We start from the raw sequence: 57,671 nt of genomic DNA on the forward strand, positions 1-57,671 counted from the left end.
TAAGTTCATTATAAAATCCGCCTATATAAATTAAACTAAATATTTTAGTATAATTTATATATACTTTTATCCACCTAGCAAATGCATTAATAGAGTTGAAGAAAAGTGAATAGGAAAATCAAGTTAGATACCTTAAAATGAAAGCGTATACAAAAGAGGGTGAAATCCATGATAGATCAGTTTGATATCAAACACAAAAAATTAATCCAATTTATTCTAAAAAAACAGAAAACTAATTATGAAGAATTGTCGGAATATAGTGGATTATCAAAAAGAACAGTAGCGAAGTACTTGAATGAGGTTCGTGATTTCCTTAACTCTTTTAATGTACTTTTAACTATAAAACAAGGAGAAGGGGTGTATTTAGAAGGGGATTTAAAAGAACTTGAGGATACCTTAAACTCACTAAATTTTTACAGTTCGGATTCTAAAGAAAATCGTCAAATAAGGCTCTATTCTAAATTTATTTTATCTTCTGAGTTTATAAAAGTTCAGGATTTAGCTGACGAGTTTTTTGTAAGTAGATCAACTATAGAGAGTGAATTAAAAGTTGTACGAAAAAAATTCTTAAATCAGGGTTTTGAAATTATTAGTAATCGAAATGGCATGATTCTAGATGTTTCCGAGCAAGAAAAACGAGAATTGATGTCAGACTTAATCAGTCAATTCTGGGGTGGTCTTAGCTATTCGAAAGATCTAGGTCAAAATTTAATTCTTCAGGTAGAAACTTCAACCTATTTAGAACAAATTTTAAACACAGATAATCTTAAAATAATCACCAAAATTTTGAATACATTCACTAATATAACAAGTTTGATTTTAACTGATTATGAATATCAATCCTTGGCAATTCATTTGACAATTGCTATTGAAAGAATCAGAAATAATTTATTTTTGGAAGAATTGAATTCTGAAACAGATAAACGAATTATTGAGAACAATACAATTTTACTATCAGAGTTAGTAGAGGAAGAGTTTGATTTACTTCTACCAGAAATGGAGAAAAGCTATTTAAATAATCATGTTATTGCAATTCAAAATAACGTTCTAAATAATGAGTTTTCATATACTCCAATTAATGTTAAAGATAAAAATTTACATAATTTAATTACAGAATCACTAGCATCGATTAATCCAGATGTTGAATTAGTCAAAAGTTTAATTCTGCATTTAGATGCAGCTATTGTTAGATTGAAATTGGATTTAAATATATATAATCCATATACCGAAGAAATAAAAGTGTCTTTTCCTTTAGCATTTGAAACTGCAATTCCGCTTGTATACAATATTGAAAAAAATTATCAAATAAAAATGAACGATGATGAAATAGCTTACATAGCAATACACATTCAGAACTTTTTTGAAAGAGCTTCATCTATTAATAGACTAAAATTAAAGGCCGTAATTGTATGTAGTAGTGGTTATGGAACTTCAAAACTACTGGAACAAAGAATTAAAAGCATGTTTTTTGATGAAATTGAAGTAAGCAGAGTTTTGTCTTTAGGAGACTTAGAAAAAACGTTGGTCACTGAAGATTTGATAATTAGTACTATTCCAGTGTCTCAACACGATATACCAGTTGTACAAGTAAGTCCGTTGTTAGGTAAGCTGGATAGGGAAAAAATCTTAGATGTTATTAATAAAAATACTGAAGAGAATCATACTATAGATCAATTTATGGGTTATTTGGATGAGGACTTAATTTTTATAGATAATGGAAGCCAAGATCGAGAATATGTGCTTAGTAAACTATGTGGCAGATTAATAAGTAAAAAGTATGCTAAAGAAGGTATCTTTGAAAGTTCAATGGCCAGAGAGGAAATTTCATCAACAGCAATAGATAGTTTTTCGATGCCACATGCTCAAATAGAATACATACATGTGCCGAAAATTGCTATATACGTAAATAAAGATGGAATCGCATGGGATAAAGATAATGTGAAAATAGTATTTTTCTTCGCTCTAAATAAAGAAGCAAAGAAAAATATTAATGAGGTGTATTCATTTTTCAATGAATTGATATCAAATGAAGAAATAATGAAAAAATTAATACACGTTTCGGATAAAGATGAAATTATTTCGTTAATAAAGAAGGTGAATGAATGATAGATGGGAAAAAAATTTATAAAGAAAATATCGTTATTGATTTAGATGTAAATACTAAGGAGGAAGTAGTTGAGACATTAGCTGAATTACTTTTGAAAAATGGATTTATTAATAACTTACATGCCTTTATAAAAGATGTTCAAGAGAGAGAAAACCATATGACTACGGGAATAGGTAATGGAATTGCTATTCCCCATGGCAAGAGCAGCTCTGTAGTAGAGTCTACAGTCGTTTTTGCTAAAACAACAAAATATATCGAATGGGAATCATTGGATGAAAATCCTGTGAACATAATTTTTTTATTAGCAATTGCGGAAAAAGATAAGGGAGATGGTCATTTGAGAATTCTTGCAGATATTTCAAGTCATTTGATGGATGATGAATTTGTTAATGAAATTAAAAATGCAACAACTGAAAATGAAATCGAACAAATCCTAAGTAGCATATAAATTTAAAATGGAGGGTTTATCATGGTTAAAATAATTGCGGTAACAGCTTGTATTGCAGGTATTGCTCATACTTATATGGCTAAGGCTAATTTAGAAAAATTTGCTAATAAAATAGGGGCGGATATAAAAGTTGAGACACAAGGAGCAATGGGCATAGAAAATAGAATTACGGAAACGGAGGTTAATGAGGCTGACATAGTAATTTTTGCGGTAGATACTAATGTAACTGATAGAGACCGATTTACGGGGAAAAAAATTTTAGAAGTTGGAACAACTGATGTTATAAAAAATGGAGAAAAAGTTATTAATGATGCAATAAATGCCATTGAAAATTAAGGGGGAAGAAAATAATGGAGTTGAAAAAATTAGGTAAAGAAATGTTAAGACATTTTCAGAGTGGGGTTTCATACATGATTCCGCTTGTTACAGCTGCCGGGTTGTTGACATCGATAGCAGTAATTTTTGGAGGATCTGGAGTGTGGGATCAAACTGACACTTTCTGGGGAGTTGTCAGAATGATTGGTCAGACAGGATTGAACTTTATTGTGCCAATGATTTCAGGATATATTGCTTATTCAATTGCAGATCGACCTGGGTTAGCACCAGCTTTCATCACAGGTATGATTGCGAAAGAAATGGGAACTGGTTTTATTGGTGGGATGTTTACTGGTTTAGCTGTTGGATATTTGGTGAATTTATTAAAGAAAATGCCTATTCCACCACAAATCATGACTTTGAAAACATTAATAATTATTCCATTCATTAGTACGGGTGTTGTGGGGTTGGTTCTATGGTATGTAATAGGTACTCCAATTTCTGCTATGACTGAATCTTTAACTGCATGGCTAAATAGTATGTCTGGTGCAAATGCAATCTTACTTGGAGCAATCTTGGGTGGAATGATGGCATTTGATATGGGTGGTCCGATTAATAAAATTGCTTATGCATTTGGTGTAGCGAGCTTTACTTCCGGTGGTTATGGAGCTAGTACAGCCATGCTACTAGGTATTGCTATTCCACCTTTGGGGATGTTCCTTGCAACTTTATTAAATAAAAAACTATATACAGCGGAAGAAATTGAAAATGGAAGAACAGCTATGTTAATGGGGTTAGTGGGTATCACGGAAGGTACAATTCCATTCGCAGTTTCAGATCCTATTAGAGTTATTCCAAGTATTGTGGTTGGTACAGCAGTTTCAGGCGCTATTAATGGGGCTTTTAATATCACACAGCAAACGATGTTATCAACATTTATGGCTATTCCGTTTACATCAAACCCTGTAATGTACATTGTAGCAATTGCAGTTGGAGGGTTGGTAACTGCTTTAATGGTTAAGACTTTAAAACAAATTAATTTTAAAGGTGGCAATGTTAAAGAAGAGTCGTAGAAAATCTGATTGATTTGTGTGAGAGGAGAACCAATTGATGCCAAAAGCACATTTTGTACAACATACACACTGGGATAGAGAATGGTATTTTACAACCTCTGATGCCCTTGTTTTGAGCGATCAAGTGTTTACTGAAATGCTTGATGAATTGACGAGAAATGAAAAAGTAAATTTTACATTAGATGGACAATCTTCGATTATTGATGAATATGTAGAAATTCATCCTGAAAAAATTGAAGTTATACGGAAATTGGTAAGAGAAAACAAATTATTTGTTGGCCCTTGGTATACTCAAACGGATGCATTGTTGGTAGATGCAGAATCTATTTTAAGGAACTTAATTATAGGGATAAATGAGACTTCGTTAAAATATGGAAATCCTATGATGTTAGGTTATTTACCAGATACCTTTGGGTTTAATGCACAATTGCCAACAATTTTGCAACATGCAGGAATTGATAATTTTTTAAGTTGGAGAGGCTTAAATTTTGAAAAACTTGTAGAATCCCCATATTTTGTATGGAAAGGGTTGGGAAATAAAAAGGTTTATGCCGTTAATTTTCCTTTTGGATATATGACTGGTTTACTTTATACGGATGCATTAGATGATTTAACAGAATTTGTAAATGATCGTTTAGATCCAGCTATTGAATTTAATAGTATCCATGGTAATAATGACGATATTTTAATACCGTCTGGTATAGATCAAAAAAGCATGGTAGAGAATTTTGATGATGTTGTTCAAAATATTAATAAAATCAGCAAATACGAAAATGTTATCAGTGACTATCCAACTTTCGTTAATATAATTAGGAATAAGGAAAATTTACCATCATATAAAGGTGAACTTAGAGAACCTGTTTACTCTAGAATTCATAGATCAATAGGTTCAGTTAGAACACAGATTAAGCTAGAAAATTATAAATTAGAACAAAAACTAATTCGCAGGGTTGAACCCCTATTAGCTATTGCTAAAGGATTGGGAATTACAATTGGAAAGGGATTGTTAGTTAAAGCCTGGAAAAAATTATTAGAAAACCAAGCACATGATAGCATCGGAGGATGTGTTTCAGATAATGTGGCTGTGGATATCCATCATCGATTTAAACAGGCGAATGAGTTAGCAGATGGAATTGAAAATCTGGTTGCTAAGAGAATTGCAGAATTTTTAAACTTAAAAGAAAATGAAATTATCGTATTTAATACGGATGCTAAACCCTTTAATGGTAACAAAGTAGTTCATGTTGTTGCCCCAGATAAGAATATTAAATTTGAAAATGGATTGAGTCCAATTTTAGTAGGTGAAAAATATTATCCAGCACGACAAAATATAAAAAGAGAAATTCCAAAAGGTCATATTTTCATTGATGAACCTCCTTATTATGAGTTGGATATTCAAATTAATATCGACCTGCCAGCTTTAGGTTATAAAGTAATTAGATTTGAAACCTCGGATCATGAGCTCCAATCGAGAACTGTAAGTCAAGATTCAGATTATGCGTATATCGAAAATGAATATTATAAAGTTAAGTTTTCTGAAGATGCAATTGAACTACAATCTCTAAAAGATAAGAGTATCAGCCGAATTTCTATTGTAGACTGTGCAAATGATGGAGATACGTATGATTTTTCGCCTTTATTAGGAGACGAAGAGAAACTATTTACTTTTAATTCGGCTAAAGTATCTGAATTAGGTAATACAAAGACTATGGAAATTTTTGGAGAAATGAATTTACCATATGATTTACCGGATAGACTTTCAGAAAATCCAAACTATGGAGATTTGAAAGTTAAGCTTACTTTGAACTTATCAAATGGTTCAGACTTAATTAGAGGTAATATCCATATAAATAATAAAATTTTATCACATAGATTAAGACTTCAAATTTCAGAATTGAATAACGACCAAAAATCAATTGCTCAAATACAGAACGGATTTATTGAGAACACAGTAGAAGAAATATCAGAAGATTGGAACAAATCATATGTAGAAAAACCAGTTAATATTAAAATTTTTGATAAAACTGTTAGTGTTCAAAATGTGGATAATTATTTCACCTTTTTTGGAGAGGGATTGAAGGAATATGAGAGAATTGATGATAGTCTTTTCATCACATTAATGAGTACCACAGGTGAACTTGGAAAACCGGACCTAGCATGGCGCCCTGGTAGAGCTTCTGGAGATACTACAAATGAAGGGCATATTATGATGCCAACCCCAATGGCTCAAGAATTAGGAGAAAATTCATTTTCTTTTGCTTTGAGAGTCGGACAGGGAAAATTTGATGAAACAATCATTGCTAAGATTGCCCAAGATTGGGTAAGTCCTTCGGTATCTTATCAACGTCAAATGTTGAACAAATTTATTAATCGACTTGATAATAAAATTTGGCCGCTACAAAGTTCAAATAAACTTGAATTAGAATATTCGTTATTCTCGGTTCCGGAAAATCTAATAGTATCCTCAATATATCCATCATATTCAAATGAGGATTCGTTTATAGTCCGATTATCAAATCCGACAAAGGAAACAATCACGTTAGATAATGAATTTTTGAAAGGTGCTAAGGTTGTTAACGCCATTGAAAAAGAATTGGCCGAAACAGATACGATTTTACCTTATGATTTTGTTACATTAATGTATCAATATACTCCAAATTAAAATGCTATAAAAAGAACTAAGGAAAATAAATATTTTCTTAGTTCTTTTTTATCTGAAATTATAAGTGGATGCTATAGCGTATAACTGCAGAATCTTCAATGACAATTGCCGGTGAAACTGTTAAACTTAGCAATATGAGATTTTAAAAAGAAGGGTGAATAAATGATGAGAATTGGTTATCAAGGGGTCCCGGGTGCGTATAGTGAAGCGGCGACGATTGCTTTTATTTCTGAACAGCTACAGTTGTCTTATGATGATCCGCGATTGGAGATTGCTTCGTATGACGATTTTCCGCCAATGGTTGAGGATTTGGTGGATAACAAGGTGGACCGTATTGTGATGCCAATTGAGAATTCGACGACGGGTTTGATTGCGCGGACGATGGATTTGGTGCGTTATCAGCCGGTTGTGGCGCGTTATGAGCATTATCAACCTGTGAACCATGTGTTATGGGGTGTGCCGGGGGCAGATATCCATCAGGTGACTGAGGTGTATTCACATCCGGAGGCTTTGACGCAATGTAAATTGTTGTTTGATCGCTATCCGAATATGAATCAGGTGGCCTATATAGATACGGCGGTTTCGGCGGAGTTTATTGCTAAAGAGGGTGACCCGACTAAGGCGGCGATTGCGAGTCCGCGTGCGGGTGAGTTGTATGGTTTACAGGCTTTGGAGCCGGCTGCCTATGACGAAGCGGGCAATATGACGCGCTTTTTGGTGTTTGAACGTTACAACGAAATTGACCGTGAAAATCAACATGATATTTTGATGTTTTATATTGAGACGCCGCATGAGCCAGGTGCTTTGGCTAAGTTGCTTCAAGTTTTGGATGTTTACCGTGTAAACTTGCTAGGCTTAAATGCGCGTCCGATTCCCTTGAAGCCTTTCCGTTATGGTTTCTTTATTGAGGCAGATCCTTCTAATATGATTGGTGATTTGGATGCCTTGGCGAAAATTTTGCGCGCCTTATCCACTCACTTACAAGTTGTCGCACACTTTCCAAGAAATAGGTAAAGATAGGATGTGAGCGCGGGCGTTCAGACAGGTAGCACTGGAAGAGATATGTAGTAGCAAGCGCAGCTTGCTGCAAATATCTCTGAAGTGGAGACCTGTCTGCCCAAGCGAACTCAACTTCATAGGATGTGAGGTCCGAACTCAACTTCACAGGATGTGAGCGCGGGAGTTTAGGGTAGCTAGCGCTAGGAGAAAACGATTTAATTTTGGTATTGTATGTATTCAATTTAAAATAAACGTTATTTGGCTACATCATGGGGCTGATCTATCAAAAATGAGAAAAAAAGGTCACATCGAAGGTGCCTTTGAGCCCATTTTTGGAGGTTGGTTCATACAAGTGGTTTATCGGTCCATTTTTTCTCATAAAGGGTACAACAGACCGTCACTGTGTCCAAATTTCGTATTTTTCGTACAAATTAAATGCAATGCCCCAAAGTGAGCGCCCCCTAAACCAGGTCCAACGCCCTACTTCACCAGAACACGAGAAAACTGAGATAATTTAGATATTTTAAGCGCTTACATGCTATAATGTAGTTAATAAATTTGTATAGACAATTTGAATTTGGGAGGAATTAGTATGGATAAACGCAAAGTAATCATTGATACAGACCCTGGGATTGATGATGCGGTAGCCTTAATGACGGCTTTAAGTGATCCGTCATTAGACATTTTAGGCTTTACAACCGTTGCGGGGAACAAGGGGCTTGGCATGACAACGACCAACGCCGTTCGTGTCGCAACCTATTTCGATGGCCGTGTCAACATCTATCCAGGTGCCAACAATGATTACGTTTCTTTAAAAGAAAATAAACCAGCCCGCGAGAATGCGACCGGTGAAATCCACGGCTCTAACGGCATGGGTGGCGTCGATTTCCCTTACGACGAAAGCCTGATTCAAGAAACGCATGCCGTTGATTTTATCTTGGACACCATTAAGGCCAACCCGGGCGAAGTCGACTTGATTGCACTTGGCCCCTTAACGAATATTGCCTTAGCGGTGGAAAAAGATGTCGCAACCATGAAACAATTGCGCTCTATCACTACGATGGGTGGCGCTGCTCAAGGTGGGAATGTCGGGCCCGTGGCCGAGTTTAACTACTGGTTTGACCCGGTATCTGTAGATATCGTGTTCAAGGCACTGGGCGAAGCCGTTCCGATTACAATGATTGGTCTTGATGTTACAGGACAATCGCTGTTGGATATGAATGACCTAGAATTTATGCGCCTTGCTGGTGGTGAACTTGGCGGTATGATTCGTGAAATGTTCGATGCCTATATCCTAAATGCCTTTAAAAACGAAGGTACAGTCGGAACAGTCATCCACGATTTAGTGGCAGTTGTCGGCTATTTGCATCCAGAAATTTTTACCGAAGTGTACTATGCCAACTTGGCGATTGAAACCAAGGGTGAATATACATACGGGCAAACAGTGATTGATTTTGATGGCCGTACTGGTCGTCCACAAAACGTCAGCATTGCCATGGATATTGACCTATTAACCTACAAAGAGTATGTCATGGCGACTTTATTTGGTGATGACATTTGTGATTTATATTTGGAATATTTAGGCTAGAACCGCAACAAGCACATGTATCAAGAGAAGTAGGTGACGGAAATGTTTAAGTTCGAATTTATTTCCGCAGACATTCAGGAGAAAATTCGCCAGGGACATTACCCCGTTGGTCAATTATTGCCCAGCGAAAATGACCTGGCCAAAATTTATCATGTCTCGCGTGAAACCATTCGAAAAGCCCAAAAACGATTGGAAGAAACAGGATTTATTCAGAAGAAGCAAGGTAAGGGCGCAATTGTCCTTGACTATGCACGCTTTTCTTTTCCCATTTCTGGGCTGACGTCTTATAAAGAATTGCAGGAAGCACAGCACTTCCAAAGTAAAACGACTGTCCTCGTCAACGAAGTCATTCCCGCACCGCAGCACCTAATTGGAGTGGATGGCGTGGAAGAAGGCGAGGAGTTCATTCATTTAGTGCGTAATCGTGAAATGGACGGGATGAATGTCATTGTCGACCATGATTATCTACGCCGGAAAGTTGTGGACCATATCCCAACTGAAATCGCTAGTATCTCCATGTATCAATACTTGGAGGGTGAGTTAGGCTTGGAAATTTCCTTTGCCAATAAGGAAATCGTCGCACAAAAAGCGGACCCGACTGATCAAATTCAGATGGGGATTGGACCGGATGACTATATTATTCGTGTGAATAGTCACGTGTATTTGGAAGATGCTACATTTTTCCAATTCACTTCATCCCATCATCAAATCGACAAATTCCGTTTTGCTGAATTTGCCCGCCGGATGTCGCATTAATGTTGATATGAATGATGTGAAAAAGGCGCTATTCCTGTGTGGAAAGTGCCTTTTTACTGTATACTAAGCTTCAGAAAAGACATTTTGAAAGGACTAACTATGCAGACAATTATTTCCGCTATCATCGTTTTTATCGCTACATCTATCGACTACCTAATTATCCTAACCATGATTTTGGCCAAGCTGACACGTAAAGCAGATCGCCGCCAAGTGTATATTGGGGAGTATGCTGGAACGGCATGGCTTGTTTTGATTAGCCTCTATTTTGCTTATATTTTGAATATGGTGCCAGAAGAGTGGATGGTTGGAACACTTGGTCTAATACCCTTATTTTTAGGGGTTCGTGCAATCTTCAAAGACGAAGATGAGGCCGATGAAGCCATGGAAAAATTTGAAGCGCGTGGTAATAAATCATTATTTTGGACGGTAACCTTAGTCACTATCGCGTCCGGTGGTGATAATGTAGGTATTTACATTCCTTACTTTGCCAGCCTTGACTGGGGGCAAATCCTAGTAGCTATTGCCGTCTTTGTTATAGGGGTCTCAGCCTTATGTTACATTGCCTATCGTTTCAGTCGTTTGCCATTTATTGCTGAAACTATCGAAAAATATGAGAAAATCATTATCCCTGTTGTATTTATTGGCCTAGCTTTTTATATTATGTGGGAAAATGGTACCATCCAACATTTCTTGGGTATTTAAATAAACTTTTGATGAGAGATATTGGTCGTTTTTGACCAATATCTCTCTTTTTTGTTCAATGAAAAGTGCAATATTGTCCTGTTTATGAGAGACGAATGTTAGGAAATGCGCAAAAAACCCTTTTACACCGCCAATTTTTTTAAACTATAAGCATAATATGAGAAAGTTTTAATAAAAAACTAAGAAAGTTTTCAAAAAAATGTTTACATGATGAGAAACTTTCGATATATTATCTAACATACAACTGGAAAAACAAAAATTATGTAAGGTTTCCTAACATGTGTATAGAAAAGAGGTCTTTTTATGGATACTGGAAGTATTGCTTTTATTATTGTCTGTTCGGCTTTGGTATTTTTCATGACACCCGGATTAGCATTTTTCTATGGCGGTTTAGATCGTCGTAAAAACGTCATCAACACGATGATGATGAGTGTGGCACCCATTGCCATAGTATCTGTTATCTGGTTTGTTGTAGGTTATTCTCTTTCTTTTGGTGGAGAAGGTAGTCTTATCGGAGATTTCTCACATCTATTCTTTAACGGATTGAGCGAAACTGATTCTACACGTGGTTTAGAAATTCCTGATACTTTATTCGCAGCATTCCAAATGATGTTCCCGATTATTACGGTAGCAATCCTTACAGGAGCTGTAGCTGGACGCATGCGTTTTTCAGCACTATTAATTTTTATCGTCGCATGGTTGTTCGTAGTATACTTCCCATTTGCACATATGGTTTGGGACGAAGGTCTTTTAGCTCAATGGGGTACACTTGACTTCGCTGGTGGTGATGTTGTCCATATCACATCTGGTGTTTCAGGTTTAGTCTTAGCCTTGATGGTTGGGAAACGTCGCGATCACGGTCGTTTAGTCTTCCGTCCACATAACGTACCTTTCGTACTATTAGGTGCAGGTATCCTTTGGTTTGGTTGGTTCGGCTTTAACGCAGGTTCTGCTTTAGCTGCAAACGGTCAAGCTGTACATGCCTTAATCACAACACATTTATCAGCAGCATCAGCAATGTTATCTTGGATGTTAATTGAACGCTTTAAAACTGGACACTACTCACTTGTCGGTGCATCAACAGGTTTAGTTGCCGGATTGGTTGCTATTACACCAGGTGCTGGTTTCGTTTCTCTATGGAGTGCCGTTGTTATCGGTTTGCTAGTTAGTCCAGTATGTTACTTTGCAATTTCTTACTTGAAACCGAAATTAGGTTACGATGACGCATTAGACGCATTCGGTTGTCACGGTATTGGTGGTATTTTCGGTGGTATCGTAACAGGTATCTTCACACTTCCAGAATACGCTTTAGACCCAGCAAACGTTGGTATCTTATACGGTAGCGGTAACTTACTGTTCGTAACAATCGCTGCAATCCTATTTACTATCGCTTGGTCAGCTATCGGTACTTTTGTTATTGTAAAAGTAATCAGTTTCTTCATGCCAATTCGTGTCTCTGAACGTGCAGAAGCTGTCGGTCTTGATGATTCTGAACACGAAGAAACAGCATATCCAACATTTATGGGAATTGATTCCTAATAACGTAGGGAGAGGAAGATGACTATGAAAAAAATCGAAGCTATCATTCGACCAGATCGATTAGAAGATTTAAAATACGGCTTATCAAAAGCTGGTTTCACAAGCGGCATGACTATTAGTCAAGTACTAGGAAACGGTAATCAACAAGGCTTCGCGGAAATTGTCCGTGGTCAAAAAGTATTACCAACCTTACTAGCCAAAGTCAAAGTAGAGATTGTCACATCAGACGATCGCGTTGACGGAATCGTTGACCTAATCTGCAAGCTAGTTAGCACAGGTGAAGTTGGCGATGGCAAAATCTTTATTTCCACAATTGACGAAGCAATTCGTATACGTACAGGGGAACGCGATGGCGACGCCCTAAAATAAACGAAAGAAGACTAGGGCAAATGTTCTAGTCTTTTTTCATGCCTTTGATTCAACTACAGGATTCCGTATTTAAACACAGGCAATAGTGCCTATAGGAAGGGCTTGTGCAATCACCGGCCCTTCACAAATAATAAAATATTAGGGTGAAAATGAAACGCCACAATCAACAGGACTTCAAATTTTTAGCCGCAGGCGGAGGTGTATGTCCTTTAGCCGTGAAGAAGGATGAAATCGAGACCTTGGCTCGATTTCAAGCCGAGAGACCAAGGCTCTCGGAGGTCCCACGGCTTTTAAAGGACTATACACGACAAGCCGAAGGCTCATAAAGATAGATATGAACACAAAGAAAAGCCTCCAAGTTTCAACTTGAAGGCTTTTTCCTTTATTCAAATCTATTTCGTAATGAAGGCAACCGTTTCGTATGGTCCTAAATCAAATTCACGGGTAAATGTATCAAGCACATCATTACCAAGTAATTTGTCATAGCTGCGATTTAAATCAACACTATCCGGCAAGGTCACAGTAGTGGTGCCAGGGTAGAAATGACTGAACACATACAAGACTTGGTCATCCAAAGTTCGGTAGTAAGCCAAGACTTCAGGGTGGTCCGTCAACAACTCATGATAAGCACCATCTTGGATAATCGGCATATCATGACGCAACTTAATCAATTGTTGGTAGTAAGGGAAAATTTTGCCACTTTCCAATTCCTTGGCCACATTAATGTCCTTATAATTATCCGCAACTTTCAACCACGGCGTACCTGTTGTAAAACCGGCATTTTCTGAATCATCCCATTGCATTGGGGTACGTGATGTGTCACGTGATTTGAACTGGATAATTTCCATGGTTTCTTCCTCAGAAAGTCCCTTATCCAATAAAATCTTGTAGTTGTTCCAAGTCTCAATATCATTGTAATCGTTGATATCTGTGAAGTCAGGGTTGGTCATCCCAATTTCCTCACCTTCAAAGACGTAAGGTGTACCGCGCATGAAATGAATGGTTTGTGCCAACATGGTGGCTGTTTCATACGGATAGTTGACCGTGTCGCCGAAGCGTGAGTTGGCGCGCGGTTGGTCGTGGTTATTCCAGAACAAAGCGTTCCAACCATTACCGTCCGACATGCCTTTTTGCCAATCATTTAAAATCTCTTTCAAGCTTTGGAAATCGAAAGCTACTTTCGACCATTTTTCGCCGTCCAGATAATCGACTTTTAAATGGTGGAAGGAGAAAATCATAGACAATTTCTCTTCATCCGGATTGGTATAGCGCACACCATCCTCGATTGTCGTCGAAGACATCTCGCCGACCGTCACAAAGCCCTCGATATCGCCAAAGGTAGACGTCGCCATCTCCTTTACCCAACGATGCGAATTCTCCGTATCCGTGTACAGACGCTTCTCTTGCGTCGAACCCGGCCCGTCAATCGAGTCTTCTAGGATCTCGCTCTTACCAACCACATTCATCACGTCGAAACGGAAACCACCCACACCCTTATCAATCCAGAAGCGTAAGATGTCAAAAAGAGCTTCGCGCACTTTTGGATTATGCCAGTTTAGATCGGCTTGGGTGACATCGTATAGATGCAGATAATAGAGGTCGGTATCACCAAATTGTGCCCAAGCAGGCCCACCAAATTTGGATTCCCAGTTGGTCGGTAGACTACCATCTGCTTTCAAAGGGCGTAAGTAGTAATACTCCTGGTATTCCTCGTCGCCTGCTAGCGCTTTTTGGAACCATTCATGGTCAGTAGAAGAATGGTTTAATGGCATGTCGAGCATGATGTCGATGCCGCGGGCTTTGGCTTTTTGAGCTAATTCTGTGAAGTCGTCCATGGTCCCAAAACGTGGATCAATGGCCGTGTAGTCTGAAATGTCATAGCCATTGTCATGTTGGGGAGACGGATAGAATGGGTTAAGCCAAATCATGTCGATGCCTAATTTTTCTAAGTAGTCTAATTTTTCGATGATGCCTCTAAAATCACCGAAGCCGTCGCCGTTAGCGTCGTTGAAAGATTTTGGGTAAATCTGGTAGATCACCTTTTTGCCAAGATTGTTTGTCATATGAATCCTTCCTCCTTTTCCTTTGAGAAAAAAATGCTCGCCCGTGGTTGTCTACCAAGGCGAGCGCTTTGTTTACGGATATCCGCTATTTAAAATTTTACGTTGAAGTCTAGTTTGTTTTTCGCTAAGAAGCCAGTTTTTCTGAAGACTAATGTCAATGCAAATGGTACCACAATTGCGATAAGCATTGCTAATGCGAACCAACCCCAGTATTGGAATTGAATGGCTAAGATACCAGGTAAACCACCGACACCGATTGAGTTAGCGGTAATACCAACACTTGTTGTTAATAGACCGGCTAAACCTGAACCAATCATGGCTGCGACGAATGGGTAAACATATTTAATGGTTACACCGAACATGGCAGGTTCTGTTACCCCTAAGTAAGCTGAAACAGCTGATGGGATAGTGATTTGGCTTTCTTTTTCATCGTGACGAGTTGCCCACCAGATACCCATTACAGCAGATGCTTGGGCGATGTTTGATAGGGCAATCATTGGCCATAGACCTGTACCACCGAAGTCAGCGATTAATTGCGTATCGATAGCGTTGGTCATGTGGTGTAAACCTGTAATTACTAATGGAGAGTATAGGGCACCGAAGATTAGACCGAATAACCATGAAACTGGACCAGTTAAACCTGCGTATACGATACCTGAGATAAATGTACCAATTGCCCAACCAATAGGACCTAAAACAGTATGAGCCAAAATGATGGCTGGTACTAATGAAAGGAATGGTACGAAGATCATTGAAATCATTTCTGGGATGTGTTTACGCCAGAAGATTTCTAACCAAGATAGTGCTAAACCGGCGAAAATCGCTGGTAATACTTGTGCTTGGTAACCAATCATGTCAATTTGGAAGAATCCGAAGTCCCATTGTGGTACCTCACCAGCGGCTAAGGCTGCAGGTGCTGCATAAGCGTTTAATAATTGTGGTGATACTAATGTAATACCTAAAACAATACCTAAAATTTGGGTTGTACCCATTTTACGCGTAACAGACCATGTAATACCTACTGGCAAGAAGTGGAAGATGGCTTCACCTGGTAACCAAAGGAAGCTATTCACACCCGCCCAGAAAGGCGATACGTTAACGATTGTGTTGTAAATTGGTGTACCGTCGGCTGCTGTTTGGGCAACACCCTCAACGATTTTTTGGCCAAGGAATGACATTGGCACACCTTCAAGTACGTTACGGAAACCTAAGATAAGACCCCCAACAATAATGGCTGGAATAATAGGGGCGAATACTTCAGCTAAGAAAGTCATGGCTTTTTGTAGCCAGTTTTGTTGTTGACTAGCGGCAAGCGCTTTCACTTCTTCCTTAGAAGTACCAGTTACACCTGAAACGGCTTGGAAGTCATTATAAAACTCTGCAACCTTGTTCCCGATGATGACTTGGAATTGACCTGCTTGGGTAAAAGTACCTTTTACAGAATCCAACTCTTCAATTGCTTTCACGTCCGCTTTGCTTGGATCGTTCAAAACGAAACGCATACGTGTGGCACAGTGCGTTACCGCGCCGATGTTTTCTTTACCACCAATGTCTGCTAACAAGGCTGTGGCATCTTGTTTGAAATCACTCATTTTTTCTCCTCCTTAATGTCTGACAACAGCTGTTTCTAACAGCAACCCATATTGCAAAATTCAACTAACTTGTCTATACAAGTTATTTACACCTATATTATATAATGTTACCGTTTTCAAATCAAGTGTTTATTTTCAAAAGAAAAAAATATTTTATAGACCACTAGTTAATAGGAAGAAAAGTCTCAATCTCCTTTGACACACTAGGATAGCTGTTGGTATGCCTGTCATAAAGTGGTAAAATTAGCCATGATTTAAAAAAGAAAGAGGTGTGGCATGACGGAAGAAAATCACGAACGCTTAAGTGATCTCCCAGAAGAACAAGTAAAATTCATGCAAGCTGCAATTGATGAAGCAAATAAAGCGGCGGCCATCGGTGAAGTACCGATTGGGGCGGTCGTTGTCTACGATGGTGAAATCATCGGGCGGGGGCATAATTTGCGGGAAAACAGCCAGAATGCGACCACGCATGCGGAAATGATTGCCATTCAAGAAGCCAATAAAAACCGGGATTCTTGGCGACTAATGGATGCGGATTTATATGTCACGCTTGAGCCGTGTCCCATGTGTTCAGGTGCCATGATCCAAAGCCGTGTACGTCATGTATACTTTGGCGCTTATGACCAAAAGGGTGGAACGGCGGGCACGCTCATGAATTTACTGCAGGACAGTCGTTTTAACCATCAAGTAGGCGTAACGGGTGGTGTCATGCATGATGAGTGTCAAAAACTCTTGCAAGACTTCTTTGCAGAACTAAGACTGAAACGCAAAAATGCCAGCCGCAAGCCCAAATTGGACGCCTAAGAAATGCAATGATATCGGGCATTTTTATGGATAAGGTGGCTTGTTTATCAGATTGTATTAATATTTTAAATAAGCGTTTTCTTTGTTATAATTAAAGTGTTATATCGCTTTAGGGAGGTGAATGAATTGACCAGCAAAACTTTAGAACAAATTGTCGATACTGAAAAGGCTACGAAAGACCTTGTCAAACAATATGAGGAAAAACGTGAAGCTTTATCAGCTGATAAAGAACGTCAAATAGCAACATGGGCATCTGAAAAGGATGCAGCTGTAACCGCCTTTCAACAAGCGCAAGTAGATGCGAACCAAAAAGTGTTACAAGCTTATCAAGCTGAAGAAAAAGCTAAGAATGATCAAGAAATTCAAGAATTGAAAGATAAATTCCAGAATGACTTGCCTGCTTTAGTATCAGTTGTAATTTCGGAGGTGAAAAATAGTTATGGCAATCGCTAAGATGCAAAAAGTATCGCTTGTGACGGCGCCAAGTAACAAGGAAAAATTGTTATACACCTTACAAACGATGCAAAATATTGAAGTCAGTGACTTATCTTTAAAGATTACCGGTGATGACTTAACCTTCAATAACAACTACCAAAATCAAAACGACTATCAAGTTTTGTACGAACGTGGTCGCGAAGTCTTAAAGTTCTTGAGCCAATATCAATCAAAAGTTTCTTTAAAAGAAAAGATTACTGCGAAACGGCCAGAAATGACCATGGATCAACTACATGAAAGTGTAGATGATGATGCAGCCTTGGCCCTTATCGAACAAGTGGAAGCCTTACGTCAAAAACGTAATGATATTCAAGACCAACGCCAACATGTGGAAGACGAACAAACGGCCATCGCAAAATGGCGTGCCTTATCCGTGGATCCACAAAGTCTGACAGCACTTGATCTATTCGACGTGCGTTTGGGGACCATTCCAAATGACGAAAATCGCGTTCATTTTAACCAATTGAAGGCAAATGAACATGTAGCGGTCGAAGAAATCTTTGCAGACGAAAACGAAATTGGCGTGGCTGTTGTCGCTTTACCAACATATAAAGACGACTTACAAGCAGCTTTGAGTGAAAACTACTTCTCTGAAGTCGATTTTGCTTACAGTCAAACACCGGAAGCAAGTTTCCAAAAATTAGAACAAGAACGTAAACAATTGATTGAAGATGAAAAGCAGGTTGTTAACCAATTGAAAGACCTGCAAGGATCAAAAGCCACCATCCAGCTGGCAGTCGAAGAATTCTTCAACCGCAGCCAACGTGCAAATGCGGCGAAATTATCTTATGACAATCAACAATTGTCCTTATTTAGTGGTTGGGTAGAGGAAACGCAAGTTGGGGAATTACAAAGTGTTCTAGAAAACACTTTTGATAACCAAGAGATTGCGGTCATTCTTGAAGAAATCACTGAAGAAGAAATTGAAGCCGATGAAGTGCCAATCAAATTGAACAATTCGGGCATTGTCGCACCATTTGAAATGATTACAGAAATGTACTCATTACCAAATTATCGCGAAAAAGACCCATCTAACTGGGTAGCCATCTTCTACATGTTATTCTTCGCTATGATGATGGGTGACTTTGGTTATGGTGCCTTGTTATGGTTAGGTACTTTTATCGCCCTTAAGGTGATGGATTTACGTAAGGGTGCCAAACGTTTTGTGACATTTGGTCATATCCTATCCTATCCAACAATGTTGGTTGGTTTAGCTTATGGATCAGCTTTTGGGGTGACCTTACCATTCGGTATTATCAACCCAACGGAAGATGCCTTGACCTTAATGATTATTTCATTGGTGATTGGTTATGTGCATATTTTTGTTGGTCTATGTTTAAACATTCGCCTACAAGTAGCACGTAAAGAATGGGCAAATGCCTATAATGATGGTATCGGTTGGTTAAGCTTGATGATTGCCTTAGCGATTGGTATCGCAGGTATGATGTTAGGTATTCCAGTACTGATTACGATTGCCACATGGATTGCGATTATCGCAGCTGTAGGTATCGTTTTAGTACCGGTATTTACTAGTGATAATAAAGCTGTTGGTGGGGTTGTTGGTTTGTATAACTTATACGGTGTGTCTTCATATGTAGGGGACTTCGTATCCTATACACGTCTAATGGCCTTGGGTATTTCAGGTGGTGCCATTGGTATGTCCTTCAATATCCTATTCACAATTTTACCGACACCTGTACGTTTTACAGCAGGTATCGCTTTAATTATCGTCTTACAATTATTCAACATGTTCCTATCCCTACTATCTGCTTATGTACATAGTATGCGTTTAATCTTCGTTGAATTCTTTGGTAAGTTTTATGAAGGTGGCGGTCGTGCCTTTAAGCCAATCCGCACCTTGCAAGAATTTGTTTCTTTAAAAGATGTAAAAGAAAATTAGTCACTCAAAACAATAAATGGAGGTTTACAGAAAATGAATACATGGTTTGATTTCTTTGTTGAAAATGGCGGTACTATCTTTGCTATGCTAGGTGTCGCAGTTGCAGTTTTATTCTCAGGTATGGGTTCAGCACGTGGTGTTGGGGAAACTGGTGCGGCAGCAGCAGCTTTAGTAAAAGACCAACCTGAAAAATTCGCACAAACATTGATTCTTCAATTATTACCTGGTACACAAGGTCTTTATGGTTTCGTTATCGGTATCATGATCTACTTAAACTTAGGTAACGGTTTAGACTTATCTCAAGGTTTACAATACTTAATGGCTGCATTACCAATTGCCTTTGTAGGTTTGATTTCAGCACGTTGGCAAGGTTTTACTGCGACAGCTGGTTTACAAATCCTAGCAAAACGTCCAGAAAACGTATCTAACGCAATTATCTACTCTATCATGGTAGAAACTTACGCAATCTTAGCATTCGTTATCTCATTATTATTAGTTCTTTCTGTTGGTTAATCACACAAACATAGAAAACCACAAGAAGGAGGATGAGTCGAATGGCGGATATTCAAACTTTAGTCAATCAAGTCCTTGCGCGCGCTGAACAAGAAGAACAAGCGAAGCTTCAAGCATTTGAAACTGAAACTGATGAAGCGTTAAAAAAGGCCAAAGCACAAATAGATGAGACAACTGCGAACGAAAAACGTCACATCGAAGAGGCAGAAGCCAAAAAATTACAAACACAAAAGCAAAGCTATTTGAACACTTTGCGTAATGAAAAATTACAAGCCAAACAAGCCTTATTAGACAGCGTCTACCAAGAAGCTATCGTTGGCTTACAACAATTATCTAGTGAAGAATTCACTGGTTTAATCCAAGGTGCTTACAGTCAATTAGATACGCTTGAAAATGCAGAATTGAAGATTGGTGAATTTAGCCAACATCAATTTGATGCAGATCAAGTGCGTGCCATCAATGATCAAGTCCAAATTGCAGCGGAATTTATTCCAAAACGTTCTGGCTTTATCATTAGTCAAAATGATGTAGATTATAACTTCACTTTTGAAGCAATTATTGAACAAAAGAAAGCTGTTTTAGCACCGAAACTTGTCAAACACGCATTCTAATAGAGGGGAGAGAAATTCATGTCAAACGCTACATATGCACAAGTGGATACATCCATTCGTGTCAAAGAAAGTAGTTTGCTTGCTAAAGAAGATTATGATGCACTACTTCGTGCCAGCTCCCTTGAAGACGTGTTTGCTGCCCTAAGAAAGACCAATTATCATGTGCCAGAAGATATCTTGAAAACACATGATTTTGACGGATTCTTAACGCGTGATTTACGTGATACCTATGCTGATTTATATGAACAAACGCCGGTTGATGCGGTGGTGGATATTTTCGCCTTACGCTACAGTTACCATAATTTGAAGGTATTATTCAAAGAATGGTATACCGACAGAGATTTATCTAGCATGTATATTCCAATTGGTCGTTTCTCGATTGAAGCATTAAGAACTTTAATGAAGACGGGTGATGGGAATCAATTCCCAGACATTATGAAGGCTGGCGTGTTAAAAGCACGTAGCTACTATGATGAAACAGAGGATTTGGATAGCTTATCTATTATGTTAGACCAAGCTTATCTCAGTCATTTACGTGTCATTGCAGATCATATTCAAGACCAAGATGCGACAAACGTGATTATGATGTTGATTGACCTTGAAAACCTATCAACGGTTGTCCGGGCCATGAAACAAGGTCGTTCACGTGAATTCTTAGCGGCCGTATTAAGCAATGACGGGACCTTTGAAAAAGCTGAATTAATCGAATTAGCAGGTACGAAAGATTATAATCGAGTAGTGGAAAAATTTGCGAGCCTACCTTATGCAGGAAAACTGTATGAGAAAGTTGATGCAAAAGACCCCATCGATGTTGTGAAATTAGAAAAACGCATTAAACAAATTGAAGCTGATGAAATGCGTCAAGCAGCTTGGGTACCATTTGGGCCAATGCCAGTCATCGCCTACATTTACTTCAAAGAAAACGAAGTAGCAAATTTACGTTTGCTGTTAAATGCGAAAGAATATGAATTAGACCAAGCAGTCGTTGAAGAAAGGATGCAACCAATTTATGGCTTATAAAATCGGAGTTGTCGGTGAAAAAGACGTTGTTGTTCCTTTCCAATTGATTGGATTTGATGCTTACCCTGTTATTTCAGGCCAAGAAGCACGCGAAACCATTCGTACAATGGCCGACGAGGGCTATGGTGTCATCTATTTGACCGAAACAATCGCCACACAAATTCCAGATACCGTAAAATTTTATGATACACAAGTAACACCAGCCATTATTCTAATTCCTTCACATAAAGGAAGTTTGGGCATCGGTAAGGAACGTGTGAACGCCAACGTTGAAAAAGCGGTCGGTCAAAATATTTTATAATCCAACAATCAAGGTGAGCGTTCCAACAATCAAGGACGCACACGTACAAGTAAACATAGAAAATGATAAGAGGGAGGAACAGTTTTGAAAGACGGAAAAATCATTGAAGTTTCTGGTCCACTGATTAAAGCAAGTGGCATGGAAGAAGCAGCTGTTCGTGATATTTGTTTAGTAGGAGAACTACAATTAACAGGAGAAATCCTAGAAATGCACGGTGACGTCGCTTCTATTCAGGTTTACGAAGAAACTTCGGGACTAAAACCTGGACAAAAAGTGGTGACAACTGGTCATCCATTATCTGTTGAATTAGGACCAGGTATGTTGACAAAAATGTTCGACGGTATCCAACGTCCATTACAAGAATTCTTGGATACAACTGAATCTAATTACTTAGAACGTGGGGTTCAAATCGATCCCCTAGACCGTACTGCAGTATGGCATTTCGTACCGACTGTTGAAGCAGGTACACAGGTATCTGCAGGTGACATCGTTGGTACAGTTAAAGAAGGTGCCGTAATTGACCACCGTATCATGGTGCCAGTTGGCGTATCCGGTACAGTGAAATCAATTCAAGAAGGTGATTTTACCCTTAACGATAACGTGTATGTATTAGACACTGAACAAGGTGAGCAATCATTCACTATGGTGCAAACATGGCCTGTACGTAAAGGTCGCCCATTCGCGGAAAAATTTGCACCTAAGACTATTATGACAACTGGTCAACGCGTAATCGACACATTTTTCCCAATCTCTAAGGGTGGGGCAGCAGCCGTTCCAGGGCCTTTCGGTGCTGGTAAAACAGTTGTGCAACACCAAATCGCTAAATATGCTGATGTAGACATCGTGGTTTACGTTGGTTGTGGTGAACGTGGTAACGAAATGACTGACGTTATTAACGAATTCCCTGAGTTGATTGACCCTAAAACTGGTGAATCAATCATGGAGCGTACGGTTTTAATTGCCAATACGTCAAACATGCCGGTAGCAGCGCGTGAAGCTTCTGTGTATACAGGTATCACGATTGCTGAATACTTCCGTGACATGGGTTACTCAGTAGCCATCATGGCCGATTCAACTTCTCGTTGGGCGGAAGCATTGCGTGAAATGTCTGGTCGTCTAGAAGAAATGCCTGGTGATGAAGGTTACCCAGCTTACCTAGGTTCACGTATCGCTGAATACTATGAACGTGCAGGTGTTGTGCGTACATTAGGTAGCGAAGGACGTGTTGGTTCTGTAACTGCTGTAGGTGCCGTTTCGCCTCCAGGTGGGGATACATCTGAACCGGTTACCCAAAATACTTTACGTGTTGTAAAAGTGTTCTGGTCGTTAGACGCAAGACTTTCACAACAACGTCACTTCCCAGCAATTAACTGGTTAAACTCTTACTCACTTTACGATACTGATATCAACAAGGGTGTAGCAGAAGAACTAGGCGTTGATTGGGGTAAATGGGTGCAAACAGCTATGACAATCCTAACTGAAGAAGACAGCTTGCAAGAAGTTGTCCAATTAGTTGGTTTAGATGCTTTATCTGAAACGGATAAAATGACTTTATTAGTTGCAGCGATGATTCGTGAAGGTTACTTACAACAAAATGCCTTTGATGATGTGGATACAACGACATCAGCTAAGAAACAAGAAAAAATGTTGTTCAACATTTTAACCTTCAACACTGAAGCGCGTGCAGCAATGGATAAAGGTGCATACTACCAAGAAATCGCTGAAAATACAGTTGATTTACGTGAAAGCATCGTTCGTTCTAAATTCATCCCAGAAGATCAATTAGACCAAATCGACGCAATTAACGATGAAATCAAAGCCAAAATGGCAGAAATCGTGAAAGGAGGCGCACACGCATAATGTTAAAAGAATATAAATCAATCTCAGATGTGTACGGTCCCTTAATGATTGTTGATGACGTTGAAGGCGTAAGCTACGATGAACTAGTTGAAATTCAAATGCAAACAGGCGAAACACGTATTGGACAAGTACTACAAGTTCAAGAATCTCGCGCTGTTGTACAAATCTATGGTGGTGGTTCTGGTATCAACTTACAAGATACGAAAGTCCGCTTCCAAGGGCGTCCACTTGAATTTGGTGTTTCAGAAGATATGATTGGTCGTGTCTTTGATGGTTTAGGTAACATCAAAGATGGCGGTCCTGAAATTATTGCTGACGAAAGTCGCGATATCAACGGTCAAGCAATCAACCCAATGGCACGTGACTATCCGGATGAATTTATTCAAACGGGTATCTCTACGATTGACCACTTGAATACACTTGTTCGTGGCCAAAAATTACCAGTTTTCTCTGGTTCAGGTTTACCACATAAAGAATTGGCAGCCCAAATCGCGCGTCAAGCGTCTGTAATCGGTGACGACGAACAATTCGCCGTTGTCTTTGCTGCTATGGGTGTAACCTTCGAAGAAGCGGAATACTTCAAAGAATCATTCCGTGAAACAGGTGCAATCGACCGTTCAGTGCTATTTATTAACTTGGCGGATGAACCTTCAATCGAACGTTTGGCTACGCCGAAAATTGCCTTAACTGCTGCAGAATACTTAGCTTACGAAAAAGACATGCAAGTATTGGTTATTATGACTGATATGACCAACTACTGCGAAGCTTTACGTGAAGTATCTGCTGCCCGTCGTGAGGTACCAGGTCGTCGTGGTTACCCAGGTTACTTGTATACAAACCTATCAACCTTATACGAACGTGCAGGACGTATTAAGGGCTCTAAAGGTTCTGTAACACAAATTCCTATCTTAACCATGCCAGAAGATGATATTACACATCCAATCCCTGACTTGACTGGTTATATTACAGAAGGGCAAATCATTCTAGACCGTGACTTAGATTCACGCGGAATTGAACCGCCAATCAATGTATTGCCATCATTGTCTCGTCTAAAAGACAAGGGTACTGGTGAAGGTAAGACACGTAAAGACCATGCAGCGACAATGAACCAATTGTTTGCGGCTTATGCTAAAGGTAAACAAGCCAAAGAATTGTCTCAAGTATTGGGTGAGTCTGCTTTATCTGAAACAGATAAGAAATACGTTGAATTTACGACTGCTTTCGAAGATAAATACGTGAACCAAGGTTTCGAAACAAACCGTACAATCCAAGATACGTTAGACTTGGCTTGGGAATTGTTACATATTTTACCTCGTACAGAATTAACACGTATTAAAGATGATTTGATTAACGAATACATGCCTTCAACTGAAGGAGAGTGATCTTAGATGGCAAATGCGCTAAATGTGAAACCTACCCGTATGGAGTTGAGCACGCTTAAAGCGCGCCTTAAGGTTGCTGAGAATGGGTATGATTTATTAAAGGATAAGCAGGACGAATTGATGCGTCAGTTTATCGACCTAATCAAGGAGAACAACCGACTTCGTAATGAGGTGGAGGACGAATTATCTGGTGCTTTGAAGAACTTTGTCTTGGCGTCGTCTTCGATGAATGATGCTTTTATGGAAGAAATCGTGGCTTTGCCGACGAAGCAAACCAATTTAGAGATTTCGCGTAAGAATATTATGTCTGTTATTGTGCCTGAGATGTCTTTTTCTTATGATGAGACGGCTGAGGGCAATGATGATAAGGAACTGAAATATGGTTATTTGAATACTTCTAGTGAGTTGGATGATGCGATTGAGGTTCTGAATGAAGTGATGCCTAAGTTATTGAAGTTAAGTGAGATCGAGAAGACTTGCCAGTTGATGGCAACGGAAATCGAGTCGACACGTCGCCGTGTAAATGCACTTGAGTACCGTATGATTCCGAATTTCAAGGAAACAATTAAATATATCCAAATGAAACTGGACGAAAACGAACGTGCGTCAATCACACGTATGATTAAAGTTAAAGACATGGGATAATGTAAAATAAAGGGAATTGGCTTAAATGCCGATTCCTTTTTTTGTTTAGTTAGTGAGCTTTGGCCTTCGGCTATTGTTGCATGTGTCTTCGACTTTAGTTTAGAGATTGCTATTTTTATGAGCCTTTGGCTTGTCGTGTATTGTCCTTTAAGAGCCGTGGGACCGCCGAGAGCCAAGGTCTCTCGGCTTGAAGTCGAGCCAAGTTCTCGATTTCATCCTCTTTCACGGCTAAAGGACATACACTTCCGCCTACGGCTATAAATTTATAGTCCTGTTGATTGTGGCGTGTGATTTTCAACCAAATATTTTATTATTTGTGATGGGTTGGTGATTGCACCACACTTTCCTTATTGGCACTATTACTTGTTTTCAATACGGGATTTCATAGTTGGAAATATCCCTTTTTTCTCTAATATGAAAGTTCATAGTTGAATAGAGCGTTGCTTTTGGTGTTGCCAAATGGGTGTTTTCATACTTTCCCTTTACAAAGGATGTATGAAAATGCTATAATTAAATTTGTCGAAAGACCTTGCGGCAAGGGTAGAGGTGTGAACCGGGTCAGATCGGGAACGAAGCAGCTCTAAGCATTGTCTACTCTGTGCTGTAAGTTAGTATGAATTTAATCGGCTAAAAGCCAAAAGCGCTCATCGAAAGATGGGCGCTTTTTTTGTGGGCTTATTTTAGATATTTGTAAAGCTTATAATCGATAGCTTGGTCAAAGTCTAGATTCATTTGTACGACGGTTTTGGATTTGCCGTCGCCAATGTCTTTGACCACTTCACTGATGGTGGTTGGGTCTGGTTTGACTTGACCAAGATAGTAGAAGTCGGAGCCGTCGTCATCGGATTTTTTGACGAACATGTGGATGGCCCATTCTTCAGCGTGTTGCATAATTTGAATTTCTGGTGAATTCAAGGAACGACCGGCTTTAGAGAACCAATGCATGGTGCTGTTATCTAAAAGCGCATCTTCATAGGCAACGAGGGCACCGGTGAAGTCGTCACCTTTATCGATAGTAACAAAGATGGTGAAGACTTTACGTTCTTTGTCTAACACATAGCCACCAATATTCAAATCTACCATCTGATCTTGCCATTGCAAGAAGCGTAGGGCTTCACGACGCGAGTATTTTTGATAGATGGTCAGTGCTTGTTGGTGATTATAAGATTCGCTAAGTAGTTTGGCTGTAACTAGTAAGTCGTTTAAGTGCGTTTTGAAAGCAGTATTATTTTTCGCAGCTTTAAAACCATCAGATAAGACTAGACCGCTAACTGTGATATCAATCAGTTTGCCAGGTTCGAATTGTTTCTTAGCGCTGGCGACATAGTAATCGGTGGAAAGGATGCGCAAGACGGACATCATCGTTTCGTCGTCGTTTGGCAATTGATGACTGGCGAAAAGGACGCGAATGTCATCAAAGGACATGGTCTGTATATCATGATCCAAGAGATGTTTGGCCAAAATGAATTCATGGGCACGCTTGCCTGGTAAAACTTCGCTGGTTAGGAAGTTCAAAATAGCATCGGCTGTTTTGGACCAGGTGATGTCAATTTCTCGGATACGAGCAAGGAACTGTGGATAGTTTTTATTTTTGCTTGCGATGAGTAGTGGGTCAAATGCTTGACTAACTTGGAAATCGACCAACATGGGCATACGGTTTAGGCGTGCTTTTAATTGGAAATAGGCTTCTTTCAAAACGGAAACGGCATCCATCTTGGCTGTATTAATCGATTGGAAAATCCGTTCCTTAGCGATTTGTTCGAAGTTAATCGATGACAATCCAGAAATGAAGTTCGTGTCCTGGGTGTTGCGACGCAATTTGTCCTTACTACGACTGGTATCGCCCGTTAAAGCGACTGGAATCAGATAGTTATTATTGTAATTACCAATGAAATCAATGATATTCACAAATTCCTTATCCTTATATTTACGGAGACCACGTCCCATTTGTTGGATAAAAATAATGCTGGATTGGGTCTGACGAAGCATCACCACTTGATTAATCTCCGGAATATCAATCCCTTCATTAAAAATATCCACCGTGAAAATATAATCCAGTTGTCCATTACGCAAGCGTTCAACCGCGGCATTACGGACATCTTGACTGTCCGCACCAGAAAGTGCCACTGTATGGAAACCACGTTCGTTGAATTTTTCAGACAAAGTAGCGGCCTCTGCGCGGCGACTACAAAAAATAAGGCCTTTCACTTTTTTATGGGCCAAACCATAATAATTTAACCGTTCAATCAAGAAATCCACGCGCTCATCAACCACTAGTTGCCTTAGGTCGCTGGTATCATCGATGATTTCACCATCTTTTTCATAATCGGTTACCCCAAAATAATGGAAGGGTGCCAGCAAATCTTCCCCAAGTGCATCTTGCAGGCGGATTTCGTAGGCAATGTTGTAGTCGAATAGGTCGTAAATATTGAAGCCATCGGTACGTTCAGGTGTTGCGGTCAAACCAAGTAAAAATTCAGGGGTAAAGTAATCGAGAATTTTTTGGTATGACGGACTACCTGCTCGGTGAACTTCATCGATAATGATATAGTCGAATTCGCTTGGGTCAAATTGGTGGAGATGTTGGTCGCGATTCAGCGTTTGTTGGGTTGCGAATAGGAACCTAGCTTGGATGTCCTTGTTGTTGCCGGTATAGAAACCAAAGTTGCTGTCAGGTTCTTTAGCGAATATCTTTTTAAAGGATGCCATGGCCGAATGCAGGATTTGTTCGCGGTGTACAACAAAAAGCATTTTTTTCGGGTTAAATTGGCGGACATCAAAGGCTGCTAAGTAAGTTTTCCCGGTACCAGTTGCGGCAATGACTAGACCCTTATTTTCGCCGGCGTCACGCAATTCTTGCAGGCTATCAAGGGCAGGAATCTGCATTTTGTTGGGTTTGATATAGTCGGACATAGGGTCTTGGAGTTGGGTGATTTGTTGGTAAGTCGCTGGTTTGTAGTTTTTTCGGTAAGCATCAATCCAATCTTGGGTGAGGGGCTTAGCCGTCGCCCATTGTTGGTCCAAGTGATCTTGCATTTGGCGAATGATTTCACCTTGATCGTAAGATGTTAGCTTGATATTCCATTCGTAGTTGGTTTTTAGTGCATTAATGGTCAGATTGGAAGAGCCAATAATAAATGACTGATGGTCTTCATGCTCAAACAAGTAACCCTTGGCGTGGAAGGCCTTTTTATCAGACATACGCACTTCTAGATTTGGAATCCGCATGAGGGCTTCAAAGACATCTGGCTGGTTGAAATCGAGATAAGTCGAGGTCAATAAACGGCCAGAAATGCCTTTGAGATGTAAATCTGATAGGAAAGTCTTCAATGTGTTCAGACCAGATTCAGTCACAAAAGCCACGGAAAAGGTGAAACTTGTACAGTTTTCCAATTCCTCTTGTAGCGTGGTGAGTAAGAATTCTTTCTTTTCGGGTTGGTTAATGATCAGTTTGGGATCATAGTGCGACCCGACTGTTTGTTGGTCGATAAAGGCGTGATGTAACGCTTGTACTAATGAGTCCATAAACGTCTCCCTTCTATTTTAGGCAAAGGTCATAGTAGCTAATTTAGCTACTGTAGGTTGGTCGGCTGGCGCCCAGTCCAATTGGTCTAGTTCACTTGGTGCCAACCATTTGATGGCTACGTGCTCGGTTAAGACTGGTTCGACACCAGCATTTAATGGGCAAATAATCGTCGATAAATGCACGCGACCAAAGTCATATTCGTAGGCTGTCGTGTCAAAAATGTCTCCAGAAACGGTCACGTCAATCTTCAATTCTTCAGTTAATTCGCGGTGTAAGGCAGTTTGGGGTGTTTCACCAGTTTCAATCTTGCCACCTGGAAACTCCCACAGATAGGCCAGGGATTTTTCGCCCCCACGTTGTGCACACAAAATTTTTCCGTCGCGGACCAAAATTGCCCCGACTACATAAATATCTTTCATCGCCATCACCTTTCGTTTTCAATCAATTAAGATCATTTTAGCGAAAACGCCTGCAAGAAGAAAGATCAAAAAATAAAACTGTCAGTGATGGGCCGTCTGATTGGGTTCTTGGCGGCTTTTGCGTTACCATTAAAGTAAATACAGTCAGTAAAGGAGAATCTTATGAAAGCATGGGCAGCAAATAATGCAGGCGGACCTGAAGTTTTTGAGATGGTGGAGCTAGAAACGCCGCAAGCCAAACCTGGTGAGGCTTTGGTCAAGGTGAAGGCAATTGGGATTAACCGCCATGACGTGATGTCTCGGACCAGTGTGAATCCGGAGGCACCACTCGTGGACCGGGTGCTTGGGATTGAAATCGCAGGTGAGATTGTTGCGATTAACGATCCGGACGGTCAATACGCGGATGTAGCGGTTGGCGACCATGTGGCGGGCATCGTGGTTCACGGCGCCTATGCCGAGTACGCTAGCATTCCCTTGAGCCGGGCGATTACTTTTCCCAAAAACGTACCTTTCGTAACGGCCGCAGCCATTCCCGAGGCCTTCATGACTGCCTACCAAACCCTGTATTGGTTGGGCTTTTTGAAAAAGGGCGAGCGCGTCTTAATTCACGCGGCTGGTTCGGGGGTAGGGACCGCAGCGATTCAGCTGGCCCACCACCTGTCCGACGCCGAGATTATTGCCACAGCTGGCCGTCAGGATAAATTGGACTTGGCGACCAAGCTAGGGGCGAAACGCGTCGTCAATTATAAAGAAGAGGATTTTGCGCAAGTGGTGGCGCAAGAGACGAATTTGCAGGGCGTTGATGTGATTTTAGACTTTATCGGCGCATCTTACGCCAACCAAAATAGCCAAGCAATCGGGGTTGACGGTCGTTGGATTTTGATTGGTGTGCTTGGTGGTACAAAGGTTCCTGATTTTAATATGGGGCAATTGTTGTTTAAACGGGTAAAACTGGAAGGGACTTTGTTGTCGGTTCGTTCTGATCAATATAAGGCTGACTTGGCGGCGGATGTTCACCGTGACGTGATTCCTTTGATTGCGGATGGTACCATTGCGCCGGTAATCGACACCACCTTTGACTTCTCGGACTTACCGGATGCCCATCGTTATATGGAAGACAACAAGAATTTAGGTAAAATTATCGTTACTGTGGACCACTAGTAGTCGAGTTCGAAAAAGCAACCCTCTGCCCACTTCAGAATAGCTTGCGTCACATTGCATGTGACACGGCACTATTCTTCCACTGGTTGAGGGCTGAACGCTTTTCTCTCATCCTTATTAGTGGTTGGTGAACGCTCGGAACTTCTTTGTTCTAGGCGTTTTTTTGTACCCAAGTTTCCTGAGCTTAGATGAAAGCTGTCTTTTTCACAAAAATTAAAAATAAATGAGAATTAGTCTTGAAATAAAAACTAGCTTTGTTACAATTAGGGTATATTATTCTCATGGAAATTTAATTATAGGAGGCTGTTTCAATGGATAGAAGTATTTTGCAGGGCGCTTATGATGTACATGTGCACGCTGGGCCATCGTCTGCGAAGCGTTTTGAGGATGCTTATGAGATGTATCAGGAGGCATCGGCGGCGGGCTACGCGGGTTTTGTTGTGAAGGACCACAATGTGCCGGCTTTACTGGGTACGGCCATGATCAATAAGCACAATCCGGGTCCAACGCGGGCGTACGGGGCTTTGGTGCTCAACAATTCAGTCGGTGGCTTCAACGTCTTTGCGGTGGATACAGCCTTCAATTACGGTGCAGCGATGGTGTATTTCCCAACTGTTTCAAGTCGCATGCACCTGGAAACGCGTAAAGAGGGCTTCGTGGGGGCTGCGGAATCAGCGCTTGAGGAAATCCCTTTGGCTTACACGGACGACAAGGGTGAGGTGGTTCCGGAAGCGGTAGCCTGCCTGCAATATATGGCTGACCATGACATGGTGCTCGGTACCGGTCACGGCTATCCTGAAGAAGTCGATGCCGTCGTGAAAAAGGCTTTAGATCTTGGTGTGAAAAGGATAGTCGTGACCCATCCGCACTATCAGGTAGACGCCACGATTGCGGATATGGTCAAGTGGGCAGACATGGGCGCCTATATTGAAATCAATGCCTGCGTGTTTGAAGGCGGCCACTCAGTCGTTGAAAATGTGATTCCTTTGCAGGTTGCCAAAGACATGATTGATGCTGTTGGTGCGGACAGAATTATTATTGATACGGACTTTGGCCAAAAAGCGAATGGCTCTCCGGTTGAAGGTTTGTACAACTTTTTAACCCTATTACATGACGACTATGACGTGAGTGAAGAAGATATTAGTAAGATGATTAAGGACAATCCGGCGAAATGTTTCGGCTTTGACCGTTTGAAAGTGATTGAATAGTTTTGATGTTGATGATGTAGATTTTTGATTATAAGGAGTGACCCAAATGGAAGAAGCGAAGAAACAAGAGATTGCCCAATTTTTGTATCAAACTGAGCACGACCGCACAGCGATTGACAATGTGTCGGAGATTTTTAACGAGAAATTTACCGAAAGTGAAGCCTATGATATTCAAGATAAAGTCGTGGCTTTGAAAAAAGAAACGGACGGCCAACCAGCAGCCTATAAAATTGGTTTGACCTCACCTGCGAAAATCAAACAGTTGAATGTTGACCAACCAGTATATGGAATTTTGTTTGATTACATGATTTCATACAACCATGAACCATTGTCATTGAGCCGTTTCATCCATCCACGAGTGGAACCTGAAATTGCTATTGTCTTGAAAGAAGATATCTATCAAGAGGATGTGACGTTTGATGAGGTCATGGAAAAAATCGATTATGTCTACTCATCAGTTGAAGTTGTCGACTCACGCTATCATGGTTTCCGTTTTTCACTAGAAGATGTGGTTGCGGACAATACCTCTTGCCAAGGGGCGATTTATTCTAAAGAACACTTCAAGATTGAAGATGTGGATATTTTGAATGAGCATGCTGAAGTGTATATCAATGATGAAAAAATCGACGAAGGTTACGGGAAAGATGTGGCCCATCATCCAGCCAATGCCGTGGTATTCTTGGCAAATGCTTTGTATAAACGTGGCGAGAAATTGCCAGCAGGCGTACCAATCATGACAGGTGGTATGACCAAAGCCAATCCAATCAAAGCTGGGGACAAGGTTCGCATGGAATTCACCAACTTAACATCATTTGAATTTGAAGTAGTTGAATAAAATAAGAAAAGGAGGCTGAATGGCCTCCTTTTCATTTTGGAATAGACTAGGAATTTTTTGATTGTCCCGAATCAGCAACTATTGTGTATGAAATTGGGAATTTGTCCCGAATGAGATTTCGTTCTGTAAGCTTTTGGAAATCTATCCTGAATAAAAATTCATTGTGTAAGACTTTTTTGACTTGTACAGAATGAGATTTCATTCTGTACGATTGTTGTGATTTGTCTCGAATGGAATTTTATTGTGTAAGAAATCGCGAATTCGTCCCGAATGAGCGACTATTCAATAATCGGCATGAAAAAAGGAGGCTGAATGGCCTCCTTTTCTTATCTATTACAATTCTTCTAAGGCGATGCTGGTTTCTTCCCAGGCTTCCATTAGACTTTCTTGCTCGGCTTGTTTGGTTTGCAAGGTTTCGTTTAAATCATTTAGTTTGGTGAAGTCGTCGAGGTATTCAGGTTTGGTCATTTCCAATTGAATGGCTTCAATTTCTTCTTCGATTGCGGCAAGGTCGTCTTCGTATTGTGTCAATTGGCGTTCCAGTTTGCGTTGTTCGCGTTGTTTGTCTTTTGACATTTGGAAGGCTTGTTTGTTGTCAGAAGGTGCCGCCGTGTTGTCGACTGATGGTGTTGCTTGGTTGGCATTGTTTTCTGCCTCTAACAGGGCTAGTCGTTCGGCCTCGGCTTCTTTTTTCGCAATATAATAGTCATAATCGCCCAGGTATAGGGTTGAACCTTCGGCGCTGATTTCAAGGACGGATGTCGCGACGCGGTTGATAAAGTAACGGTCGTGGCTAACAAATAGCAGGGTGCCGTCGTATTCGATCAGGGCATTTTCCAAGACTTCTTTGGAGTCGATGTCCAAGTGGTTGGTCGGCTCATCGAGAATCAGGAAGTTATCATGTTCAAGAGCCAATTTGGCTAGTTCCAGACGGGCTTTTTCACCACCGGATAGGGAGTTGACGATTTTGTTGACGTCATTGCCTGTGAAAAGGAATGAGCCCAGGATTGTACGGATATCGCGTTCCATCATGGTTGGGTGTTCGTCCCATAATTCATGCAGCACGTCTTTACGAGAGTTTAAGTTGCCCAACTCTTGGTCGTAGTAACCGATTTGTAGGTGAGCACCATAATTGATTGTTCCTTTAATAGCAGGAATTTGTTTGATAATTGTCTTCAATAATGTTGATTTCCCAACACCATTTGGTCCCACGATGGCGATAGCTTCCTGTTTACGCATTTGGAAGGAAATCGGTTCGGATAAAATTTTATCTGGCGAGTATCCAACGGCTAAATTGTTGGTTTGCAATACGTCATTACCGGATTCTTCAGCAACCGAGAATTGAATGCGGGCTGATTTCTCATCTTGCAATGGCTTTTTGATTTTATCCATTTTTTCCAGTTGCTTACGGCGAGACTGAGCCATTTTAGTGGTCGACGCACGAACAAGGTTGCGGGCTACATAATCTTCTAGCTTGGCAATTTCTTCTTGTTGTTTCTCGTAAGCTTTCATTTGTAGGGTTAAGCGTTGCGTTCTTTCAGCTAAATAGAAAGAATAATTTCCTTTATAGTAGTCAATGCCTTGGTGCGCCATTTCGTACGTTTCGTTGGTCACGGCATCTAAGAAGTAACGGTCATGGCTGACAATCAATAGGGCACCTGGATATTTTGGCAAATAGCTTTCAAGCCAAGTTAAGGTATCGATATCCAAATGGTTGGTCGGCTCATCGAGGATCAATAAGTCGCGTTTCTCTAACAAAATCTTCGCTAGGGCCAAACGCGTACGCTGACCACCTGATAATGTCGAGATTTTACGGTCATAATCTTCGTCGAAAAATTGGAAGCCGTGTAAAACCATGCGGATTTCAGACTCGTAGCCATACGCATTGAATCGGATCAAGTCCTCTTGCAGTTGATCGTAGCGGTTCAAGGCAGTTTGGTAAGCCTCAGGGTCTTGCATTAATTTTTCATCGGCAAGAGCAGCAGCCGCTTCTTCTGAATCTTTCAACATTTTGATGACAGGTTCAAAAACAGAGACCATTTCTTCATAAATGGTACGGTCTCCGGAAACGGCAGTATGTTGGTCCATGTAGGCGATGGTGGTGCCTTTGGTTAATGACACTTGACCTTCATCAGGTTCCTCGATGTTGGCAAGCATTTTAAGTAGGGTTGATTTACCCGCACCATTACGGCCAACGAGGGCGATGCGGCTGTTATGTTGGATAGTCATTTGAACATTTTCAAATATGACTTCGACGCCGTAGCGTCTGGCTAAGTTAGCACCTTGTAGTATGATCATAGTCGGCATGATCCTTTCTTCAGTAATCAGAACCATTTTACCACATATTTATGGACGGCAATTGTGGAAACGTTTTACAAAATATTGCAAATGTTGGCTATCTATAAATTAGTAAGTGTTATTTGCTTGTGTTCATTTCACAAACTTGCTATACTAAGTGAGAAAAAAATTTCGAATTAGAAAAGAGGATTGGACATGCGTAAAATACCCAAAGCAACCGCTAAGCGATTGCCACTGTATCATCGCTACCTGCGCGTATTCAAAAATATGGGCAAAACACGGGTTTCATCAACAGAGTTGAGTGAAGCTGTTAAAGTTGAAAGTGCAACGATTCGTCGTGATTTCTCATATTTTGGTGCGTTAGGAAAACGTGGTTATGGTTATGATATCGATGCCTTGCTTGAATTCTTCGGTAAAACATTGAGCCAAGATCGTTTGACTACAGTAGCTTTAATCGGTGTTGGTAATTTAGGGAATGCCTTATTAAACTTCAACTTTAAAAAATCAAATAATATCCGTATTGGTGCGGCTTTTGACATCAACGAAGACATCATTGGTACTGTCCACAACGGCGTGCCTGTATACGATATGAAAGATTTAACAGAGCAATTAACTTTAATGGACATTGAAGTCGTGATTTTATCAGTGCCGGATGCTGTTGCACAAACACTTATTCCAGCCTTAGATGATGCGAATATCAAGGGTATCTTGAACTTTACACCAGTTCGTTTGGATGTGCCTGACCACATTCGTGTACAAGATGTAGACTTCACCAACGAACTACAAACATTGATCTATTTCATTTCAACAAATTCATAATCAATACATAAGGTCGAGCCTTTGATGGGGCTCGACCTTTTTAATAGAACAAGTTTGTACATTATTGGGCATACTTTGTGAAAATGACCAAGCAAAGTTCAAAAAAATTTGCATTAATTTAGGTATTTTTGCATAATATGCAAGATTTTAAATAAAATTGTACGGTTTTGGGGAAGGATACTTTGGAAAAAGCTTATAAGAAGACGTGAAGCATTCTTTAAAAGAATAATTCGCACCTTTTGGAGAAAATATTTATATTTTATTTGTTTGTACAGAATAGATTTCCATTCCATAATATTTTGGGGATTTATATTGAATGGGCTGCCATTCCATAATATTTTGGGATTTGTATTGAATGAATTTCCATTCCATAATATTTTGGGGATTTGTATTGAATGAGCTCCCATTCCATAATATTTTGGGGATTTATATTGAATGAGCTGCCATTCCATAATATTTTAAGGATTTGTATTGAATGAGCTGCTATTCAATAATCGACATGAAAAATGGCTGGGGTCTTTTGCCCCAGCCACATTTCATATTATTTTTTGATGCGTTTGATGTAACGTAAAATATCGATGGTTTTGATTAAATCAACGACTTCATAGGCAGCAACCCCGATGGTTAGGTAAACTGTCCAATCCCATCCAGTCAGGCGCACGCTGTCGACAGCGTAGGTCATGGCAACGAAAATGAACAAGATTTTAAATAGTAATAGGAATATAACTGGTGCTTTTAACATATATGTACTGACAATCCTCTCTTTTAGCATGGACGGTGTGGTTTGTTTTCACCGCCAGATGATGACATGTTTAGGTTATGTCATGTTTAAACCTTTTGTGTTGGCGTGGGTATTTGATCACGCTAGATTTACTATTATAAACTACCTTATGTTTCGCATAAAATCAAGGTTTTTGACCTTTTGTCAAAAATTGGTCAAAAAAAGTCAACCTTTCTCTTGCATTTCGGTTTTGAATGATTTAATATAATAGATGTAGTTAGCAGTCAGCAATGTTGAGTGCTAACATAGTAAATTACTCAAGCAGTGATGCTTTGAAATTAGTGGATTTTTTTATCATATGGAGGGACCAAAAATGATTAAACCGTTAAACGGACGTGCAGTAATTCAAGTTGAAGAAGCTAAGGAACAAACAGTTTCAGGTATTGTATTACCATCAGCTGCTAAAGAAAAACAACAAGTAGGTGTTGTGAAAGCAATCGCTGAAAACACTGAAGATTTTACTTCTCAATTAAAAGAGGGTGACCGAGTATTGTTTGAAAAATACGCAGGTTCTACTTTTGAATTAGATGGCGAAGAATTCTTAATCATTAGCGAAAGCGACATTATCGCGATCGTAGATTAGTCAATTTTCATATTTTTTACATAACAATTATTATAGAGAAATTTATGAGGTGAATAAATAATGGCAAAAGATATTAAATTTTCAGAAGACGCACGCCAAGCTATGGTTCGCGGTATTGATAAATTAGCAGATACAGTAAAAGTAACACTTGGCCCTAAAGGTCGTAACGTGGTATTGGAACAAAGCTATGGTTCACCATTAATTACTAACGACGGTGTAACTATTGCGAAAGAAATCGAATTAGAAGACCGTTTTGAAAACATGGGTGCAAAATTAGTTGCAGAAGTTGCTTCTAAAACAAACGACATCGCTGGTGACGGTACGACTACTGCAACTGTATTGACACAATCAATCGTTACAGAAGGTATGAAAAACGTTACTGCTGGTGCAAACCCAGTTGGTATCCGTCGCGGTATTGATAAGGCAGTTCGTGCTGCATCTGATCGTTTAGCTGAAATTTCTGTACCTGTTGATTCTAAAGGTGCTATCGCTAACGTTGCATCTATTTCATCTGGTGACGCTGAAACTGGTGAATTGATTGCTGAAGCAATGGAAAAAGTTGGTCAAGATGGTGTTATCACTATTGAAGAATCACAATCTATCGACACTTCTTTAGATGTTGTTGAAGGTATGCAATTTGACCGTGGTTACTTATCTCAATACATGGTAACTGACAACGATAAGATGGAAGCTGTTTTAGAAAATCCTTATATCTTATTAACTGATAAAAAGATTTCTAATATCCAAGACATCTTACCAGTCTTAGAACAAGTTGTTCAAGAAGGACGTGCCTTGTTATTAGTTGCGGATGATATTGATGGTGAAGCATTACCAACATTAGTATTGAACAAAATCCGTGGTACTTTCAATGTTGTTGGTGTGAAAGCTCCAGCATTTGGTGACCGTCGTAAAGCAATGTTAGAAGATTTATCTATTTTAACAGGTGCACAAGTGATCACTGAAGACTTAGGTCTTGAATTGAAAGATGCTACAGTTGCTCAATTAGGTTCTGCTAACCGTGTCGTTGTAACGAAAGACGATACAACTATCGTTGAAGGTGCAGGTAACAAAGAACAATTAGAACAACGTGTAGCTCAAATCCGTAAACAAATCGAAGAAACTACTTCAGAATACGACCGTGAAAAATTACAAGAACGTCTTGCTAAATTAGCTGGTGGTGTTGCAGTAATCAAAGTTGGTGCTGCTACTGAATCTGAATTGAAAGAACGTAAATTACGTATTGAAGATGCATTGAACGCAACTCGCGCTGCCGTTGAACAAGGTATCGTAGCTGGTGGTGGTACTGCATTTGTAAACACTAAAGCTGCTGTTGCAGAATTAGCTGATAGCTTATCTGGTGACGAACAAACTGGTGCACAAATCGTATTACGTGCTTTAGAAGCACCTGTACGTCAAATCGCTGAAAATGCTGGTCTAGAAGGTTCTGTAATCGTTGAAAAACTAAAAGAACAAGAAAACGGCATTGGTTTCAACGCTGCTACTAACGAATGGGTAAACATGATCGAAGCTGGTATCGTTGACCCAACTAAAGTTTCTCGTTCAGCATTACAAAATGCTGGTTCAGTTGCAGGTTTAATCTTGTCTACTGAAGCTGCTGTAGCTGACCATCCAGAACCACAACCTGCTATGCCACAAATGGATCCAAACGCAGGCATGTATTAATAAAGAGTGCGCCAAAAACACAGTCAAACCTGGGTTTAAGTGCATGAGAGGAAAGAGTTGACGCTGGGGCGTCAGCTCTTTTTTTGTTGGCGAAATATCATCGGGTATGGCACAATCATAAATTTTTCCCGTATACGTCCTTTTTCGCATATAATAAAACCATATTGAAATGCGGATGCAACCCAAAGATTTGAAGGGAGTTTTGACATGCTATTTACAGAAGATGCGACCTACTATGCGCAACAAATTAAGGCGCGCAAATACACGGTGACGCAGTTGGTGGAGTGGGCTTTAGAAAATATTGAGGCTTTGAATCCCAAACTGAACGCGGTGATTTATTTACAGGACCAATATGCGCGGACAAAAGCCAAAGAATATGATGCATATATTGCGAATTTGAGTGACGATGAAATGGCTGATTTACCTGATTTCTTTGGTGTACCAACATTGTTGAAGGATTTAGGGCAAAATCAAGCTGGTTTCTTGAGTTCAAGCGGTTCGAAATTGACGCTTGATTCTTTGATGCAGAAGACAGACCATTTGGTTGAAGATATCATCAAGGCAGGTTTTGTGATTCTTGGCCGGACCAATGTACCGGAATTTGGTTTTAAAGGGATTAGTGATGCGAAAATTACTGGTGCAGTCAATTCGCCTATCGATTTAAGCCGTAATCCTGGTGGTTCTAGTGGTGGGGCGGCGGCTGCTTTGAAGGCGGGTATTGTGCCTTTAGCGCTTGGCTCAGATGGCGGTGGTTCGATTCGAATGCCGGCTTCATATTCTGGCTTAATCGGTTTAAAACCATCAAGAGGGCGAGTAGCGGTTGGACCGGTTACCTACCGTAGTTGGCAAGGTGCTGCGGTCAATTTTGCACTTACCAAGAGTGTAAGAGATACGTGGACCCTTTTACAAAACCTTCAGGTACAACAAATGGATGCGCCATTTATCATGCCAACGATTGAGGAAACAGAGCTTAAGGCCTTGGACCGACCACTGAAAATTGGTTATATCGGGCAATTAAATGCGGACTGGCCATTGCATGAAGAGGCGCAAGCTTTGCTAGATCAAACAATTGCGCAATTAAGAGACTGGGGTCATGAAGTGTTTGAATATCAAGAACCTTTTGACCGCGCAGAAAACATGCGTAATTATTTTGAGATGAATAGTGTCGAAACGGCGGCAACGATGGATAATATTGAACGTGCAAGCGGACGACCTGTAGTTTTTGATGATGTTGAGCCGTTAACGTGGGCGATTTACCGAGCTGGTTTAAAAATCCCATCATACCGTTATAGCCAATTGCTTTATGAGTGGGATCAATGGGCAGCGGCTTCGCAAGCGGATTTTGCGTCAAAAATGGATTTGATTTTAACCCCAGCAACGAATGGGCCGGCACCGCTTCATGGCGAATTAGTGCCGGATGATTTGGAAACGCTCGTTGAAAAAGAAAAACATATCGATGATTATGACAAGGATGCCCAACAAGACATTATTTGGCACCATTTTGAAAAAGGTATCGTGCGCTCACCATACACATCTTTGGTGAACATGGTAGGGCAACCAGCAATTTCATTACCTGTCTATAAAACGGCAGATGGTCTCCCAATTGGGGCGCAGTTTGTTGCAGCCAAAGGAAATGAATATTTGTTACTACAAGTAGCTAAACAATTTGAAGAAGCAAATTTATTGGATACAAGCATTGTTGATGTGGAAGCCTAAATCAAGGTGGTTTGGTAAAAATAAGAATGATGAATCATATAGGCACCAACCCATCCTTCTGTAGGTTCTTTGTGGCTTTACGGAATGAGGATGTATTCTGTAAAGATTAGGGGGATTTGTCCTGAATGGGATTTTATTCTGTAAGGTTTGGGTCGTGTTGTCCTGAATGAAATTTCATTCTGTAAAGGTTGGGGTGATTTATACAGAACGAATTTTCATTCTGTAAGATTTCCCCTGTTTTATACAGAACGAGATTTTATTGTGTAAAGTTCGGGCCGTTTTGTCCAGAATGGGCAGCCATTCTGTAATCCTGGAAAATCCAAACCCATCCCCACAATCCTGGACCACCATAAATTCTCAAAAAAATATAAAGCTAGAAAGTCCGCGGATTTTCTAGCTTTTTTGCGTATACGAAAACTACCAAACTACAAGTAAAATGAGAAAAACGTTTGCTTTTTTATCATACAATGTTAATATTCTCGTGAATATGTGTTAGGATGTAGCCTAACCAAAGTTAAATTTAAAGGAGTGTGTCACTATGGCCATTTGGTCTAATAAATTTCATGAAGAGATGTCTCAAGATGCATACAATTTCAACCAGTCTATTCAGGTTGACTACCGCTTGTTGGATGCAGATTTGCGCGGTTCAAAAGCACATGCTGCCATGTTAGGTAAGCAAGGTATTTTGCCTTTGGAAGAGACTGACCGATTAGTTAACGAGTTAGAGCAAATGCGCCAAGATTACGCTAACGGCAGTCTTCAAATTGATTTTACTTCGGAAGATGTGCATTCATTTATCGAAGCGGAGTTAACTGAACGCTTAGGCACAATCGGGAAAAAAGTACATACAGGCCGGTCTAGAAATGACCAGGTTGCGACAGCTATGCGTATTTATGTCCTAGATGAGTTGACTGATTTTATCAATCAAACCAAAACGGCCATCCAAGCAATTATTAGCAAAGCTGAGGCACATTTGGACACGATTATGCCTGGTTATACGCATTTACAACGGGCACAACCAATTACATATGCCCACTATTTGATGGCCTACGCGCAGATGTATGTGCGTGATTTGGGCCGTTTCGAGGACTTGTATGACCGTGTGGCGGCTGACATGCCACTTGGTGCGGGTGCCTTAGCGACTTCATCATATCCAATTGACCCATTCTATACGACGTCACAACTTGATGGTTTTACAGCGCCATTTGTGAATTCAATTGATGCGGTTTCGAATAATGATTATGCCATTGAATTCTTGTCAGCCTTGTCGATTATGTCTATGCACATGTCACGTTACGCTGAGGAAACGATTATGTGGTCGAGCCAAGAGTTCCGTTTCATTCGCCTGACAGATGCTTTTTCAACTGGATCTTCCATTATGCCACAAAAGAAAAATGCTGATATTCATGAGTTGATGCGTGGGAAAACAGGGCGCGTGTACGGCGATTTGATGGCTGTTTTAACCATTATGAAGGGTATTCCGTTAGCCTATGACAAGGACATGCAGGAAATTAAAGAGCAGTTATTCGACGGGATTGATCATGTGAAAGCAATGTTATCACTATTGCCTGGCATGTTAGAAGCAACGATTGTAGACGCTGATCGTATGTACGCCGCTTGTGGTTCAGGATTCTTGAATGCAACGGACTGTGCGGATTATTTAACTAACAAGGGCATGGCTTTCCGTGATGCTTACAAGATTTCAGGTAATTTAGTGGCTTATTGTACGGAAAAAGATCAGGCCTTGGAAGACTTAACATTAGAGGAGTACCAAGGATTCTCAGATTTGTTTGAAGCCGATATCTACGAAGCAATTGACTTGAAAAACTGTGTGTATCGCCGTAACGTTGCGGGCGGTCCAGCTCCTGAAGCAGTACAAGCAGCGATTGAACGTGTACGCACAAATATTGCCTAATTTGTTTGCAAATGAGAGAAAATAAAATAATTATTAAAAAATGCTCATAAAAATGTTGACAAAATATTAAGTACAGATTAGAATAATTAAAAATCGATGGTTTAGTCCTAATGATTTAAAAATTAAATATGAAATATGAAATCTTAGAAGCAAAGAGTAACAAAAGTATTTTTCCAAAGCGAGTAGACGATTGGTGGAAGGTCTATGTAAAAACGTTTGTGAACCGCATTGCAGAGATAATTGGGTGAAGATATTGAGTAGCTCAATTCGTTAGGCGCGTTAAGTCTTCAAGCGTTGATGATTTTTCATCAGCAGTAGAGTGGTACCGTGGATATTAACCGCCTCTTCATTTGAAGGGGCGGCTTTTTGTATATTTCTAGAAATCCTTTTGAATGATTTGCTTGGATGTTGACCGAAAAGTTTGGCAGTCAGTGAATCCAGTGTAGAAGAGTTTGGTTGTGGAATGTATCGGACATCACTTTAGTGCAGAAAAATTTCAGCAGTAGAGTGGTACCGTGGATATTTCGTCCGCCTCTTCATTTAGAAGAGGTGGACTTTTTTTATAGGGAAAATAGGAGGATGAGGCAAATGTTTACGAAGGCAAAAAAATCAAAACAAAAAAATTGGGCGTTAAAGTGTGTGCATTTAGTAACTGTCATGTTGGTATTACTAGGGATTATTTCACCAGCTAAGCAAGCTTTAGCAAGTGAATGGACTGGCCCAGAGGCTGCAGCAGTTGTTGAGGGAGAGGATACCCTACTTTCTGAAATTCAAACACGTGGGGTTCTGAAAGTTGGGACGGCGTCTGGTTATTCCCCTTATGAATTTACCGTCTTGAAGGATGGTCAAAATGAGGTTGTGGGGATTGATATTTTCCTAGCTGAATATATTGCTGAAAAATTAGGCGTGCAACTTGAAGTTGTGGATATGGAATTTGGTTCGTTGATTGCTTCGCTTGAAACGGGCGGGATTGATATGATCATCGCTGGTATGGGTGCGACAGAAGAACGTGATGAGTCAATCGACTTCTCTGATTCATATGAAAAATCTGGTCAAAGTATCGTCATTCGTGAAGGCGAAGAAAATGAAATTGTTGATTATACATCATTTGAAAATGGCGAACATACAATTGCCGTTTCTGAAGCAACCTTACAAGAGTCTTATGTAAATGACTACTTTGAAAATCCTGATTTGTTGGTAATGCGTAAATCAGGGGATGCCATCGCAGCATTGATCTCAGGTCAAGCGGATGGGGTATTACTGGATGATGCAGTAGCGGGTGCCAATGCTGCTGAAAACGATGGGTTAACAGTTGTTGATTCAAATCTTGATGGTTTTGTTGAAGACCAAGGTAAATCAATTGGGCTTCCAGAAAATGAACCGTCATTACAAAATGCGGTAAATGAAATTTTAGTAGATGTGCAAGATCAAAATTTAATTGAAACTTGGACGGAAGCGTCATTCGATATTATTGCTGGTGAACAATCAGGTTCTTCTTGGTTAACTTACTGGCCATACTTCTGGGATGGTATTAAAACAACTTTACTAATCGCAGCAGTATCTATCTTCTTCGGTATGATTTTAGGTATCATCTTAGCTTTGATGCGTTTAACAAACAACCCGATTTTGAAAGCCTTAGCTGGTTTCTACATTGAGTTCGTACGTGGTACACCGTTGATGATTCAAGTATTATTCATGTTCTTAGGTGTTGGTTCAATTTTCGGTTGGTCTACATTAACAGCAGGTTTGGTTTCTGTTTCAATGAACTCAGGTGCTTATATTGCTGAGATTATCCGTGGTGGTGTGCAATCAGTAGATAAGGGTCAATCTGAAGCTGCGCGTTCGCTTGGTTTAAATTACTGGCAAACAATGCGTAAAGTTGTTTTCCCACAATCACTAAGATCAATTTGGCCGTCATTAGGGAATGAATTTATTACCTTGATTAAAGAATCTTCTATTGTATCAACAATCGGGGTTGCAGAATTAACTTTCCAAACACGTGCCGTAACAGGTCTTACTTACCAAGCGGTTGTACCTTTATTCATCTCAATGGTGATCTACTTCATCATGACCTACGCTTTATCACAACTATTGAATGTATATGAAAGAAAAATGAACAAAAAATACGCATAAGAAACGCATAAAATATTTTAAAAATTTTTAGGAGGCTTTATTCATGGCAACAAACAAAAACGAGATCAAAAAAGTATTATTAGCATATTCTGGTGGATTAGATACGTCAGTTATCATTCCTTGGTTAAAAGAAAACTACAACAACTGTGAAGTTATCGGTATGACTGGTAACGTTGGGCAAGATGACGATTTTGAATTCTTAAAACAAAAAGCTATTGATTGTGGTGCGACCAAGTTATACGTAGAAGATTTACGTGAAGAATTCATTACTGACTACATCTTCCCAGCAATTCAAGCAGGTGCTAAATACGAATCAACATACTTATTAGGGACAGCCTTCGCGCGTCCTTTAATCGCCAAACGTATGGTAGAAATTGCCCATCAAGAAGGCTGTGACGCAATTGTCCACGGTTGTACTGGTAAAGGGAATGACCAAGTTCGTTTTGAGCTAGGTATCCGTGAATTTGATCCACATATGACGATTATTGCGCCATGGCGTGAATGGGATATCTTATCTCGTGAACAAGAATTTGACTACGCAGAAGCGCACAATATTCCACTACCTATTACTCGTGAAACAAACTACTCTAAAGACGAAAACTTATTCCATTTATCCCATGAAGGTTTAGATTTAGAAGATCCAACAACAAAACCTAAATATGATGAAATCTTAGAATTAGGTGTATCTCCTCAAAAAGCACCTGATCAAGAAACAACTGTATCTGTTACTTTTGAAGCAGGTGTGCCAGTTGCTGTAAATGGTGAAAAATTAGATGCCATTCCATTATTAGAAAAATTAAATGAATTAGGTGGCGCTAACGGTATCGGTATCTTAGACGTTGTTGAAAACCGTTTAGTTGGGATGAAATCACGTGGAGTATATGAAACACCAGGTGGAACTATCCTTTACCACGCACATGAAAAATTGGAACAAATCACTTTAGATCGTGACACACAACACTACAAACAAGGTATGGCGTTGAAATATGCTGACTTAGTGTACAACGGTTTATGGTTCTCTCCTTTACGTAAAGCATTACAAGTGTTTGTAGATGAAACACAAAAAAATGTAACTGGTACGGTTCATATGGAATTGTACAAAGGGAATATTATTGATGCTGGTATGACTAGTCCTTACTCATTATATTCAGATGCTTTAGCTACATTTGGTGAAGATGATATCTACAACCAAAATGACGCAGAAGGTTTCATCAAGTTATTTGGTCTACCACAATCAGCACGTGTGATGGCGGAACAAACTTGGGCCAAGGGTGATACTACAGAACCTGGTGCCTTCACGGATGTTGAAAGAAACAACGAGTGGTTACGTTAATCACTTTTATCAAAGTTTCGGATATTCGGATCTTAACGAAGCAAAGTTTCGAATTTGAAGTAGGCATTTTGTGAAAGACTATGTGAATGAATCACTTATATAGAAGAATTAGAAAAAATGGCGTGAATTGCTTGTCGATTTACGCTGTTTTTTTGGGGAAAATCAAATAAAAAAAGGGGTCTCAATCTTTTAAAATACAAACATTGTACTTATTTTGAGTAAGTAGACCTGTTTTCTACTTACATTTTGTAAGTGGAAATGTTGATATAGTGGGGATTATCACATGTAAGGTTAGTTTTTCGCAAAATAACCAAAAATATTTTTGACAAAAAAGGGCTCAAATCTTTGATATTTCGAAATAGAGATGTTAATATAAGTCTTGTAAGATAAATAAAACAAATTAACTAATTTTGAAAAGGGGATTTTTAAAAATGACTAAATATGCTGTAATTTCTGGTTCAACTCGTCAAAACTCATTATCTGAAGGCGTTGCTAAAGCAATCGTTGCTGGCTTACCTGAAGGTTCAGAAGTAAACTTCTTGGAAATCGGTAACTTACCATTATACAACCAAGACTTAGACGCTAACTCTCCAGCTGAATACGATGAATTCCGTGCACAAGTTGCTGCTGCTGATGCTTACATCTTTGTAACTCCAGAACACAACCGTAACATCCCAGCTGCATTGAAAAACGCTTTAGACGTTGCATCTCGTCCTTGGGGTCAAAACGTATGGGCTGGCAAACCAGCTTTAGTAGCATCTCAATCAATCGGTGGTATCTCAGGCGTTTTAGCTCACCACTCTTTACGTCAAACATTAGTATTCTTAGACGTTCATGCTATGGCTCAACCAGAACTATACATCAACACTTCAGTTACTTCTGATATGGAAACTGGTGAAGTTACTAACGAAGATACTAAAGCATTCTTAGCATCTGCAGGTGCAGGTTTCGCTGAATACGCTAAAAAATTCGTTGACTAATCTTAGTTAACTATTCAAATCAAAAGGATCAGCCTTGGCTGGTCCTTTTTTGTTGGACGAATATGGGTAAACTTGTATGGGAAAAAGAAGCGCTGGCACTTAAATAACGCTCAGTATGAGGGGAAAAGTCTTGTTGTGTAGTTTCTTAGTTAGGAAGAAGTGTGAAATCGAGACCTTGGCTCGATTTCATCCTATTTCAAGATAAAAGTGAAAATATTTCTACATTAGGCCACTAGCTAATTTTCATTTTTAGTGATGAACACAACAGCTAATCAACAAAGTGAAAAAAACACTTTTTTATTTATCAAGATGGATAAAAGCAGATATTGATCACTTCAAAGGGCTGTGTGAACATTTATGAGAAAAAATGGTTCACAAAACTGCCTGTGTGATTCGACTTCAAAAAAGGAAATCACACAGCCCTCTGTGTGACGCGAATTTTCTCATTTTGAACACTTCAGCGCCCTGAAGTGTTCAAATAGCGGTTATTTTAAGTTCGATAAATACAATCCCCAACAAGCCAGACAAACTCCTAAACTTTCAGTGTGAAATCCACCGGTGGCTTTCTAAACGCCCGCGCTCTCATCCTGTGAAGTCGAGTTCGAAAAAGCAACCCTCTGCCCACTTCAGATTAGTTTGTCGATGACTACCGTCATCGCCTGCACTAATCTTCCACTGGTTGAGGGCTGAACGCTTTTTCTCACATCCTATAAAAAAATGAGAAAAATATCCATTAAATGTGACATATGATATTGACAAAGATTAGGACTAGTCCATATAATGTAGAAGTTGTAATGTAAGATTTTATAAACAAGTAAATAAAATTTCTGAGATACAAAGAGTAAATGATGACTGAGTCAAAGCGAGGGGCGATCGGTGGAAGGCCCTACTTGAAGCATCATTGAACCGCATTGTTGAGAAGAATGGTTGAAAGCAGTAGGCCATTCCGCTAATGACGTTACCATTTCAAGAAAAGTATGCTGGCGATTGCAAATTCCGGCATGCTTGAATTAGAGTGGTACCGTGGATCTCCGCCTCTTTTATAGAGGTGGGGATTTTTTTGTTTTATTGGTCATTTAGGTATTAAAAGGAGGAAGCACATGAAATACATCAAACAATTTAGCTTAGTTCTGATGACTTTGTTGGCAGTATTATTTACTGGCGGAACAGGACAAGCACAAGCAAGTGAAACAAGCGCATCAGACGATGCAAGCGCAGCAAGTTCGACAAGCGTTGCAGGGGACGACGCCTTATACCAAGCTATTCAAGACCGTGGTGTTTTACGCGTTGGGACAAACTCAACATATGCACCATTTGAATTCTCTATCTTAGTAGATGGTGAAAACCAAGTCGTTGGGGTGGATATGTTCCTAGCTGAGAAAATTGCTGACGATATGGGCGTTGACCTAGAAATCGTCGACATGGAATTCTCAAACTTATTAACGGCTTTAGATACAGGTCAAATCGATATCGTACTTGCAGGTATGACGGCAACTGAAGAACGTGCCAAATCAGTAGATTTCTCTGATATCTACCAAGTATCTGGCCAATCATTTGTAATCCAAGAAAGCAAAGCAACTGATATCCAAGATGATACCTACTTCAAAGAAGGCGGAAAAATTTCCGTAGGTGAAGGAACTACCCAACAAATTCTTGTAGGTGACTACTATCCAAACGCAGAAGTGCAAGTCATGCGTACGACAACGGATTCAATTTCTGCCTTAAATTCAGACTTAGTTGACGGTGTGTTACTGGACGAGGATGTAGCGGGTGCCTATGCCGCTGAAAACCCCAACCTAACTGTTATCGAAGCGGATTTACCAATCCAAGATCCAGGTAAAGCTGCAGCCTTACCAAAAAATCAACCGACCTTATTAGCAGCGGTGAATGCATCAATTACCGAAGTGAAAGACCAAGGCTTAATGGATAAATACTTAGAAGATTCATATGCCTTGATTGCAGCGAACAAACAATCCACTTGGGCAGCCTATGCACCATACTTCATTGACGGTGTGAAAACGACCTTAATCATTTCCGCAACAGCCATCTTCTTCGGTTTAATCCTTGGTGTGGCGCTTGCCTTAATGCGTCTATCAGGTGTCAAAGTGATTGACTGGTTGGCACAAGCTTACATTGAAATCGTTCGTGGTACACCATTAATGGTTCAAGTATTATTCATTTACTTAGGTTTCGCCGGTATCTTTGGTTGGTCGACAATGACTTCAGGTCTAGTAGCCGTATCCTTAAACTCTGGTGCCTACATCGCCGAAATCATCCGTGGTGGTATCAATTCAGTTGACAAAGGCCAAGCCGAAGCCGCGCGTTCATTAGGTTTAGGCTACTGGGTAACCATGCGTAAAGTTATTTTCCCACAATCCTTACGCTCAATCTGGCCATCATTAGGGAACGAATTCGTATCCCTAATCAAAGAATCATCAATCGTTTCAACCATCGGTGTCGCGGAATTAACCTTCCAAACCCGTAACGTATCAACGATTACCTTCAACGGCATCATCCCATTGATCATCTCAATGGCCATTTACTTCATCTTGACCTTCACATTAACCAAACTATTGAACGTCTATGAACGCCGTATGAACGAAAAATATAACTAAACTTAACCAAGAGGCCGGACCTGTTCCGGTCTTTTTTGTCTTTTGGGAAAAGGACGGGACTCAATTTGCATAGCGCTACTAGGAGTAGGCAGACACCGTGTTCAAAACCCTGCTCAGTCTGGTCAACCGCTAGCTGTTACAGTCATGTTACGAGCGTATGTCTAATATAAAATTTTTGTGATAAAGCACAACACAAACCTTTTTTTTCAAAAAATCATGCTAATCTTAAGATATAAAGAAAAGGGAGGGCGAGATAATGATGCAAAGGTTTATGGGTAGAAACCGAAACTATGCCATTTTGTTAATTGTGCTCGTTTTATGTGCGATTTTCATCATTATTCGTAGTTTTACCAACAGTAGCCGAATGTCAGCGGAAGAACGTACCGTTGCGGTTGCTGCTTCAGTGAACGCACTCTATTATGATAATTCCTATACATTTTTAAAAGAAGATATTACACAAGATGAAATTGAAGCGGTTAGCGATGATGTGGCCGACTTAACTGAAAATGATGATAAAGATATCATCGAAGAACGTTTAGCATCTGTGCAAAGACGTTTTGATATGCAAAATCAAGTGAACGCCTTGTTTGAGGCAGATGATGAACAAGCGGTCATCAACGGCGCTACCATTAAAGAATTTGTGGTGGTTGAAGATGATATTACGCTTGATATGATTGACTTTTTAAAAGATGATTACGCCAATGAATTAAGTAATTTGGACGATGGTTTCTATGCGACGACTGACGCCTTGATGGACGAAGCAGCGCAACAAGTGGCCTTGTTCGATAGTTACGAGGATGCCATTGCGGATATTCAAGCAGATGACCAATTGACCTATGATGATTTAGCTGGTCACTTGGAACAGATGGTGACCGATGTCAATGAGATTGAAAATCCATACGTGCAAAGCAAATTATTATTGATGATTGCGGCCATGGATGAGGAAACAACCGAAAGTATTTTCCAACGGTTGGTGAAAAAAGCAGAAGACGCCAACGCGACGGCCTCTGAATTAGCACGAATTCGTGAAGAAGGGCAAGCAGCGCTTGCTTTATCAGCAGAACGTTGCCAAGACTTGCGTGATAAGGGAGAACAAATCCTAGCAAGTAAGGCAGCTACATCAACCTTAACCTTGCGTGTTCAAAAGGATAAACCATCATTTGATGTCGATACGAATGTGGCAAGCAATATTCTTGGAGGCCGAAATATTGCAAGTGCGCGTTCATATCAAACGAGTGGACGTACAAGTAGTTCAAGTGCCAACCTACCATCTTCTAGTGTGGCTGTAGATACACCAAGTTCAAGTAGTGCTGAGACGAGTACGGATGTCTTGAGCGAGGTGGATAGCTCTAGTGCTGAAACCATTAGTGAACCAGCAGCATCGATTAGTTCGGACGTTATGGCAAGCATACCAAGTACTAGTAGTGATACAAGTGTTGATACGGGCGTTATCCCATCAAGCTCTGATTCAGCGGGTATCAGTACATCCTCAAGTTCAAGTGTGGCAAGTTCGTCAAGTGAGTCCAGAGACGATTCATCTATCGATGATCCGTCCTCAACTAGTGCTTCTGTAACGGATCCTAGTCAAATGAGTTCCGAATCTTCAACGAGTGATTCAGTGATTGAAAATAGTAGTTCCGCTAGTGTTTCAACTGACCAACCTCAAAGTTCAATTGAAGAAAGTTTACCGTCGAGTTCGGAAATTCCGATAGCTACACCACAGTAAAATACAAACAATTTGATAGAGAGTTGTAACCAAACAGGGTTTCAGCTCTTTTTTTGTACAAAAAGGTCGGATTTAATAGTTTTTTAAAGAGAAATAGGGAATTATCAAGTCACGATATGGTAAAATGTATTGGATTATAGATATCTTTACTATAAGTAAATAGAAATGAAATGGGTGAAAAAATGCAAAAAAACGGAGAATGGACCAACTGGTACCGCGTTGTTATCGTGGCCACAGAAGCGTTAATACTGTTCCTTTCCTATATTGTTTCATTCTTTTTGCGATACGGTCGATATGTACCTTTGAAAAACTTTGAAGCCTTTCAAGGCGCCATCGGATGGATTTTGATGATATTTATCTTCATCAATATTTTATTCGGTGTGTATATTCTTTACGATAAAACCAAAGGTGACCTTTTCTTCATTACAATTATTAGCCAAGCGATTTTAGCTGTCGTTGCGATGGTCTTAAGTTTCGCCGGTCGTTGGTTGGCCTTTCCAAGATCAGTTGTCTTAATTGATTTTGTGGTCAGCGTAGTCATGCTTTATATTTTTAGAGCCTTAGTGTTTGATATTTATCGACGCTACGCATCAACGAAACGTGTCATGATTGTAGGGACTGAGGATGCTGTTTTCCCAGCAATATATAATTTCAAAAATTCGAAAAGTACGCGTCACATCGTTACGCACGTAGTCTTGGAAGATTACTATCGTAACGTGAAGAGTCGCCTTGATGAATATGACATTGTATACCTTGCATCGCAAATTGATGAAACGGAAAAACTGAAAATTTACGATTTATTAATGCGTGCCAACAAAAAATTATTCTTGAATTCTAAGTTTGAAAACTTAGTCATGGTGAATCCAAATATCATGAACTTCGAAGATGAATCTATCATCGAAACGTCTGATTTTGCGATTCCAGCCGATCAAGCCATCATCAAACGAGGCATAGATATTATCATGGCCCTTGTTGGTTTAGTCTTAGCGTCACCAATCATGTTGATTACGGCGATTTTGATTAAACTAACGTCAAAAGGTCCAGTATTCTACCGCCAAGTACGTATTACTAAGGGTGGCGAGGAATTTGATATCTTGAAATTCCGTTCAATGACTACGGATGCTGAAGTAAAATCAGGTCCAATGATTGCAACGAAAAATGATGCCCGTGTAACAACAATTGGTAAGTACATTCGTGCTTTACGTATCGATGAATTACCACAATTGTTAAATGTATTACGCGGTGACATGTCGATGATTGGTCCTCGACCTGAACGACCTTTCTTCGTGAATCAATTCCAAGAAGAAAACCCGCATTACTACCTACGCCACAATGTGCAAGCTGGTATTACCGGTTACGCACAGGTTTACGGTAAATATGCGACTGACTTCAACTCTAAATTGAACTTTGATTTGATTTATATCAAACAATACTCAATCATTTTAGACTTCAAGATCTTGCTACAAACCATCAAGATTCTATTTGATAAGGTATCTTCTTCAGGTATTGATGAAGATGAAAAACCAACTGTAACAAGAGAAGAAGCACGTGAAATGAATATTGAAGTAATTGGCTAAAAGAAAACAGCTACGATGCAAATCGTGGCTGTTTTTTGTTGGTTCAAATGTCGGCCCTCACATCCTAAAGTTGAGTTCTGAAAAGCTGACCCTTGCCCACTTCAGAATAATTTGCGTCCCACTGTGTGTGCCACGGCATTATTCTTCCAGTGGTTAGGGTCAAAGCGCTTTTCCTCACATCCTATAAAGTTGAGTTCGCTTGGACTGACTGGTCTCCACTTCGGAAATATTTGCAGCAAGTTACACTTGCTACTGCATATGACCTCCAGTGCTACCAGTCAAAACGTCCGCGCTCACATCCTATAAAGTTGAGTTCGCTTGGACTGACTGGTCTCCACTTCGGAAATATTTGCAGCAAGTTACACTTGCTACTGCATATGACCTCCAGTGCTACCAGTCAAAACGTCCGCGCTCACATCCTATAAAGTTGAGTTCCAATAAGCAGACCCGACTCCACTTCAGACTATATTGCGCCACACTGCGTGTGTCACTGCTATAGTCTTCCAGTGTTCGGGTCTAAACGCGTATTGTCACATCCTATAAAATGGCTCATGGTAACAAGATTAATGCCTTTAGTGGTATAATAGGATGTATCAAATCACTATTTGGAGGAAAAATAAATAATGAAGACAACCATCAATGATAGTTTAGCACTTCACACAGATTTATACGAAATCAATATGATGAAAACTTATTGGGACGCAGGCAAAGCTGACCAACAAGCGGTTTTTGAAGTGTATTTCCGTAATAATCCCTTTGACAGTGGCTATGCCATCTTTGCAGGTCTAGAACGTGTCATTCAATATGTTCAAGGGTTGAAATTTACTGAAGATGACATCGATTATCTACGTGAAACACAAAATTATCCTGAAGAATTCTTAGCTTATCTTGCTGACTACCATTTTGATGCAAGCATTCGCTCAATGGAAGAAGGGGAAATTGTTTTCAATAACGAACCTATTATGCAAATCAAAGGTTCATTAGCTGACTGTACACTTGTTGAGACAGCTATTTTGAACATCATTAACTACCAAACATTAATTGCAACCAAAGCATCACGTATCCGTAACGTAGCTGGCGACGACAATTTAGCCGAATTCGGTGCTCGTCGTGCCCAAGAAATGGATGCTGCTATTTGGGGTGCTCGTGCAGCTTATATTGGTGGTTTCAACTCAACATCAAACGTTCGCGCTGGTAAATTATTTAATATTCCAATTTCAGGTACGCATGCCCATGCAATGGTGCAAGCATACCAAAATGACTACGAAGCTTTCAAAGCTTACGCAGCTTCACACGAAAAGTGTACTTTCTTGGTAGACACTTACGATACACTTCGTTCAGGTGTGCCAAACGCTATTCGTGTAGCCAATGAAATGGAAGACAAATCCCGTTTCGTCGGCGTTCGTATTGACTCAGGTGACATCTCTTACCTATCAACTCGTATCCGTAAAATGCTAGATGACGCCGGTTATCCGGATGCTATCATCGTTGCTTCAAACGATTTAGATGAAAAAACAATTCTAAACCTTAAGATGCAAGGCGCTAAGGTAGATGCATGGGGTGTTGGTACACAACTAATCACCGCTTTCGATCAACCTGCTTTGGGTGCAGTTTACAAACTTTGCTGTATCGAAGATGCCTCAGGCGAATTAGTACCAACAATGAAACTTTCTTCATCTCCTGATAAAATGACAACGCCTGGTGAAAAACAAATTTGGCGTATTACCCGTAAAAAAGACGGCAAGTCTGAAGGGGATTACGTCACTGGAATCAACGAAGATCCAACTCATGAAGAATCAATCTTCATGTTCCATCCAACATATACATACGTAAACAAGACAGTGCGTCATTTCAATGCACGCCCATTATTACGAACAATCTTTGATAAGGGTGAATTAGTATATGATGTACCTGCAATTGACGACATCCGTGACTTCTCACGTGAACATTTAGATGCACTTTGGGAAGAATACCGTCGTATGCTAAATCCAGAGCCATACCCAGTTGACCTTTCTCAACAATTGTATGACTTGAAGATGAATAGTATTGCTGAAATTCGTCAACGTGTTGCGGAAGACTGTAAAACTTTTGACTTGGACGAAGATTTAAACTTGAACTTCAAGTAATCAAGGATTCATAACGAGCTATATTTACTAGAGAAGAGGAAAAAACATGCGTCCACTACAAGAACGTATTATTGAAGAATTAAAAGTAGCCCCAACAATCGACCCGGAAACAGAAATCCGTCGTACTGTTGATTTTCTAAAAGACTATTTAAAACAATATCCATTCTTGAAAAGCCTAGTCCTAGGTATTTCTGGTGGTCAAGATTCTACTTTAGCAGGTACTTTGTGCCAAATCGCCATCAAAGAAATGCGTGAAGAAACTGGCGACCAAGACTACAAATTCATCGCCGTACGTTTACCATATGGCAACCAAGCCGATGAACAAGATGCTATGGACGCAATTGCTTTCATGGAAGCTGACCAAACTGTACGTGTAAACATCAAACCTGGTGTGGACGCTACAGTAGCGGAACTCGCTGATGGTGGCGTAAATGTATCAGACTTCAACAAAGGCAACATTAAAGCCCGTCAACGTATGATCGTACAATATGCGATTGCCGGTGAAAACGCGGGTGTTGTTGTTGGTACAGACCATGCAGCTGAAGCAATCACTGGATTCTATACCAAATTTGGTGATGGTGCAGCCGATGTCACACCACTATGGCGATTAAACAAACGTCAAGGACGTCAAATCTTAACCTATCTAGAAGCACCTGAACATTTATATGTAAAAGTGCCAACAGCAGACTTGGAAGAAGACCGTCCAGGCCTTGCGGATGAAGTCGCACTTGGCGTAACCTACGAAGACATCGACGACTACTTAGAAGGCAAAGAAATCGCTACAGAAGCAGCCGAAAAGATTGAATCATGGTTCACCAAAACAGAACACAAACGTGCCTTACCAATCACCGTTTACGACCAATGGTGGAGAAATTAGGATGTGAGGACCGACGCTTAGAAAGCCACCGGTGGAAGATTAGGGCAGGCGATGACGGTAGTCATCGACAATCTAATCTGAAGCGCAGGGCTTTCTGGAGGGCCGAACTCGACTTCAAAGGATGTGAGCGCGGGCGTTTAGACTGGTAGCACTGGAGGGAATATGCAGTAGCAAGCGCAGCTTGCTGCAAATATTTCCGAAGTGGAGACCAGGCTGCCCAAGCGAACTCAACTATAGGATGTAAGAAAAAGCGGTCAGCCCTCAACCAGGGGAAGAATAGTGCAGTGCCGCACGCAGTGTGGCGCAAACGATTCTGAAGTGGGCAGAGGGTTGCTTATTCGAACTCGACTTCATAGGATGTGAGAAAAAGCGGTATTCTAGGGGTAATATCCCAGGAATACTGCTTTTTTTTGTAGTGATTTAAAGTTGGTCATCGCTGACCAAGCAAAGCTATTCAAAAATATTATAAGGAAAGAGGGCTGAGGCCCTCTTTTCATTTTGATTTATTTGCTAGTAGTTGTCATTGTATTTATCCAATTTTTAGCATAAATACAATCGTGAATTTATTTTGGACGAAAACAAGTTAGTATGTGCAAAAAGTTCAAAGTCACCAGCAGATATTCAGTGAATATTTGAAATGCTATTGAAAGAAGTGATGTGGGATGTATAATTCACTTGTGAAAAGGTTTACAAGTACCTTTATCAAATAATCAATAAAGGACAAGAAGGAGCGAAATTCAATGGAAATTACATTAACAGATCAAACAGCAGTTATTTTTGGTGCAGGTCGTGGTATTGGGGAAGCAATGGCAACAGTTTTTGCTGACGCAGGCGCAACAGTATATATTGCTGACTTAATTGAAGAAAATAGTAAAGCATTAGCTGAAGAGCTAAAAGCTAAAGGCCACAAAGCTGTAGGTGTAAAATGTAATGTATCTAGCTATGATGAAATTGATGCCGTTTTAGCACAAGCTGAAGAAGAAACTGGTCGTTTGGATATCATCATCAACAATGCGGGTATCGTTGGATTGGACTCATTCTTAGAAACTAGCCAAGAAGATATTCAAAAATTATTGAATGTAAACTTAATGGGTGCGAACAATGGGATGCAAGCTGGTATCAAACGTATGATGAAATACGATCACGGTAAAATTATCAATACTGCATCATTTGCTGGTCGCCATGCGATGAAAGAAGGATTTGCACACTATGGTATGACTAAAGCGGCTGTTATCTACTTAACACAAGCTGCTGCGTATGCAGGTGCAGACCACAATATCAACGTTAATGCTATTTGCCCAGGTATCATCCGTTCTCAAATGTGGGAAACAATTCTTGAAAGCTATGAACAAGCTGGTCAAGATAAAGAAACAGCTTGGACTGAAAGTCTAAAACACTTCATTCCATTAAAACGTGGTGACCAAAAAGCTGAAGATATTGCTTACACTGCTTTATTCTTAGCATCACCATTAGCAGATCACATCACTGGTCAATCTATCAATGTTGACGGTGGGGCAGCAATGAACTAATCAGAATATCAAAAGGACGTTGAAGTTTATGACTTCAGCGTCTTTTTTGTAGACTACTGAGGGGCTGCAGTAGTTGGTGTGTAAATG

Annotated in this window: 44 protein-coding genes, 1 other RNA gene and 2 other annotated features; of the genes, 39 read left to right on the top strand and 6 right to left on the bottom strand. The window is 40.1% G+C overall.

What is annotated here, in order from left to right:
- The first annotated feature begins 168 nt into the window (after positions 1–168).
- The 11 genes from EF384_RS00005 to EF384_RS00055 all read left to right on the top strand — a co-directional run bounded on the left by EF384_RS00005 (position 169) and on the right by EF384_RS00055 (position 12,558).
- Entirely contained in the window at positions 169–2,106 is a 1,938-nt protein-coding gene (locus tag EF384_RS00005) for a BglG family transcription antiterminator (protein WP_123778957.1), read from the top strand.
- On the top strand, positions 2,103–2,555 hold the full coding sequence (locus EF384_RS00010) for a PTS sugar transporter subunit IIA (protein WP_123778958.1): 453 nt from the start codon (positions 2,103–2,105) through the stop codon (positions 2,553–2,555). Before EF384_RS00005 ends, EF384_RS00010 begins: the two co-directional genes overlap by 4 nt.
- Positions 2,556–2,576: 21 nt before the next feature.
- Positions 2,577–2,891, top strand: a complete 315-nt coding sequence (locus EF384_RS00015) for a PTS fructose transporter subunit IIB (protein ID WP_123778959.1) — start codon at positions 2,577–2,579, stop codon at positions 2,889–2,891.
- 14 nt (positions 2,892–2,905) lie between these two features.
- The gene (locus EF384_RS00020) at positions 2,906–3,943 is read left to right on the top strand and encodes a PTS fructose transporter subunit IIC (protein WP_123778960.1); all 1,038 of its coding nucleotides are present in this window, start codon (positions 2,906–2,908) and stop codon (positions 3,941–3,943) included.
- Positions 3,944–3,980: 37 nt separating this feature from the next.
- Positions 3,981–6,605: a glycoside hydrolase family 38 N-terminal domain-containing protein gene (locus EF384_RS00025; RefSeq protein ID WP_123778961.1), complete on the top strand. Its 2,625-nt coding sequence runs from the start codon at positions 3,981–3,983 to the stop codon at positions 6,603–6,605.
- A 162-nt stretch (positions 6,606–6,767) separates the two neighbouring features.
- Entirely contained in the window at positions 6,768–7,619 is an 852-nt protein-coding gene (locus EF384_RS00030) for a prephenate dehydratase (RefSeq protein WP_123778962.1), read from the top strand.
- Positions 7,620–8,196: 577 nt separating this feature from the next.
- A complete protein-coding gene (locus EF384_RS00035) occupies positions 8,197–9,192 on the top strand; it encodes a nucleoside hydrolase (RefSeq protein ID WP_123778963.1) in 996 nt (331 codons plus the stop codon).
- Positions 9,193–9,234: 42 nt separating this feature from the next.
- Positions 9,235–9,948 carry a trehalose operon repressor gene (gene treR / locus EF384_RS00040; protein WP_123778964.1) on the top strand — a complete coding sequence of 238 codons (714 nt, stop codon included), beginning with the start codon at positions 9,235–9,237 and terminating at the stop codon, positions 9,946–9,948.
- A gap of 99 nt (positions 9,949–10,047) precedes the next feature.
- Entirely contained in the window at positions 10,048–10,650 is a 603-nt protein-coding gene (locus EF384_RS00045; RefSeq protein ID WP_123778965.1) for a CadD family cadmium resistance transporter, read from the top strand.
- A gap of 303 nt (positions 10,651–10,953) precedes the next feature.
- Complete coding sequence (locus EF384_RS00050) at positions 10,954–12,189, top strand: ammonium transporter (protein WP_123778966.1); 1,236 nt, start codon at positions 10,954–10,956, stop codon at positions 12,187–12,189.
- Positions 12,190–12,213: 24 nt separating this feature from the next.
- Positions 12,214–12,558, top strand: coding sequence for a P-II family nitrogen regulator (locus tag EF384_RS00055; protein WP_123779062.1), 345 nt, complete (start codon positions 12,214–12,216; stop codon positions 12,556–12,558).
- 392 nt (positions 12,559–12,950) lie between these two features.
- On the opposite strand, the gene treC is transcribed toward EF384_RS00055, so the two are convergent.
- Entirely contained in the window at positions 12,951–14,621 is a 1,671-nt protein-coding gene (gene treC, locus EF384_RS00060; RefSeq protein WP_123778967.1) for an alpha,alpha-phosphotrehalase, read from the bottom strand.
- Between the two features lie 89 nt (positions 14,622–14,710).
- Complete coding sequence (gene treP, locus EF384_RS00065; protein ID WP_123778968.1) at positions 14,711–16,213, bottom strand: PTS system trehalose-specific EIIBC component; 1,503 nt, start codon at positions 16,211–16,213, stop codon at positions 14,711–14,713.
- A gap of 276 nt (positions 16,214–16,489) precedes the next feature.
- Between treP and tadA the strand changes: the two genes are divergently transcribed.
- From tadA to ffs, 11 genes are all read left to right on the top strand, one after another.
- A complete protein-coding gene (gene tadA / locus EF384_RS00070; protein WP_123778969.1) occupies positions 16,490–17,017 on the top strand; it encodes a tRNA adenosine(34) deaminase TadA in 528 nt (175 codons plus the stop codon).
- A gap of 117 nt (positions 17,018–17,134) precedes the next feature.
- Complete coding sequence (locus EF384_RS00075; RefSeq protein WP_199729679.1) at positions 17,135–17,470, top strand: hypothetical protein; 336 nt, start codon at positions 17,135–17,137, stop codon at positions 17,468–17,470.
- Positions 17,457–19,412 carry a V-type ATP synthase subunit I gene (locus EF384_RS00080; RefSeq protein ID WP_123778971.1) on the top strand — a complete coding sequence of 652 codons (1,956 nt, stop codon included), beginning with the start codon at positions 17,457–17,459 and terminating at the stop codon, positions 19,410–19,412. Before EF384_RS00075 ends, EF384_RS00080 begins: the two co-directional genes overlap by 14 nt.
- A 33-nt stretch (positions 19,413–19,445) precedes the next feature.
- Entirely contained in the window at positions 19,446–19,925 is a 480-nt protein-coding gene (locus EF384_RS00085; RefSeq protein WP_123778972.1) for a V-type ATP synthase subunit K, read from the top strand.
- Positions 19,926–19,966: 41 nt separating this feature from the next.
- Complete coding sequence (locus tag EF384_RS00090) at positions 19,967–20,536, top strand: hypothetical protein (RefSeq protein WP_123778973.1); 570 nt, start codon at positions 19,967–19,969, stop codon at positions 20,534–20,536.
- Positions 20,537–20,554: 18 nt separating this feature from the next.
- Entirely contained in the window at positions 20,555–21,556 is a 1,002-nt protein-coding gene (locus EF384_RS00095; protein WP_123778974.1) for a V-type ATPase subunit, read from the top strand.
- Positions 21,546–21,857 (top strand): V-type ATP synthase subunit F, encoded by a 312-nt coding sequence (locus tag EF384_RS00100; protein ID WP_123778975.1) that lies wholly within the window; start codon positions 21,546–21,548, stop codon positions 21,855–21,857. The genes EF384_RS00095 and EF384_RS00100 overlap by 11 nt, the downstream gene beginning before the upstream one ends.
- Positions 21,858–21,941: 84 nt before the next feature.
- On the top strand, positions 21,942–23,717 hold the full coding sequence (locus tag EF384_RS00105) for a V-type ATP synthase subunit A (RefSeq protein WP_123778976.1): 1,776 nt from the start codon (positions 21,942–21,944) through the stop codon (positions 23,715–23,717).
- Positions 23,717–25,099 (top strand): V-type ATP synthase subunit B, encoded by a 1,383-nt coding sequence (locus tag EF384_RS00110; RefSeq protein WP_123778977.1) that lies wholly within the window; start codon positions 23,717–23,719, stop codon positions 25,097–25,099. Before EF384_RS00105 ends, EF384_RS00110 begins: the two co-directional genes overlap by 1 nt.
- A 6-nt stretch (positions 25,100–25,105) precedes the next feature.
- Entirely contained in the window at positions 25,106–25,744 is a 639-nt protein-coding gene (locus EF384_RS00115; protein ID WP_123778978.1) for a V-type ATP synthase subunit D, read from the top strand.
- Between the two features lie 521 nt (positions 25,745–26,265).
- Positions 26,266–26,365, top strand: an RNA gene (gene ffs, locus EF384_RS00120) — signal recognition particle sRNA small type.
- Positions 26,366–26,419: 54 nt separating this feature from the next.
- On the opposite strand, the gene EF384_RS00125 is transcribed toward ffs, so the two are convergent.
- Together EF384_RS00125 and EF384_RS00130 are read right to left on the bottom strand one after the other, a co-directional pair.
- Positions 26,420–29,269, bottom strand: coding sequence for a DEAD/DEAH box helicase (locus EF384_RS00125; RefSeq protein ID WP_123778979.1), 2,850 nt, complete (start codon positions 29,267–29,269; stop codon positions 26,420–26,422).
- An 18-nt stretch (positions 29,270–29,287) separates the two neighbouring features.
- Positions 29,288–29,689, bottom strand: coding sequence for a (deoxy)nucleoside triphosphate pyrophosphohydrolase (locus EF384_RS00130; protein ID WP_123778980.1), 402 nt, complete (start codon positions 29,687–29,689; stop codon positions 29,288–29,290).
- A 162-nt stretch (positions 29,690–29,851) separates the two neighbouring features.
- Here EF384_RS00130 and EF384_RS00135 point away from each other — a divergent pair, with 162 nt between their 5' ends.
- From EF384_RS00135 to EF384_RS00145, 3 genes are all read left to right on the top strand, one after another.
- The gene (locus EF384_RS00135) at positions 29,852–30,850 is read left to right on the top strand and encodes an NAD(P)H-quinone oxidoreductase (protein ID WP_123778981.1); all 999 of its coding nucleotides are present in this window, start codon (positions 29,852–29,854) and stop codon (positions 30,848–30,850) included.
- Positions 30,851–31,161: 311 nt separating this feature from the next.
- A complete protein-coding gene (locus tag EF384_RS00140) occupies positions 31,162–32,058 on the top strand; it encodes a DUF6282 family protein (RefSeq protein ID WP_123778982.1) in 897 nt (298 codons plus the stop codon).
- A 46-nt stretch (positions 32,059–32,104) separates the two neighbouring features.
- The gene (locus tag EF384_RS00145; RefSeq protein WP_123778983.1) at positions 32,105–32,893 is read left to right on the top strand and encodes a 2-keto-4-pentenoate hydratase; all 789 of its coding nucleotides are present in this window, start codon (positions 32,105–32,107) and stop codon (positions 32,891–32,893) included.
- Positions 32,894–33,226: 333 nt separating this feature from the next.
- On the opposite strand, the gene EF384_RS00150 is transcribed toward EF384_RS00145, so the two are convergent.
- Positions 33,227–35,191: an ABC-F family ATP-binding cassette domain-containing protein gene (locus tag EF384_RS00150; RefSeq protein ID WP_123778984.1), complete on the bottom strand. Its 1,965-nt coding sequence runs from the start codon at positions 35,189–35,191 to the stop codon at positions 33,227–33,229.
- Between the two features lie 195 nt (positions 35,192–35,386).
- Here EF384_RS00150 and EF384_RS00155 point away from each other — a divergent pair, with 195 nt between their 5' ends.
- Complete coding sequence (locus EF384_RS00155) at positions 35,387–36,010, top strand: redox-sensing transcriptional repressor Rex (RefSeq protein ID WP_123778985.1); 624 nt, start codon at positions 35,387–35,389, stop codon at positions 36,008–36,010.
- 541 nt (positions 36,011–36,551) lie between these two features.
- Here EF384_RS00155 and EF384_RS00160 read toward each other — a convergent pair.
- A complete protein-coding gene (locus tag EF384_RS00160; protein WP_123778986.1) occupies positions 36,552–36,752 on the bottom strand; it encodes a hypothetical protein in 201 nt (66 codons plus the stop codon).
- Positions 36,753–37,104: 352 nt separating this feature from the next.
- Between EF384_RS00160 and EF384_RS00165 the strand changes: the two genes are divergently transcribed.
- From EF384_RS00165 to EF384_RS00225, 13 genes are all read left to right on the top strand, one after another.
- Positions 37,105–37,374 (top strand): co-chaperone GroES, encoded by a 270-nt coding sequence (locus tag EF384_RS00165; RefSeq protein WP_123778987.1) that lies wholly within the window; start codon positions 37,105–37,107, stop codon positions 37,372–37,374.
- Positions 37,375–37,434: 60 nt separating this feature from the next.
- Positions 37,435–39,057, top strand: coding sequence for a chaperonin GroEL (gene groL / locus EF384_RS00170; RefSeq protein WP_123778988.1), 1,623 nt, complete (start codon positions 37,435–37,437; stop codon positions 39,055–39,057).
- 207 nt (positions 39,058–39,264) lie between these two features.
- A complete protein-coding gene (locus tag EF384_RS00175) occupies positions 39,265–40,773 on the top strand; it encodes an amidase (RefSeq protein ID WP_123778989.1) in 1,509 nt (502 codons plus the stop codon).
- Positions 40,774–41,311: 538 nt separating this feature from the next.
- Positions 41,312–42,688 (top strand): argininosuccinate lyase, encoded by a 1,377-nt coding sequence (gene argH, locus EF384_RS00180; protein WP_123778990.1) that lies wholly within the window; start codon positions 41,312–41,314, stop codon positions 42,686–42,688.
- A gap of 135 nt (positions 42,689–42,823) precedes the next feature.
- Positions 42,824–43,037, top strand: a binding site (T-box leader).
- A 239-nt stretch (positions 43,038–43,276) separates the two neighbouring features.
- The gene (locus EF384_RS00185) at positions 43,277–44,821 is read left to right on the top strand and encodes an ABC transporter substrate-binding protein/permease (protein ID WP_123778991.1); all 1,545 of its coding nucleotides are present in this window, start codon (positions 43,277–43,279) and stop codon (positions 44,819–44,821) included.
- A 43-nt stretch (positions 44,822–44,864) separates the two neighbouring features.
- On the top strand, positions 44,865–46,154 hold the full coding sequence (locus tag EF384_RS00190; RefSeq protein ID WP_123778992.1) for an argininosuccinate synthase: 1,290 nt from the start codon (positions 44,865–44,867) through the stop codon (positions 46,152–46,154).
- Positions 46,155–46,585: 431 nt separating this feature from the next.
- Positions 46,586–47,134: an NADPH-dependent FMN reductase gene (locus EF384_RS00195; protein WP_123778993.1), complete on the top strand. Its 549-nt coding sequence runs from the start codon at positions 46,586–46,588 to the stop codon at positions 47,132–47,134.
- An 820-nt stretch (positions 47,135–47,954) separates the two neighbouring features.
- Positions 47,955–48,176 (top strand) — a binding site (T-box leader).
- A 58-nt stretch (positions 48,177–48,234) separates the two neighbouring features.
- Positions 48,235–49,749, top strand: a complete 1,515-nt coding sequence (locus EF384_RS00200) for an ABC transporter substrate-binding protein/permease (RefSeq protein ID WP_123778994.1) — start codon at positions 48,235–48,237, stop codon at positions 49,747–49,749.
- Between the two features lie 256 nt (positions 49,750–50,005).
- On the top strand, positions 50,006–51,475 hold the full coding sequence (locus EF384_RS00205) for a cell division site-positioning protein MapZ family protein (protein ID WP_148076692.1): 1,470 nt from the start codon (positions 50,006–50,008) through the stop codon (positions 51,473–51,475).
- 182 nt (positions 51,476–51,657) lie between these two features.
- On the top strand, positions 51,658–53,052 hold the full coding sequence (locus EF384_RS00210; RefSeq protein WP_199729681.1) for a sugar transferase: 1,395 nt from the start codon (positions 51,658–51,660) through the stop codon (positions 53,050–53,052).
- Positions 53,053–53,675: 623 nt separating this feature from the next.
- Positions 53,676–55,178, top strand: a complete 1,503-nt coding sequence (locus EF384_RS00215; protein ID WP_123778997.1) for a nicotinate phosphoribosyltransferase — start codon at positions 53,676–53,678, stop codon at positions 55,176–55,178.
- A gap of 46 nt (positions 55,179–55,224) precedes the next feature.
- Positions 55,225–56,055 (top strand): NAD(+) synthase, encoded by an 831-nt coding sequence (nadE, locus tag EF384_RS00220; protein ID WP_123778998.1) that lies wholly within the window; start codon positions 55,225–55,227, stop codon positions 56,053–56,055.
- Positions 56,056–56,795: 740 nt separating this feature from the next.
- Positions 56,796–57,584: an SDR family NAD(P)-dependent oxidoreductase gene (locus EF384_RS00225; protein WP_123778999.1), complete on the top strand. Its 789-nt coding sequence runs from the start codon at positions 56,796–56,798 to the stop codon at positions 57,582–57,584.
- The last annotated feature ends 87 nt before the right edge of the window (positions 57,585–57,671 follow it).

Source organism: Aerococcus agrisoli (assembly GCF_003797145.1).
GTDB classification, from domain to species: domain Bacteria; phylum Bacillota; class Bacilli; order Lactobacillales; family Aerococcaceae; genus Aerococcus; species Aerococcus agrisoli.

What these genes read in the sequence shown, in the direction of transcription:
- EF384_RS00100 (WP_123778975.1), top strand. Translation starts at nt 21,546, where the DNA reads ATGGCTTATAAAATCGGAGTTGTCGGTGAAAAAGACGTTGTTGTTCCT.
- EF384_RS00190 (WP_123778992.1), top strand. Translation starts at nt 44,865, where the DNA reads ATGGCAACAAACAAAAACGAGATCAAAAAAGTATTATTAGCATATTCT.
- EF384_RS00165 (WP_123778987.1), top strand. Translation starts at nt 37,105, where the DNA reads ATGATTAAACCGTTAAACGGACGTGCAGTAATTCAAGTTGAAGAAGCT.
- EF384_RS00015 (WP_123778959.1), top strand. Translation starts at nt 2,577, where the DNA reads ATGGTTAAAATAATTGCGGTAACAGCTTGTATTGCAGGTATTGCTCAT.
- EF384_RS00010 (WP_123778958.1), top strand. Translation starts at nt 2,103, where the DNA reads ATGATAGATGGGAAAAAAATTTATAAAGAAAATATCGTTATTGATTTA.
- EF384_RS00215 (WP_123778997.1), top strand. Translation starts at nt 53,676, where the DNA reads ATGAAGACAACCATCAATGATAGTTTAGCACTTCACACAGATTTATAC.
- groL (WP_123778988.1), top strand. Translation starts at nt 37,435, where the DNA reads ATGGCAAAAGATATTAAATTTTCAGAAGACGCACGCCAAGCTATGGTT.
- EF384_RS00035 (WP_123778963.1), top strand. Translation starts at nt 8,197, where the DNA reads ATGGATAAACGCAAAGTAATCATTGATACAGACCCTGGGATTGATGAT.
- tadA (WP_123778969.1), top strand. Translation starts at nt 16,490, where the DNA reads ATGACGGAAGAAAATCACGAACGCTTAAGTGATCTCCCAGAAGAACAA.
- EF384_RS00095 (WP_123778974.1), top strand. Translation starts at nt 20,555, where the DNA reads ATGTCAAACGCTACATATGCACAAGTGGATACATCCATTCGTGTCAAA.
- EF384_RS00185 (WP_123778991.1), top strand. Translation starts at nt 43,277, where the DNA reads ATGTTTACGAAGGCAAAAAAATCAAAACAAAAAAATTGGGCGTTAAAG.
- EF384_RS00115 (WP_123778978.1), top strand. Translation starts at nt 25,106, where the DNA reads ATGGCAAATGCGCTAAATGTGAAACCTACCCGTATGGAGTTGAGCACG.
- EF384_RS00140 (WP_123778982.1), top strand. Translation starts at nt 31,162, where the DNA reads ATGGATAGAAGTATTTTGCAGGGCGCTTATGATGTACATGTGCACGCT.
- EF384_RS00200 (WP_123778994.1), top strand. Translation starts at nt 48,235, where the DNA reads ATGAAATACATCAAACAATTTAGCTTAGTTCTGATGACTTTGTTGGCA.
- EF384_RS00155 (WP_123778985.1), top strand. Translation starts at nt 35,387, where the DNA reads ATGCGTAAAATACCCAAAGCAACCGCTAAGCGATTGCCACTGTATCAT.
- EF384_RS00005 (WP_123778957.1), top strand. Translation starts at nt 169, where the DNA reads ATGATAGATCAGTTTGATATCAAACACAAAAAATTAATCCAATTTATT.
- nadE (WP_123778998.1), top strand. Translation starts at nt 55,225, where the DNA reads ATGCGTCCACTACAAGAACGTATTATTGAAGAATTAAAAGTAGCCCCA.
- EF384_RS00050 (WP_123778966.1), top strand. Translation starts at nt 10,954, where the DNA reads ATGGATACTGGAAGTATTGCTTTTATTATTGTCTGTTCGGCTTTGGTA.
- EF384_RS00030 (WP_123778962.1), top strand. Translation starts at nt 6,768, where the DNA reads ATGATGAGAATTGGTTATCAAGGGGTCCCGGGTGCGTATAGTGAAGCG.
- EF384_RS00110 (WP_123778977.1), top strand. Translation starts at nt 23,717, where the DNA reads ATGTTAAAAGAATATAAATCAATCTCAGATGTGTACGGTCCCTTAATG.
- EF384_RS00080 (WP_123778971.1), top strand. Translation starts at nt 17,457, where the DNA reads ATGGCAATCGCTAAGATGCAAAAAGTATCGCTTGTGACGGCGCCAAGT.
- treP (WP_123778968.1), bottom strand. Translation starts at nt 16,213, where the DNA reads ATGAGTGATTTCAAACAAGATGCCACAGCCTTGTTAGCAGACATTGGT.
- EF384_RS00205 (WP_148076692.1), top strand. Translation starts at nt 50,006, where the DNA reads ATGATGCAAAGGTTTATGGGTAGAAACCGAAACTATGCCATTTTGTTA.
- EF384_RS00225 (WP_123778999.1), top strand. Translation starts at nt 56,796, where the DNA reads ATGGAAATTACATTAACAGATCAAACAGCAGTTATTTTTGGTGCAGGT.
- treC (WP_123778967.1), bottom strand. Translation starts at nt 14,621, where the DNA reads ATGACAAACAATCTTGGCAAAAAGGTGATCTACCAGATTTACCCAAAA.
- EF384_RS00055 (WP_123779062.1), top strand. Translation starts at nt 12,214, where the DNA reads ATGAAAAAAATCGAAGCTATCATTCGACCAGATCGATTAGAAGATTTA.
- EF384_RS00020 (WP_123778960.1), top strand. Translation starts at nt 2,906, where the DNA reads ATGGAGTTGAAAAAATTAGGTAAAGAAATGTTAAGACATTTTCAGAGT.
- EF384_RS00135 (WP_123778981.1), top strand. Translation starts at nt 29,852, where the DNA reads ATGAAAGCATGGGCAGCAAATAATGCAGGCGGACCTGAAGTTTTTGAG.
- EF384_RS00210 (WP_199729681.1), top strand. Translation starts at nt 51,658, where the DNA reads ATGCAAAAAAACGGAGAATGGACCAACTGGTACCGCGTTGTTATCGTG.
- EF384_RS00145 (WP_123778983.1), top strand. Translation starts at nt 32,105, where the DNA reads ATGGAAGAAGCGAAGAAACAAGAGATTGCCCAATTTTTGTATCAAACT.
- EF384_RS00085 (WP_123778972.1), top strand. Translation starts at nt 19,446, where the DNA reads ATGAATACATGGTTTGATTTCTTTGTTGAAAATGGCGGTACTATCTTT.
- EF384_RS00150 (WP_123778984.1), bottom strand. Translation starts at nt 35,191, where the DNA reads ATGATCATACTACAAGGTGCTAACTTAGCCAGACGCTACGGCGTCGAA.
- EF384_RS00090 (WP_123778973.1), top strand. Translation starts at nt 19,967, where the DNA reads ATGGCGGATATTCAAACTTTAGTCAATCAAGTCCTTGCGCGCGCTGAA.
- EF384_RS00125 (WP_123778979.1), bottom strand. Translation starts at nt 29,269, where the DNA reads ATGGACTCATTAGTACAAGCGTTACATCACGCCTTTATCGACCAACAA.
- treR (WP_123778964.1), top strand. Translation starts at nt 9,235, where the DNA reads ATGTTTAAGTTCGAATTTATTTCCGCAGACATTCAGGAGAAAATTCGC.
- EF384_RS00045 (WP_123778965.1), top strand. Translation starts at nt 10,048, where the DNA reads ATGCAGACAATTATTTCCGCTATCATCGTTTTTATCGCTACATCTATC.
- EF384_RS00025 (WP_123778961.1), top strand. Translation starts at nt 3,981, where the DNA reads ATGCCAAAAGCACATTTTGTACAACATACACACTGGGATAGAGAATGG.
- EF384_RS00160 (WP_123778986.1), bottom strand. Translation starts at nt 36,752, where the DNA reads ATGTTAAAAGCACCAGTTATATTCCTATTACTATTTAAAATCTTGTTC.
- argH (WP_123778990.1), top strand. Translation starts at nt 41,312, where the DNA reads ATGGCCATTTGGTCTAATAAATTTCATGAAGAGATGTCTCAAGATGCA.
- EF384_RS00195 (WP_123778993.1), top strand. Translation starts at nt 46,586, where the DNA reads ATGACTAAATATGCTGTAATTTCTGGTTCAACTCGTCAAAACTCATTA.
- EF384_RS00175 (WP_123778989.1), top strand. Translation starts at nt 39,265, where the DNA reads ATGCTATTTACAGAAGATGCGACCTACTATGCGCAACAAATTAAGGCG.
- EF384_RS00130 (WP_123778980.1), bottom strand. Translation starts at nt 29,689, where the DNA reads ATGAAAGATATTTATGTAGTCGGGGCAATTTTGGTCCGCGACGGAAAA.